Raw genomic sequence first — 57,671 nt, 5'->3', positions numbered from 1 at the left:
ATTTCTTCGTTGCCGACGGCGTCGCGCATTTGCCCGATGATTTTGCCCAGCTCTTCGACGTCTTCGGCGGTCCGGTGCTTGGCTGCCAGCTCGGCCGCTCCGACCTCGAGGATCTTACGCGTCTGGAGCACCTGCGACAGCTCGGCGTTCGAATTCTGCAGCGATTCCAGCACGGCCAACGGCTCAAGCCCGGGCTTCTTGACGTACGTGCCTCCGCCCTGCCGGGATTCGACCAGACCGAGCGCCTTCAGATGGCTGAGCGCCTCGCGCACCGTCGAGCGTCCCACACGGTACTGTGCCGCCAACTGGTCGATTGTGTCGAGCTTCTCCCCCGGCTTGATCAGCCCCGCTTCGATAATGCGCCGGAGCTCGTCCGTAATGATTTCGTAATTCTTCTTCTGTAAATTCATAGGTGTTTTACCATTGATATAGGAAAATCAAAATAGGTATTGGGATATGGCTCGTTTTTCAATGTATAATGCCACCATTCACAATCATATGAGTTAAAACCGCTGGACTCCATGATAGAACGCAATAACCGGCGGTTTTTAGATTCATCTTTAGTGATTCCCTTAGCTCCGTGATGGGAGATGACATCCATCAGATCAAAATCACCGCCCATCGGAACAAGCTCGCCGGTATCTGCTCGATAAAGAGTCAGATCAATTGCACTACCACGGCTATGACTCGATTGAGTCGCTACGTAACCCTTCTGAATCATTTCGGAACGGTTGATCTTAGGATAATGCTTTGATTTTGTACGCCCATCTTCAGGCTCTTCAGACCATTGTAGAAAGCGATTCACAGCGCGTTGCGGACGATAACCGTCCCAGAGAAGCAAGCCATATCCAAGGACAGCTGCCTGCTCCTGGGCCGCACGCAGCGTGGCGGCCAATTCATTGGTGCCAACAATACGATTGACTTCATAACCATCGACCGGTTTTCCGGTGAAGTTGTCCCATGTGGCATACTTAGCATCCCAACGAATTCCGGGGAGAACTTCATCAAGAAACACAAATCCTTTTTCCATATTCTTATCCCTCCATCGCTAATGCAACCACGCGTTCAATCACATCGGCAAGCGTTAAGCCGGCGGCGGCCATCATTCTTGGATAGCGGCTGTACGAGGTACAACCAGGCATAGTGTTGACTTCATTGAGCACGACTTGCCCGTCTTCCTGTAGAAACATATCCACACGAGCAAGCCCACTGCAGCCTAAAGCCCGATAAACCAGCTTCGCTGTTTCTTGTACCCGTTTCTTATCCTGATCTGAAATATCGGCTGGAACCTTGATTGTAGAGTTTTCAGAACCGGTCTCCGGATTTTTTTCCTGATGGATTTGGAAGAAGCCATGCGATAACTGGATTTGATCCACTTCACCAACAAACAAGTCGTTACCGGTTCCGAGCACTGCGCAGCCTACCTCGCTGCCGGAAATCATTTGCTCAATCAGAATTTTTGGATCATATTGCCTTGCGCTTGCGATGGCTTCTGGCAATTCGTCCATACTGCATACCTTACTGATACCAAAAGACGATCCGGAACGGGCTGGTTTAACAAAGACGGGATAAACCAATTGCTCCGCGTCTGGCATGTCACCTTTATTGAATGTCAAAAAATCAGGCGTAGCGATTCCTGCGTTTCTTACGATCACATAAGTCAAAGACTTGTCCATGCACAGCGCCGAGCTCTGGATATCGCAGCCTACATAGGGAATGCCCGAAAGCTCCAACAGTCCCTGCATTGCGCCATCCTCCCCCATTTTTCCATGCAAAACAGGAAACACCATATCCAGGCGGATAATCTTATATTCTCCTTGCTCCAACACAATCAACCCGTGGACATTTCTGTCCGGCGACAAAATGGCAGGAATGCCATTTCCGCTTTCCCAATTCGTATCAGGATAATCGCAGAGCTTCCATCCACCGGCTTTGGTTATTCCAATGTAAAGCGGATCAAATTTCTCCGGGTCAAGGTTTCTGGCGATCTCCTGTGCGGATTTTATTGAGACAGCATGTTCTTCTGAGCAGCCTCCGAATAAAACGGCAATTTTGAGCTTGTTCATTTATCTTTTTCCCCTTTCGAATTCTAAGCAATTCTGAATCGTGTTCTCCACGATATCTTGCAGCGCGTGTTCTGTGTAAAAGGCGGTATGCGGCGTAATAATCGCATTCGGCAATTTTTGCAATCGCAGCAGAAGTTGATTATGGATCGGCTTGTTTGTACAGTCGTGATAAAATAACCCTTCTTCGCCTTCAACGACGTCCAATGCGGCGCCCCCCAGTCTCCCATTTTCCAGAGCCCGGATCAGCGCCTCTGTGTCAATAAGAGAACCGCGTGCGGTGTTAATAACGAAGGCCCCGTGTTTCATGCTTTGGATTCGCTTCCGGTCAAGTATATGGTAAGTATCAGCATTGAGCGGCATATGAAGCGTCAGGATATCACTTTGCCGCAGCAGTTCGCCCAGAGTAACATATTCGGCCTTAGCTTGTGGATCCAAGTTGTAAGCCAGTATGCGGCATCCGAAGCCGTTTAGCCGATCAATAACCGCCTGACCAATGCGGCCTGTCCCCAATACCCCCACCGTCATGTCGCGCAGTTCCCGTCCCGGTACAGCACAAAGCTTGTAATCATGGACGTCTGCCCTGCATAAAACCGACTTTGCATTTCGTATAGACATGAGGATCAACATCAAAGTATAATCTGCTACGCTAGCCGGCGAATAAGCTACATTACCAATAGTAATGCCAAGCTTTTCAGCCGCTTCAATGTCAATGTGGTTGCAGCCTATGCTTCTTGTGGATATGTAAGCTACGCCGTTTTCTTTGAGGGCGCGAAGAGTGGAAAGCCCTATTTCCGTTTTATGATTAACGCTTATACAGCAATTGCCTGATGCCAACGCGGCGTTTTCTGCTGATACCGCTGACTGAATGATCGTCGGTTCAATACCATAACGTGGTGAATACCTCCTGAAAATATCCGCTTCGTCCTTTTCACATCCGTAAATCGTGATGCCTGTTTTCTCCATTGTGTCAACCATCCTTTTTATGACCTTTTTTATATACCTTTCTGCAAAATAAAAGCCTCTCTGCTTTGATAAAACCATGTTATCCAAAGCGGAAAGGCCGTATATTAATATGGAGTTGTTTAATTCCTAAGAAAATCCTAACGTCAGATTGATGTTTTCCTAATGTGTAACAGGTAAAGATACCGTAAAGGTAACTGTGTTATCTTTGCTTCGGGCCACAATGGTTCCACCATGCAGGGTGACGATTTCTTTTGCGATGGACAACCCTAACCCGGAACCGCCAGTGTCGGAAGTGCGCGCTTCATCCAAGCGATAAAATTTCTCGAAAATAGCGTCCAGCTTGTCCGGTGGAATTGTATTGCCTTGATTTTGAAAAACGATCTTGATATAACCCTCTATTTCCTGTGCGGAAATAACGATTTCCGTGTTTGGGTAGCTGTAGGCGGCCGCGTTTTTCAGAATATTATTGAATACCCGTGCCAGTTTCACCGGGTCGCCGTACACGGTCAAATTTTCGTCTGCATGAAGCACTATGGTATTTCCTTTTTCGGATAGGATCGGATAAAACTCGTCTGTCATTTGCACAAGCATGTAGTAAAGGTCTATCGTTTCCTTTTCCAGCTTGATTTGCTGCAAGTTGTACCGGGTGATTTCAAAAAATTCGTTGATTTGTTTCTCCAAGCGATAGGCTTTGTCGAGTGTAATGTGAGTATATTTTTCTCTCTTCTCCATGGGCATATCGGGAGCCTCGTCCAATAAACTCAAGTAACCAATTACAGAGGTAAGCGGAGTCCTGATGTCGTGGGCCAAATAAACGACCAAATCATTTTTGCGTTGCTCCGCTTCCTGAGCAGCCTTTTTCTGTCTTTTCAACTTGTCCTTTATGGTATTCAGACGATTTTCCATGAAATCCATCTCCGGGGAGAGGGATATTCGATCCTCTGAATCTTCCACAAGCCGATCCATGCCGGAGCTGATTTCATCAAAATATTTTGTGAACCAGGAGATAGAGAACAGAGAAAGAATGACCAGAAAAGCCAGGGTCAAAAGAAGCAGAATCATTTCTAAGTTATTGCGAAATACGTTCTGATAGATTGCCTGTGCATCGGAATTGTCCAGATAAAAAGCATGAATCAGAAATTGAACGATGCGATCTCCAATCTGTCCACGCAAAATAACCCGCAACAAAAGGACGCTAACAGGAGCAGCGACAATAATCAGCAGCATCTGTAAAAAAGCTTTTTGCTTCAGCCTTGCATAATTGCCCTTTTTATTGCTTTTCAATTTTATAGCCGACCCCCCATACGGTTTTGATATACTTTGGTTTTTCTACAGTGTCGCCCATTTTTTCACGCAAGTGACGGATATGAACGGTGATCGTATTGTTGCTTTTGCTGTAATACTCGTCCTTCCAAATTTCATGAAATAGTTCCTCGGCACTCACCACGCTGCCCTTTCGCTCCAGTAAAATGCGGAGAATGGAAAACTCGGTGGGTGTCAGTTCAAGAGGTTTTTCATTCAGTAGGCACTCATGCGTGTTTACATCCATAACCAAACCTGAATGGACGATTACAGGCTCAGTGACAGGCGCAGACTGCGTCGTGTTGTATTTTTTATAGCGCCGCAACTGTGCTTTTACACGCGCTACCATCTCAAGCGGACGGAACGGTTTTGTGATGTAGTCGTCGGCACCTAAGGTTAGCCCCGTAATTTTATCCGTCTCTTCATCTTTGGCCGTCAGCATAATGATGGGATAGGTATGCTGTTCCCGTATTTTTTGGCAAAGCTTAAAACCATTGATGTCCGGCAGCATAATGTCCAGAATTGCAAGGTCAAGCTCCGTCGTTTCAATGCAGGAAAGAGCTTCCTTTGCAGAGTAAAACTTGAACACTTCATAATTTTCATTTCGCAGATACACTTCTATTAAATCCGTTATTTCATGTTCATCGTCAACAACGAGAACTTTAGCGCACATGATTTTCAACTCCTTTTCAGACAGAACTCAACATCGTACTATTTTACTAAATTCGGTATCTATATTTATTATTTTTTGCATGAGAAATTATTAAGATTTTCATAAGGACCCCACAAATGATGTGTAACACTATATGAAAATACAGTAGATTCATAGCTTGATCAACAAAACTTATAAATTACCCTCATTTCCCGGATATAACTCGCTCGCAACCGCAACCGAGCTGAGATGGGGCTACTTGATCCCATTCCTGTCCTTAAAAAATGGCTATGTTAAATGAGATTGTTGATATTTAATAAATAGGAACAAATGTTCTATGATTATGGGTATAAACCAACTTCGGAGTGATTTTACCTATGGATTTGAAGGACTTAAAGCGACTCGCAGGAGCTTTAGATGATAGTAGTAAACGAGAACTCATTTACTTTTTACAGTCTCGCACGAGTGGAGCTGGCACACCTGTTCGTGCTATCGACGAAATTCAGGAACAAAAACATAAGGACGGGTTAGTATGTCCACATTGTAATAATCACTCCGTTGTTCGGTTCGGTAAATATACGATTAAAACTCGTTCTGGAACAGTGAAGCGTCAACGTTACCGTTGTAAAGCTTGTCGTCATACCTTCAATGACCTTACCAATACCCCTCTACAAAGAACGAAACGACCTCGTCTTTGGATTCGGTTCATAGAATGCATGATTGAGGGTTTTTAGCTACGTAAGAGTGCGGAATTACTGCACGGGGAAGTTACGCATGTAACCCTGTTCTATTGGCGACATAAGATTTTATCTGCCTTGAAACAGATACCATCTGAAACCTTCCAAGGTATCGTCGAATTGGACGAGACCTATTTCCTTTACTCTGAAAAGGGAAAGAAAAATATCATTGGAGGTAAACCACGTAAACGTGGAGGTAAAGCCAAGTTACGTGGGATAAGTAATGACCAAGTGTGTGTTTTGGTTGCTCGTGACCGTCAGAGGACCACTTACTCTGGAATTCTTGGGCGTGGCCGCATTCGAACATCAAAACTCGACGAAGCTATTGGCGTTCATCTAACGGGGGCAAATGTGCTCTGTACTGACTCGTGGAGAGCATTCAGTTCCTTCGCCAACAAAAAAGGCTTGTCTCATTATCGGTTTAAATCCGATGGGAAACAGCGTGTAAAAGGTATTTACCACATACAGAATGTGAACAGTTATCACAGCAGACTAAAACGATGGATGGACCGCTTCAACGGTGTGGCAACCAAGTATCTGCAAAACTACTTGGCATGGTTCCGTTATTTAGACAGCAAGGAATATGAGAACACAGCGTCGAATAAGAAAAATATGTTAGTTTTATCTTGTCTGCTTCCTGTAAAAGAGACGAATGCTCATCTTCGTCAAGCATCGTTTGTTTGCTAAGGGAACGGGTCGCTTCCCACTTTTATTCTGGAGTTGATTTCAATGGATTTGGAGCAAAGAAGGGTTTGGAATGAAAACCATAAGAATTTAACTGAAATCATATTGAATCCAAACGAGCATGTTCGAGCGATTGAGCTTTTTCTCAATCACCATGCTTTGTTGTACTCATCGAAAATGAGTAACGACCGCATCAATACTTTGGAGGATTTCGTTTTGGAAAGTCTGGAGGAAAGTGCATTAAGGAAGTATCCAGTAAATGCTCCAGATACAAAAAATTCAATCGTATGGCATCTCTGGCATATTGCAAGAGTCGAGGACATGACGATGAATATTTTAGTTGCTGACAGTCAGCAGGTACTTCATTCTGATAATTGGCTACAAAAAATGAACATCAGATTTCCCCATAGCGGAAACAGCATGAGTGATGACGATATCGCAGAATTAAGTTCACTTATAAATATAGAATCACTATTAGAATATAGAATAGCCGTGGGAAAACAAACACGACAAATAATTTCCTCACTGCAACCAGGCGAGTTCAGAGATAAAGTTCAAGATTGTAGAATCAAAAAGTTGTTTGATGAAAATGCTATTCTTCAGGAAGCAAGTGGTATTGCTGAATATTGGAGCAAGAAGACAATTGCTGGACTTGTGCTAATGCCAGCAACAAGACATAATTTTTTGCATTTGAATAAATGTGCCCGTATTAAGGATAAGTTGCAAAAGGAAATGAAAAAATCAAACCGACAAGCTCAACAAACTGGGATACGATAGCCCTAATTACCGCCTTTGGAAAAGGCGGTGAGCTTGTTGAGAAAGTGGTCTAAGCAAAAATAGAGAAACATACGGAGGTGGGGTATCCACTGGAGAAGCGATAGCGTCCGCCTTTGTCTTCGGGAAATGTCCGCTAGTAAGCGGCTTCCAATCAAATTTCCCGAAGACAAGAGTGGTCGGAAGTGGATACCCCACCCCTTCGTTACCTCTATAATCCCGTTTGACCACTTTCTCAACACTCTGACCGCCTTTGGAAAAGGCGGTTTTCATTTTGATAGTAATCAACAATGTTTATTAACATAGCCTAAAAAATAAAAAACATCGCCTTAGCCGGCGATGCGATAAGCTTATCATTAAATACATATTGAGCAAAGCAGCTAACTGCCAAGGTAAGCCATCTTGACCTGCTCGCTGGAGGCTAGCTCCTCCGGCGTGCCGGAAAGGACGACGCTGCCGGTTTCAATGACATAAACGCGGGTGGCGATGGATAACGCCAGATTGGCATTTTGTTCCACCAGCAGAACAGTCGTGCCGTTGCGATTGATTTCTTCGATAATGGCAAAAATCGTTTTCACAAGCAGCGGTGCAAGCCCCATGGAAGGCTCGTCAAGCAGCAGGAGCTTGGGGCGCGCCATCAGCGCCCGTCCCATAGCTAGCATCTGCTGTTCACCGCCGGACAGCGTCCCGGCTAGCTGCTTGCGACGTTCATGCAGACGCGGGAAGAGTTCGAATACTTTTTGCAAATCATGCCGAATACCAATGGTATCTCTTCTAACGTAGGCGCCCAATTCCAAATTTTCCAGCACGGACATATTCGCAAAGACACGACGGCCTTCCGGTACATGGGAAATTCCCGCTTTGACAATATCTTGCGCCGTTTTCCCGTTCATCGAAACGCCGGTATAATGGATGGAACCCCGGTTAGGCTTTAGCAGACCGGAAATCGTTTTCAGAAGCGTACTTTTGCCTGCCCCGTTGGCTCCAATCAAGGTAACAATTTCTCCGCGACGAACATCCAGCGTGACCCCTTTCAGAGCTTGAATATGCCCGTAGTACACATCAATTTGCTCCACGTTCAACATGGGTGCTTGCCACCTCCTCTCCCAAGTAGGCCTCGATCACCTTGACATGGTTGCGGATGTCCTCCGGCGTTCCTTGCGCAATAAGCTGTCCGTGATCCAGTACGTAAATCCGCTCGCAGATGCCCATGACCAGCTTCATATCGTGCTCAATCAACAAAATCGTCAAATCCAGTTCATGGCGGATAAACGCGATCAATTCCATGAGATGACGCGTCTCTTGTTGATTCATGCCTGCCGCAGGTTCGTCCAGCAAGAGCAGCTTGGGCCCGGCGGCCAACGCTCGAACGATTTCCAGACGGCGCTGTTGTCCGTAAGGCAAGTTTTTAGCCGTTTCATGCATGCAAGCTTCCAATTGGAACATCCGCAGAAACTGAATCGCCTTCTCTTCCATTTCTTTCTCACCGGCAAAATGGGACGGAAGCCGCAATATAGAGCTCGCCATCGAATGCTTGGCCAAGGAATGGTAGGCGATTTTCACGTTGTCCAATACGGAAATCTCATTAAAAAGGCGAATATTTTGGAAAGTCCGGCTAATGCCCATGCGGGTAATTTGATAAGGAGCAAGACCGTTCAGTCGCTTTCCTTCAAGTAAGATTTCTCCTTCGGTCGGTACGTACACACCGGTCAACAAATTAAAACTCGTCGTTTTTCCGGCCCCATTCGGTCCGATAAGCCCTACCAGCTCGCCTTGGCGGATTTCCATATGAAGACCGGAAACGGCTTTCAACCCGCCAAATTGCATGCTGACGCCGTGAACGTGGAGTAAGGGGTTATTTTCCATACGCATCCCTCCGTTTCATCGCCGTCCACTTCCGCAAGTAAGAGGTCATTTCCGTGGTCCCCATTAATCCCTGCGGCCGATACAGCATGACAACGATCAGGATGACGCTGTAAATCATCATTCGCGTTTCCGGATAGCCTTGCAGGAAGGTAGACACAATCGTCAGCAATATCGCCGCCAAGACGGCGCCCGACAAACTGCCCAGCCCCCCCAGAACGACAAAGATTAAGATGTCAAACGACTTCAAAAACCCGAAATTTGTCGGTTGAATCATATAAAAGTTATGGGCATACAGCCCGCCTGCAATTCCCGCGAAAAAAGAACCGATCGTAAAGGCGACCACTTTGTAGTACGTGGTGTTGATCCCCATGGCATCGGCGGCAATTTCATTTTCACGGATCGATATGCATGCCCGTCCATGTGTTGAATTCGTAAGGTTCATAATGACCAGCGTGGTAATAAAGAGACATAAAAACGTCGTTGTCCAGGTTGTCAAATGCGCCACCTGCATACCGGCCGCGCCCCCGACATATTCCATGTTAATGAATACGACCCGAATAATCTCGCCGAAGCCCAGCGTGGCAATCGCCAAATAATCGCCCTTCAGGCGCAAGCTCGGGATGCCGACCAGCAAGCCTGAACATGCAGCCACAGCTCCTCCGGCCAGCAATGCGACAGGAAACGGAAGATGAAATTTCATGGTCGTAATCGCAGCGACATAGGCACCAACAGCTAAAAACCCGGCATGGCCGATAGAAAACTGCCCGGTTATCCCAATGACCAGATGCAGGCTGACGGCCAAGATTATATTGATCGCGATAAAAATCAAGGCATTCGTATAAAAAGGGGTTAACCATTCCACGCTGATCAGCAATTGAACGCTGCCATAAATGACTGCAGAGAGAATGAGAAATAACCAAAATGCTGACTTATTTTTCATCACTATGCGTCACCTAAACTTTCTCTCGCATATTTTTCCCCAGCACGCCGGACGGTCTGAAAATCAGGATCAAAATAAGAATAATAAAGGCTGCGGCATCCCTCCACGGAGAATAGCCCAAAGCGCTTACAAACGTTTCTACCGTTCCCAGCACGAGGCCGCCGATGACGGCACCGGGAATAATGCCGATGCCGCCCAAAACAGCGGCAACGAAAGCTTTGAGTCCGGGGACGACGCCCATCAACGGTTCTATTTTCGTATAGTATATCCCGAAGATAACGCCTGCTGCTCCTGCCAGTGCAGAACCGATGGCGAAAGTAGCCGATATCGTCCGGTCTACATGGACGCCCATCAAACTTGCTGCTTCCGCGTCATGAGATACGGCGCGCATCGCCTTGCCAATTCGGGTCCGATACACCACCCATTGCAAAATGATCATTAAGACGATCGAAATCAGCAAAATATACAGCGATTGGCTGCTGATCGAGGCGCCAAAAATAGTAAAAAACTGATTCGGGAATGCGCTCGGGTAAGCTTCGGGTTGGGCGCCGCGAAGATAAAGCGTGCCATATTCAATAAGAAGCGATACGCCGATTGCCGTAATCAACGCGGCGATTCTCGTCGCGTTCCGCAGCCGCTTGTAGGCGACCCTTTCAATCAGCACGCCAAGAATAGCGCACGCCACCATCGAGAGCAGCAAAGCGGGGACGATGCCCACGCCCCATCCCTTAATTGCATAGAAGCCAACAAACGCACCAATCATGAAGACATCGCCATGCGCGAAATTAATCAGTTTGATAATGCCATAAACCATCGTGTATCCCAGCGCAATTAACGCATAAATGCTCCCGAGCGAAATGCCGTTGACAATTTGCTGTGCCCAGTCCATCATACTCAACCTCCGAACCGCTCAGACTCGAATTGGATTGATCTTCAAAAAGCGCAACGGGAGGAAGCCCCTCCCAAGCCCCTATCGAATGCTTTATGGATTCACTTTCGTTCTAAACGTTTGCTTCCCGTCTTTATATTCCAGCACAGTTGCCGTCTTGATCGGATTGTGCTGCTTATCGAGCGTAATTTTGCCGGTAACCAACTGCAAATCTTTCGTTTGCGCTAAAGCGTCCTTAATTTTGCTTCCGTCGGTCGAGCCCGCGCGCTTGATGCCGTCCGCCAACAAATAGACTGAATCGTAGCCCAAGGCGCCAAACCCATCCGGAGCTTTGCCGCTGTACTTGCCTTTGAACGCTTGGACAAAATCCTGAATCATCTTATCCGGGTCTTCGGACGAATAATGATTGGCGATATACGTATTATTCAAAGCAGCGGCGCCAGCCAAATCCACTAATTTGGGAGAATCCCATCCGTCAGCTCCGATAAGCGGTACGGTAATTCCCAATTCGCGCGCTTGCTTCACAATCAAGCCCACTTCTTCATAATAGCCGGGGATAAAGATCGAATCCGGGTTCAGTGATTTAATGCGAGTCAATGTCGCGCGGAAATCGGTATCCTTCGCCACATACGCTTCTTGGGCAACGATCGTCCCTCCGGCCTGCGTGAACGTTTCTTTGAAAGAAGCCGCCAGCCCTTTCGCATACTCACTGGCGCTGTCTGCAAAGATAGCCGCCGACTTCACCTTCAGTTCGCCGGCCGCAAAGTTGGCGGCAACGCGACCTTGAAACGGATCGATAAAGCAGGTCCGGAACATATAATCGTTGACGCTCCCGTCCGCTTTCGCAGTGATATTCAGACTGGTGCCTGTAGGCGTCAGAAGCACGGTTTTGTTATTGGTTGCGACTTGCGCCTGCGCCACCGTATTGCCGCTGGTGGCTGCGCCGATAATAGCTGCCACCTTATCTTGACTGGTCAATTTGATCGCCGCATTGGTTGCTTCAGCCGCATCCGACTTATTGTCCACTTTGATGACTTCCAATTTCTTACCGTTGATGCCGCCGCTTTTGTTCAAGTTTTCGACAGCCAGATCGACACCCTCGGCAATCGACTGACCGTATGAAGCTACCGGACCGGAAAGCTCCAGGTTGGCTCCGATTTTAATAACGTCCCCGACTACCGCATCGCCCGACTTTCCCGTCTCTCCTTGCGTCCCTCCGCATCCCGCTACGAGTCCCGTTAGTGCGAACCCCATTAGCAGATGCAGCGCTTTTGTCCTAGTTCCTTTTCCCATACGTTGCTGTTTCATACATACCCTCCTCTTGGCGTTCCATTCCCTATTGGTGCAAGCGCATGTGTAAAAACATGCAGTTGTTCTTAATACTATTATTCAGCGCGAACAACTAGTACTGCATCCAATGGTTTATTTCACGTCCCTAAGCCGCCCTCGTTCTCCCGCTCACAATATCCCCTTCCTCCATCTAAGCGCTAATTGGCTCAAACATTGGACAAGAACTTCCACAAATCAAAAAGCCCGCTGGTTAGCGGACTTTTATGCTACAAATCTATTTATTCTTCAAATTAATTTTAAAGACATCCCCCTTATTACCACCAAAAACGATCATCCCGCCTTCAGGTAGTACTACCGAATGATTGTTGCTTGCCTTTGAAAAGTTCACAACCATTCCCTTCGCGTCATAAACGGCAAATCCCCCGCTTGCCGGAGTCTCAACGGTCATGACTCGATTGGCTGATTTCTCATTAATCTTATACCATACAGCCCGTCCGGTGGATGGTATGATGCAAATCGAGGAGTTCCCTTCGTAAATGAGTTGAATAGCATCTTCACTAATATAGGATTGTCCATCGATCATTAAATGCTCTGTACCGTCCACGTTATAGAAATTCAGATCAAAAGCATCTCTTCCGTTCGTAATAGGAATATCAACTACATTTACTGCTTTATTCATATCAACAATTTTAGTGCCGGATGCGTATCCATGGTTGATGTCAACGGATATGTTTTTAACCTCAAGTGCTTTGAGCAGATACCTCATTGAAGTTATCTTTTCATCCAAAGGGTAGTAGTTTTTTCCATTCCTATGTTCCCATACCGTTTTAGTTGACTGATTTAGAGGATTGGAATCTAACTTTTGATATTCATAATTTACCAAAACCGTTTGACCTAATCCTGGAGTATTTGTATACGCGTCAAGTTTTAAGTAGGTTTTTCCATTCTTCGGTTGTTCAAAGCTTATGGTTGCACTCCCATCGTTATTTTTAAATTGTCCATTGCCTGTATATACATATTTTTGAGGCGGGAGCGATCCAAATGCTAGAGTGGGTAAATCAATCTCTCCGTTCTTTATCTCCAGATTTACCGTGTTACCTACGGTACCGTATAATCCAGAGTAAGCAAGCAAATCGGATGGCATGTCCACTTTCACTGGAGCTTCAAATGTTTTTTCAGGCAGGATCTCTTTAATGATGCCTTTGGCTCTTGTATATTCCAATAAAATATTAGATGCAAACGTACTAGTGTAAACACCATTACCTCCCGACGAGAGCACAGCTATAGAAATATCATGTTCGGGTAGGGTAGTCAAAGCAGCGTGATACATAAACGTATCTCCACCTTTAAATAATGCGGTTATTCCGTAATCACTAAACGGAGCTAAACGGACGGCATCCCAACTAAGACCATAATTAATGGTGTTTGTCTCTTCAGTAACCCACGCTCCCTTTCTATACTCATGACTTTGCATAGCCTTTGCTGACTTCTCAGATAAAATATCCGTTCGATTCCCAATTAATACTTCAGCGAACTTAACTACTTCTTCGGCCGTGGAGTAGAGGCCTCCTGACCCAATGAGATTGGCATTCTCAACGGGCAAAGCCTGATTTATCCCAGGAAAATAAGTTTTTATGAGCCTGTCTCTATCAAATGAATCACGTGGTGTTTTGGTAGAGGTTAAATGAAGAGGCTTGCTAAAATAGGTTTCAAGAAATTCGCTATAACTTAAACCGCTCACTCGTTCAATCAAGATTTCAAGCAGCTGAAAACCATCATTACAATAGACCGAAGATTCGCCGGGGTTTGACTTTAAGTTTTCTGATTGCAATTTTACCAATAATTCATCTTTATTTCTCGTATCATTATCATTAAACAAAAAACTATTCGGATAGTGACTACCGTAAAGGCCTGAAGAATGATTCATTAACATGCGTGGCGTAATCTTTTTGTATCGTTCATCTGCCATTTTAAAGTCCTTGATATACGTAGTTAGCGGTTTATCAATATCAATTTTATTAGCATCAGCTAGCATCATCGTTGCAGCAGACACATACGTTTTACTTACCGAGCCTATTCCAAACATCGTGTCTTTAGTTATCGGACTCTTGGTCGCTTTATCGTATACACCAGCGCTATCGGATAAAACAATGGATCCATGATCCATAATTGCATACTGCAATCCACTTACATCATAATCGGACACGATCTTCGAAGCCAGCTCCTGTGCCTTTTCTTTTACAGTAGCATGATTCGTTAGAGCAAAAGCTGGGGTGACCGGTATTGCAATAAGTGAAGCGGTCATTAATGCAGAAACTATTCTCTTCATTATTACTTTCTCCTCGTATTCATTCTAGATGTAACTTACTGAATTCATCATACAAGGAAGAAGGCTGTTATATTAAAAATCGCCCTGAAACGAAAAAAACAATCCCTAAACAACATGTTGTCTAAGGATTGTTCGTTTAAAATGACAACACATAAGTCATAACGGTCAATATGGACTTCTTGTGAACATAAGTTAAGCTTCGTATCTATTCTTATGCCATTGGCTTGTCCAATATTTAGCGTATTTGTGACAAGAGCATCTATAACCAGATTCCCCGTATTCACCCGGTGATAGGCTCCCTCGACTTTATTTAATGTAGTCTTAATATGTTCCATGGCTGCTGCAAGCTCATTTCGCTTAATACACTCTTCAATATACAAAAACTGTTGATTCGTATCGTGAATGATTCTTTTAATGGATTTGAAGCTGTGAACGACTTTTTCGTAATTCGCATCCTGATAGTCCATCTGATGTTGCAACTGAGCATTCTCATGCATAAATTGAAATTTATCAACGATATTATCAAAAATATAGACGATCATAACGTTTAAGAGAAGAAATCCAATGACGGTAATGAAAGAATAGACGTCCTTATAAGTTAGAATGCTCAGTTGGTAGAAACTTACGATAGGAATAACCAAAAATAATACGTAGTAACGAGAATGCAAAGAGAAACTTCTACGTTTGAACTAGTCGTACGATCTGAATGATCGCAAACATGATCATGCAACCGAGTAAAAGAGCTTTGGTGTTGGCGATCTGATCTTGTTCATTTACAGGGGCAAAGTTAAAGTCAACTGAATCTAGGGTATAAAAAATATAAAGGGATGAAAAATTAGCGAGAGACGTTAAAACACAGTAAAGTATAGAAAAAGTGAACTTGGTTTTATATTCTACGGTATAAGATTGCGCAATACTAAATACAAAAAGCAAAGGTAGAATCAAAGATATAATAGGAGAGACGGGAATAACCAGGTATAGGTAATCGAGCAATCCAAAGATAATAAAGTAAATGAATCGGTTATGTTTTTTAGCTGATTTATCAAAAACCGAATTGAAGAAAAAATTAACTTGAGCACCCATCAGAAGAACAATGCTAAGGATAATAGGCAAATGATATAGAAACATATTAATCGAACTTCCTAATCATAAATTTGGTGTAGACATCTTTAACCTCTTTAATTTTAGAACGGCCTATGGGTAATTCCATCCCATTGGACATTAGAACAACTCCGCTAGCAAACTTCCTCACATGAAGCAGGTTAATAATAATGGAAACGATGGATTTGCAAGAAGTTACAGTCTTTTAAGGCTTCCGCATAATCTGTAATCGTGCCTTTGCTTTCATAGGTTTGATTCGAGGTGAAAATACGACTTCGTCATAGGCTGACTTGATGACCATAAACTTTTTATCAAGTGCTTGAAAGTATTGGTGTAGCTTGATGATTTTCTCCTCCAAGATCGAGGGTGCAATGGGTTTTATCAAATACTGGAATGTCATGACGTCAAAACTTTCCACCATATATTTGGGGTAACTTGTCAGAAAAATAATTTGTTCATCCAGGTTATTTAACCCTCTTATGGTTCGGGCTGTTTGAATCCCGTTCATCCCACCCATTTCAATATCAAAAATCAAAATATGGAATGGAGTTTCATGGCGCTCATAATAAGATACCAACTGCTCTCCCGAGTCGAATAGTTCGATGACAAATTGACTTTATATAGTTTGTTTTTGGATGAAATGCAAATTTGAATCCCTTAAATCACTTTTCAATCTCTTTGCATGAAAATGAGCGAATTCTCTGAATCAAGAATCCGCTCATGCAGTGGTTGTGTGTTATTCCTAATTGTCCTTTCGATACATTCGCAAGTTCTTGAAGTGCGCCTCGGAATATTTGCCCTTCGAGATTCCATTGTTGTACGTTCCGTTCTTGAAGTACCATTCACGGTCAGTTGTATTGTACTGTCGAGTTTTGACCAAAACATCGTTGATCCAGATGCGTGCTGAACCGGTTGCAGGATTAAAGGCACATTTGAGATTAAACCAAGTGCCTGCCATGTTTGTCGCAATGTTAGTAGAATCGCCATTGTTACGAATGTTGCCATCGGCCGTTGCCTGAATATAGATCGGTTCGCCGCCCGTGTTGCTCTTGATCTGCATAATGGCGGTCTTTTCCGTTCCAGGCTCGAACATGACGTCGGCCTCCCACATATTATCTTTGTTTTGATCGGTCCAATTATCCCAGCGCATCTCAACCCGCTCCTCACCTGCGTAAACCCGGGTAGTATAAACACCATCTACGATCCAAAATCGTTCGGACATAGGCGCTCCTGTCCTGTTCTGTACATAATAAGAATTCTTGTCCCAAGGTATCTCGGTCCAGCCCGCCGTAACTGTGTTGCCAGTGATAACAATACGGTCCAAATCCGGCGCATTCGCCGCATTATTGTAAAATTTTATCGTATTGTTTCCGGCATTCAACTGTACCGGCACAGAAGTTTTTACAGGAGTGCCCCAGCTTGAACCACTCAGCGTTTTTTGCGTTCCTGTTCCGCCATTGACACTGAAGTAAAAGTCTCGCGTACCGTTTACCAGGAAGTAGATATCCATATTGTACGATCCCTTACTTATTACATTGACATTCAGTGTCACATAATTCGCCGAGCTGCTGCCAATATGCCCAACCTTGAAACCGCCGGAGCAAGCCTTACAAGTTACTGAGTTCGCCGTTCCGCTCATGGTTCCGTTTTCCGCCTCATACGACGTGGAAGCCGCATTGACACGTTCCGGCGACACGGAGCAAACGGTTAACAAAAAGAATACACCCAGACAAAAGACCAAAAACATGCGGAAAAGCTTCGTTCTCATGAATAAATTACCTCCTCTATGTTATAGTTTATTAAATGGACACCCTCCATTTTCCATAATTTTACTTATATACCTTATTAATGTGTATGTTCATTTCTCACTTCTGTTTGGAATATACTAACATTCCCTTACATTTACAGATTAATAGTAATGATTACACAAATAATGCAACCGACACCTACCGTTATATTTCTCAATGTCACAAAACGAAAAAGCCGCATGACATGCGACTTCTAATGTACCCATAGAAAAAATCGTTTATTTTTTCATCCGATATATTTGTTTATTCTCAATGATCTTAAGTGGCTGCGTCCATTCCTCCGAATCCGGCAGCGAATCTAACGCATCCTCAACAGCCTGAAGCTTTGCATCCAGTGTGTCGATATAATGCAACGCTACGGCCTCGGGTATTTGCGGCTGCACCGGGCTGCCCCATTCCCCGAGATTGTGATGAGAAAGAACCAAGTGTTGGAGTATAACGATTTTCTCATCCGAGGTGTCCATGCCCAAAGCAATAGCAGCTTCAATTATCCAGTTTGCCGCTAACGAAATATGTCCCAGCAACTTCCCTTTAAAGCTATAATCCGTCACAATCCCGAGCTGTGCATTCATCTCCTCAGGCTTCGCTATGTCGTGCAGTATAATGCCGGCTTTGATTAGATCGAGATTAAGGAAAGGACGCTGCTTTGCCACAAATTCACCGAGCTCAAGCATCCGACAAATATGATAAGCCAGCCCTGCATAGTAAGCATGATGCATTCCCTTCGCAGCCGGATAATGCATAAGCCTCTCTTCTACCTTGCTGATACAGAACTCCACCACGCTTCTAAGGTCACTGTCCTGAATGCTTGCTGCCGTTTGCTTGATCATATGTACCAGATCAATCGGTTGAATCGGTGCTGATCTGATAAAGTCCGTCAGCGTATACCCATCCTCTTCCGTTGCCTTGCGAATTCGGTTAATCTTCATCTGAGGCTTTTCACGATACATTTGAACGAGCCCTTGCACTTTCACCAGCATCATCGGGAAGTATGTCTCTTTATCGGCAGGAGAAACATCCCAGAGCTTCGCCGGGATTTCTCCGCTAGTATCAGCCAAGACAATATCAAAATAATCTTTCGGAGGTGTTGAATTGGTTTGCTTTATATCGGCTTTCTTCAGCAAATAAAATCCGATGATTTCGTCACCCTCAGTAAAAGTTCTAATCAAAGTCACTGTATTGTCGCTCCTTACCAATGTGGTTTATGAGTTATTCGACAACATACGCCTTATTGCCTTCTAGAACTACTTTCGGCTTATTAAGTCATTGAATCGACTTTATCTTCAGATAAAACAAAACCACTTTCTGCGAAAGTGGCTGGTGACGCGACTGCTACTTCATCTTGATCGAATTCACGATATCGTTTGCAACGGCTTGCCACTCCGCTTTCTTCTTTACCGGGCAAGTGATTTCGATTTCCAAAAACTCTCCGTTTAAAAATCCCCACGATCTCAGGGCGTATTTATCTTTAGAATCCGCTTCGACAACAATAAGCTGCTTGCCATTCACTTTAATCACTTCCTCACGGAGCAGCTTGGCGTCTGTATAATTTTCTTTCATAATGGCAGCAAGCTTCTGCAAAAAACGTGGATCCATATTTCGATCCGTTGTCGTTTGTTCGGGATCATGGTGGATCCTAATCGTCACTTCTTCGCTCTTATCCTTATAGATAACCTCCCCTGTTTTGTTTGATTTTTCTTTGAACTCTTTTGGAATCAAAATTTCCAGTTGTTCGGAAAATAAAAGCTTTGTTTCAGACTTGCCGTCTGCAACCGCAGCAGTATCAGGCTTCGGCGATTGGGACGCAGGGGACGATTGTGTTGTAGACGCTTGGGTTTGTGTTTGTTGCCCATCGATCATCTTGCTTGATTCCTTGCTTGGCATCGTGCCTTGTTCGGTTCCAAAACAACCCGTCATCGTGGCTGTAAATACAACAAGCAGGGAGAATGTCATCCATTTTTTCATTGAGGATCTTCCTTTCTTTGTGAGCTTGTGGGATTTATTCGTTGATATAAGTCGTAACACGGTTCTGGATCAACTTGGCTACGTCATCGGCTGATTTCTGTCCGCTGAAATATGCCTTGGCTTCTTCAGCTATAATAGATTGAATCTTGCCGTCGTCCGTAATGTAAATATTCGCGCCCGCAATCATTTGCTTCAGCGTTTGAATGCCCTCAGCAGATACAGGAACTTCTGTCCCTGAGTAAGTCGCCGCCGAGCCTTTAGCGGCCAATTCCCCCAATATCTTCTCATTGACCGACTTGTTCACGGAGAACCCTTGCAGCCGTGGCTGTGCTTGAACGTCTTCGGACAGCAGAAACTTGATGAACTCCCAAGCTTCCGGCTTAACCTTCGAGTTCGCGTTCATAGCGATCGACTTGTTCCCCTGGAACGAAACTCCCGACTTCTGACCGTTCACATGCGGCTTCGAATACACTTTTCCTTGCTCAAAAAATTGCGCAGGCCCTGTAAAATAATCCTCCGGTGAAATGAGTAGAGATGGATAAAAATAAGCATCCCCGAAATTGACCGGGCTCGCTGTAATCACTTTGTCGTCATACATCGTCTTCACCTGCTTAAGCAGGTCGGTAAAGAACGGCGACAAAAAGTCGGCTTTGCGTTTGGACGTATCGACCAGTGTCGAATAATTGTCCGCAACGAGATAGCCGAGCATTTGCTCAGGAGGCGTATTTCCCATCGCATAGCGACCCTCCTTGCTATTCAGCAGCTTTCCGGCTTTCGCGAACTGACTCCACGTCCAATCTTTATCGTCAATTTGGACTCCTGCTTTCTTGATGCCCCCGGAATCCCCGGCCAATGTATCGAGGAAAAATCGTGTTGGCAGAGCGTAAAGGCCGCCGTTCATTTTGACATGTTCAAAAATGTTCATATAATAGTGGTTCGAATCGAACGACTTATCGTTGTTCATAAATTCATTCAGGTTGACGAGCGCGTTTTTGTTGACGTACTTCCCGACTTGCAGCCCGCTCACGTCCAGATCGATCAAATCGGCTCCCTTACCGGAAAGAAGCTGCGTATTCGTTGTTTGAACATATTTCTCAAGCTTCCCCTCCTCACTCCCGCCTTCCGCTGCATACTCCTTTATTTCAATCATCAGATCCGGATGCTTTTCCTCGAATTTCATCTTCGCCTGCTTGTAGAAATCGCTCGCCTCATACACGGATAGAACAACTTTTTTGCGCTCCTTGGTATCATTATTCGTAGTTTTATCGCTCCCGCTGGAGCATGCTGTTGAGGAAAGCGCTAGTACTGCGCAACTGAGTACTGTCAACCATTTTTTCAAAAGAAACCCTTCTTTCGTTTATTATGGCGAGTTCAAAAAACTCTAGTATGGATATGCTCTACTTCATTCTGACTCTCTGCCCATCCACTAGCGGTTCACTGCTTTCGACGACGATTGCTTGATTCGGAGATGCACCGGCTAGCACGACGGTTTCGCTGTCATTCGCATCGCCTGTTTCAATCTCCGTCTTGCGGAGGTGGTAGGTGTTGCCAAGCGGTCCTTTTTTCTCCTCCACTACGTAAACGTACGGGCTACCGCTCGCATGACGGATCGCCTTGTTCGACAAAAGCATGCCGCCCTTTTCAGCCGATGTAACGGTTAAATGTACACTTGCTTGCTCGCCACCTTGCAGTTCTTCTCCGTGCACCGTCACAAGCAGGCGACTGGTTCTGGTGGCCGTTGCCTTCTGCTGCTCACCTCCTTCAATCGGTGACATAGGAGAGGCTGCTCCGACATTAGCATCGGAATATTCCATTGCCGCAACCGTACCTTCCACTCGTTTGGTGACGTTGCGGCTTTTTACGTTCACGTTAAGCTTATCGCCGGGCTTCAGCTGTTCGGTCGCTGAGACGGGAAGCAGGAATGCAGCCTGGTACCCCAAGCTCGTGTTGGATAGACGCACATCGAAGCTATCTTTTGCAGATGGCATGCCCTGGACTGCATTTACCTTGGCGACTACGCCGTCGAATGGCGCGACGATTTGCCGATTGGTTTCAATATTCTGCTGTAAGTTGCTTATCTTTCTCTCTTGAACGCCGATTTTCAGCTGCGCGATCTCAATCTCCCGTTTGGCGGTGCGCTTACCCGAATCGTCGTCGTTTTTTATCGCTTCGACGTAACGCTCCTTCGGCCCCTCCAGCTCTAGCCTCATCTGTGCGAGCATCGCTTGCTCATCCTGCAGAAGGCTATCGACGGCCCGATTTTCATAAGTGACCAGCACTTGATCCTTCTTTACCAGGTCTCCTGCTTTAATGAGGACGCTGCTTACAGTCCATCCCTGGGTGCTTGAAAGCTCGATCTCGTTGGCAGGCCGCAGCGTTCCGCTGGCCCGAAAGTTTTGAACAAGCTGGCCTTGTCTCCCGGTCTCCGTCCAAACTCTGGGGAGATTCATCGTCCATAGCGTATTGCTGTATAACGTAAGAATCAGCGTTACGCTCATAAATACAATGATGAGCAGCCGGAGCATTTTTTGGTGACCTGCAAGTGTTTGTTTTTCATCGCCCGGTTCCACACACCATTCCCCCTTACCCCTTAATACCGGAAAGCTGAACACCTTGTACGAAATAAGACTCCGCATACAGAAACAAGAGGACAATCGGCGACATATACATGACCGATGCGGCGAAGCCGACCCCTACCGCCTCCTTTTGAATGCGCGATAAATACAGCGATAGCGGCTGTTTAAAGGCATCATCGAGAAAAATCAATGGCTGCTCCACCATATTCCAGTAATCCACGAACAGCAAAATGACGAGTGCCGCGATCCCCGGCTTTAACAATGGGACGATGATTCTGGAGAAAATGAATGGATGCGATGCACCGTCCATAATGGCCGCCTCGACATAAGCATACGGAACGGAAAGCATGAACTGGCGCAGCATGAACACTGCGAATGCGGAAAAAATGCCTGGTAAGATAATAGCGCCGGCACTGTTTCCAAGCCCCAGGATGTCAGCGATGATATAGTTTGGGACAAGCGTTACCTGAAAAGGCATTAGCATAGCCATCAAATATACCATGAACAACGCTTCCCTTCCCCGATATCGCAGCATGGCAAAAGCGTATGCGGCAAGCGCTCCGACAACGGCCTGTCCTGCTATGATCGGTACAACCAGCAACACAGAGTTCCAGAACATGTTCAAGAAGATCGGCGTCTCCAGCAGTATTTTCCCGTACTGTTCGAACGATACCCAGTCAGGTATGAGCTTTAAATTAACAAATATGTCACTGGCGCCAGATCCTGCGTCCAGCATTTTGCCAATGAAGCCATAATTGCTTGCGATCTCCTTCTCGCTCATAAGCGAATTCGTGACCGGAATGACCAGCGGCAACATCATGATCAACGCAGTCGCTAAAAGAAACAGCGACCGTGCAGTTTTATGAAAAACGTTCATCTCCCTCCCCCTTCATTCCATGAATCGCCTGAACCACCGTTCAAGCGAGAGCATGCCGGAGACGATGGCGAGTATGCAAATGACCATAAGAACGGCCGCCGCGGTTAGCTTTTGTACATCCAATGACATAAACATATTGTTCATATAGTGCTGCAGCATATAAATGCTATCGTGCGGATAGTTTCCGGCAATCAAGTACGTTTCTCGGAAAATACGGAACGAGTTAATAATCGATATCAGAACGACGAAGAACATCGTTGGGGTCAAATAGACGAGCGTAATGTTGAACAGCTTCCGAACAGGTCCGGCGCCTTCCAGATCGGCCGTTTCATAATAATCCTTCGGAATGCCCTGCAATCCCGCCAGAAACAGGATCATGTTGTAACCGACGTACTTCCACAAATAAACAATTAGCAGCACAGCTCTTGCCCATTCTGACTTCATCCAGTCGATCCGCCCCCAGTCCAGACCATAAAGCCACGCATTAAGCGAACCGTTCCAGTCGAATATAATTTGCCAAATCATCACCACAGAGGCGACCGGTACGACGAGCGGAAAAATATAAGCTGTTCGTATCCAACGTCGGAAATATACATTTCCATTCAATAGCAACGCCAGAACCAGTGACACTACGATGAGAAGAGGCACACCAACGGCTGTAAACCACAATGTGTTCAATGCCGCCTTGCGAAACGAGCCGCTGCCCAGCACCGTCTCATAATTAGCCAAGCCGACGAACACGCCTCCGCTCGTCTTATCCATAAACGAATACACAATGCCTATCACAAACGGGATTAAATAAAATAGGGAGAAGCCAAGCACGCTCGGCGCCAAAAAGCCCATAGCTATTACACCTTGTTTGTGCATCAAGCGCTGAAATCGCAAACCCAACGACATTTTCACCTCCCTCCTTCGGACCGGATAAATCCCAGCTTTCATTACCGTGAAATTGCTGCGATTTGATCCTCGTCATCTTTTCTATCGGTTCGTTATAATGAGTTAATGGCCGGAGGGTACGCCTGAGTAAGCAGCTTACACACTATATTGTCACTGTATCGGAAAAAGGTTCGGTTCTTTTCTTATTTTTTTTGGTCCGATCTTTGTGTTTTTTCGTCAATCAGGGCTTGGCGTACAAAATCCGCAATGAGATCAAGTTCTTGTCACCCGACATTTTCAATTCCTTTTGCATGAAAAAGAGCGAATCCTCTGAATCAAGAATCCGCTCCTGCAGTTGTTTGTTATTCCTAATTGTCCTTTCGATACATTCTCAAGTTCTTAAAGTGACACCCTTGCGGACTTTCACCGCCTGGTTAATCGCCATGCGTGGTGAAAATCAAAACGGCTGCCCTCTTCATGGCAGCCGTTTCTCTTTCCAGTCGCAGACCCGCTGCGTCCGGGTAATAAATTTAATTTCCGCATCGATTATTCGGAACGGTATAGCTGACCGCATGCCGCGTTAATGTCCGATCCGAATTGAGTTCGGACCGTGACGCTGATCCCCTTTGACTTCAAAATCCGAACAAACGCTTTAATCCGATCGGGATCAGATTGCTGATAGCTGTCTGGCGTAACTTCGGACGAATTGAATGGAATCAGGTTAACGTGGTAGAGATGTTCCCCAGGTCCCCTTCCCCTTAACAACTCGGCAACTGCTTCCGCATGCGCCGTCGAGTCGTTGACTCCTCGAAGAAGAATATACGCAATATACACCTTTCTCCCTGTATGCCGGATATGATGATCCAATGCCTTCAGCACGTCGCGGACGGGGTATCGGTCGTTGATCGGCATCAGCTCGCTTCGCTGATCGTCGAACGGCGAATGCAGCGAGAAGGTCAGATTGACCTGCGGAAACTCCCGTGTCAGCTTGTCGATCCCCGGCAACAGGCCGATAGTGGAAATCGTAATTCGTCGATGTCCCAAACCAAAGAGGTGCGGGTCGGTCAAAATCGTGATTGCATCAAAAATATGCGGGTTGGCGAGCGCCTCCCCCATGCCCATGAATGAGACGCTATCCAAGGCGTGGCCGTTCAAGCGAAAGTACAGCAATTGGTCGGTAATTTCGTCGGCGGTCAGATTGCGTTTCAGGCCGATGGTACCGGTGGCGCAAAACCTGCACCCGAATCCGCAGCCGCACTGCGTGGAAATACAATATGATTTCCACCCCTGCTCATAGGTAAGTCGTACGGCCTCCACACGTTCGTCGCCCGCAATGGCAAACAGCACCTTGCTGACCTGTTTCGACGTGAGTTCCTTTACCGGAACGATGCTGTAGACGTTCGGACCAAGCGTCCTGGTCAACTCGTCGCGCAACAATTTGGGCAAAATGGTCATCCGTTCGTATTCACCGACGTTATGCTTGAAAATCGCGTCCATAATCTGAGCATACCGATACTCGGGCTGCTTGAAGTCGGACAACATTCGCCGAATCATTTCATATTTCGAGGGTAGTCTCATGTCTTCTCCTTACCGCCGGAGAAAACCGTAAAAAAGCAACCGTCCGTTGGCGCTTTGACACGTCATTAACCAACTATACGAAAAAAGCGCATACGTTTGCAGACAGATCGCTACGTGCACCTGTCGATAGATTGGTAAACCTCCGGCAACCGATTTGTTTTTTTGTGAACCGCTTCGCCTAACAAGAACCGGCTCACATAATCATCTACAACCTCAATCTTCATCGCTTTCATCCTCCTAGAAATGCTGATGCTTGCAAAACTCGCTGTAATTATTCAAACCATCGTACTCCGTTTGTTCAATCTCCCAAGAAACATTTTCTAATACCTATCCAGTTTTTATCAAGTTCAAAATCAGATTTAACTGATTTATCCGAGGCCAGATTCTCAAATTGAATTTTTTGTGTTTAACGTACTTTTTTGACTGGCGGAAAATAAACATACTAAAGTGAATCCTTTTTTTAAGGAAAGGAGATTTTAGCCATGCGATTTGAGCTATTTAAGAGCAAAATTCTAACGGATGGATTTACACGCAAAATAGAAGGTCCTTCATGCGATAAATACGGGAATATTTACGCCGTTAATTTTCAAAGAGATGGCACGGTTGGCAAAGTAACCCCAAATGGAAAAAGCAGTGTCTTTGTTGAATTGCCTACGGGCAGTATCGGATGCGGGACACGTATTGACCCTAATGGAACTATGTACATCGCAGATTTTAAAAAGCATAATATATTCGCCGTTAACCTTGAAACGAAAGAGATCCGTGTACATGGTCATGACCCTGCAATGAACCAGCCTAATGATTTAGCGATAACCGAACAAGGTGTTTTATTCGCTAGTGACCCCAACTGGATCCAACAAAATAAGGGACAATTGTGGCGCATTCATACAAATGGAGACACGCAATTATTAGAAAGGAATATGGGAACGACGAATGGAATTGAAGTTAGTCCTGACGGTAAAAAATTATATGTAAATGAATCATTGCAAAGAAGAATATGGGTATATGATCTATCAAGCACTTATGAATTGAGTAATAAACGCTTATTGGTAGAGTTTCGTGATTTTGAACTTGATGGCATGCGCTGTGATGTGGCAGGCAACTTGTTTGTTACTCGCCCTGGCAAAGGTGTGGTGGCGAAGATTTCCCCTGATGGTCTTTTACTAAGCGAAATTTTCCTTATGGGTAAAAACTGTACCAACCTTACATTTGGGGGACCTGATGGAAGAACCTGCTACGTGACAATGGCTGATACTGGAAGCATTGAAATGTTTGAATCCGATGTGCCTGGAAGGTGTTGGAGTTTGTTGCATAGAAGGGTTTAGCGATAACGAGTATGCAGTTGGCTTCGTCGCTTGCATCCGCCAAAAAATGGCGACTCAACCGCAGTTGAGTCGCCTGCCTGATCTATCCCCCCTTGTAATCCCCCCAATCAATGCAATATTCGAAGATCTTCATCATTTTGATCTGCAAATTCAGCCATTACAATATTTCGATATACCCTTCTGTTCCATTCACGCGAATTCGTTGTCCGTCTTTGATCAGTTTGGTGGCATTTTCCACCCCGACAACTGCTGGTAAGCCATATTCCCGCGCGATAACGGCTCCATGGGTCATCAGTCCGCCAACTTCGGTGACTAAGCCTTTGATGGATACAAACAATGGTGTCCAACTAGGGTCAGTAAACGCGGTGACTAAAATATCTCCATCTTCCAGATCGGCTTCTTCCATATTTAAGATGACACGTGCTCGCCCCTCGATCACTCCGGAAGAAACAGGCAGACCTACAATAGCTTCAGTTGGGAGATTTTCTCGTTTGTACTTGCCTGCAATGATTTCGCCATCAGACGTGATAACACGTGGCGGCGTTAGTTTTTCATATAACTTGTACTCGTCTTTTCGTTTGCCGATGATCTTGTAATCCAATTTATTGGTGCGTACGGCTTCGTGAAGCTCTTCAAAAGTGAGGTAATAAATATCTTCTTGTTCACGAACAACGCCTGCTTGTACGAGTTGTTCGGCTTCTTTCAGTAAAGCCTTCTTATAAACGAAGTAGCGATTAATATATGCATATTTTGGATATTCTCGATATCCAATGAGATTCCGGACTAGGTCGATCATTCGTTTTGTCTCTTTGGCTTTTTGTTCGCCATCCGGTAACTGCTTCAATCGATCCAATAACTCTTGTTCTTTTTTCAAAGCTTCCTGTCGCCCTTGCTCAAATTTCCGCTTTCCGGCATTAGGCTCAAAGTTTTTGATGTTACCCAGAATCATGGGGACAAGTGTAATTGGTTTTTCGCTCCAACGGGTTCTGGTAATATCGATTTCTCCGGCGCATCGCATGCCGTATTTGTTGAGATAAGCACAGATCGCGTCTCGGGTTTCCTGTCCGCCATTAAATTTAACCAGTTCATCCAAAAAGTGATCATCTTTTACATGTTGTAAATAATGAATGACTTCCGGATAAGGACGTATCACATCTGCGACATCCATTAGAGCCAGACCCATTTCCGAAGTGATATTGTTTGGTACAGATTGAGACAGCGTATCTGCTGCGTTTTTTTCACCCAACCACTCCATCATTTTTTCATTGATCCATGATGAAGCATTCATAGCAGTCATAATCACACCAAAGCTTTGTGGATCAGATAGCTTCCTCTTCCTTAATTCCTCGATATCTTCCAGGATAAAATCAAATAGATCCGCTCCTGATTTCGTTTGGATCTTATGTTTTAACTCTTCGATCGATGATTCACTTCGCTTAATCAAATCAGAAACGACTGTCGGATCGTAATCGTTTAGTGTTTGATAATTCGCAGGCGCCGGACCTTCATTGCTTTTACCGTGACTCTGTTCTTTCTTGTCATCCGGTATCGATTTTATAAAATCTCCCCGCTCTATAACGGTCGTCAATGCATCTTTTATGAGCGGATCGTTTTTTCCCAGGACATTTATTAAAGTTTCCCTGCCGGAAGGTGAAGCCAGCATAAGTGAAACATCAACAAACAACCTTCCGCCGGCTTTACGCATGGGCGCGGGAGTTAGTAACAGGTAAAAAGACAATCCCAATGGTTTCATAGGGTCAGTCATCATTTGTTGATGCCCGACAGATACGTAAACGTGATTTTCTTGATCATTCGCTTCAGGGATCGGGTATAAAGTCGTGATTGGCCGGCTCTGGACAATATAAAATGTATCGTGGGCCAAACACCATTCGATATCTTGCGGGCAACCAAAATAAGCTTCGATCTGTCTTCCGATGTGTGCTAATTGTAAAATTTGTTCTTCAGTAAGTGTTTGAGTCTTTTGCTGATCAGGATCGATCTCCCGTGTCTCTGTTCCGCCTTCTTTTCGTCCATAGATAGCCAATTTTTTGGTTGCTATCCTCTTATCGACGATTTGCCCTTCCTGTACTTTATAACAATCGGCAGATACCAAACCGGAGACCAGTGCTTCTCCAAGTCCAAAACCGGCATCGATGGATAGCAGCTTTCGGTTGGAGGTAACTGGATCAGCGGTAAATAAAATCCCCGAAGCCTGTGGGAAAACCATCCTTTGAACGACAACGGATAAATAAACTTGACTGTGGTCAAATCCGTTTTGCATGCGGTAGATTACCGCGCGATCCGTAAACAGGGAAGCCCAGCATTTGCTGATATGCTGCAAGATCGCTTCTTTGCCGATGATATTTAAATAGGTGTCTTGTTGACCGGCAAAAGAGGCATGCGGTAAATCTTCAGCAGTCGCACTAGAGCGCACTGCATAAGCATGTTCCTCGCCAAACCGGGAGAGATAGTGAGCAACTGCATTCGCAACATCGGAAGGAATTTCTACGTCCATAATGCTTTGTCGAATCTTCCTGCTGATTTCACCGATTTGATCTCGATCTTCAACTTTGAGCGTTGTTAGTCGATCCAACAAAGCATGGTACGCTTCGTTTTGTTCGATGGCTTTCTGATATCCCACGGTTGTAACACAAAATCCTTCCGGTACTTGTATTCCTTCAATTTTCGATAATTCCCCTAAATTTAACCCTTTTCCGCCAACGAGCAAAAGCTGCGTTTTTTCCATTTCCTGAAAATCGAGAACCAAAGAACTCATTCTACATCTCTCCTAAACATTAAAATGTGAAAAAACATTTGACAAGAGTTTACCGGCGTGATACACTTAAAGTGTAGGATGAAACAACTGTGACCGTATAACTAGGGACAGTCGTCATCTGATTATATCACCATGTTTGTTTATATGCAATATAAAAAGAACCTGATAAAACTGCCCAGGTTCTTTTTTTGATTTTCCGCTACTTGGTACGGAGAACAACAAGAAAATTAACTACCGACATTATCACTACTACTATAAACATATTAAAGGAAACAGGATCGCCACCGATTACTAATTCATCAGAAAGAATACCTATTTGATACGTCAAAAAAGTGGATATGGCTGAACAAATAAATGAGGTACTCACTATTGAAGATCCATTTATTGGTTTATGATGTTTTATCTGGGAGATGGCGATTATCAATGAAATAGCTTGAATAATGATAAAGAAAATATATATTGGTCTAAAATTAGTAAAGGTAACAACATTGTCCATAATTCTCCCCCCATGCGGATAGCGCCCTTGTGGTGGCCCGCTCGTCTTGTTGTATTTCCCAAACAAAGTGATTAATGGAATAATACTTTCACAATATCAAGCTTAATAGATCGAGTCGGGCCCCTTTTTCCAATAAGTGAAGCGCTATATCACGCTTTCCCATATGTGCAGCTGCACCAAGGGCCGTTTCCCAATCACTCCAATCCCGCGGCATTAAGTAAACCTGGTTCTTGTTCGAGGAGCAAGGCTGTGGGACATTGATTAACTCCCCTCTCATTTAATGTGGAACCCAAACTGCTCTTGTCCAGGCAATTTGCATACCAACCCGTTCCATATTGTTTTGACTTGGGCTTCCAAAACTCGCTTGTGCAACAACAAGTTCACAGCCGGCTCTGTACGCTTCATGCATCCGCCATTTCAAAAGAGAAGTTTGTAAACCGTTCCGTCTAAATTCGGGCGCTGTTGCAGCTAACGTGAATGATGCGATGCTGCCGCTACAATACATTACAGCCACAGCAGCTGGCTTCTCATTCCAATATGCCAAGTATAACTTCCAACCGGGGCGGTTTAGCAAACCTACGTTGTTGTTTACAAAGTGGTGTTTATGAGCGATATCCATACCCGATCCTACGCAATGTACACCTGCAAAGTGGTCAAAATCTGTCTCATGATTAATTTGATTGATTTTTATTTTGGGTGGGAGCTCAGGTGCTTCCTTACTCGGTAATCCATAGAGTACAGAGTGAAATCCCTCTTGGAACAGTCCCCTCTCGGATAAATGTCTGAACATTTTTGGACTAACACCGATAGGGTTTATTTCTAATTGAAATCTTCGTTCCCTTTCTCGATAGAAGTTAATGACTTCTTCTAATCTATCTATGTCATCTTCTGAGAAACCCTTGACCGAGTTGAACAAGCCCCAGGGCATTGATTTGATATAGAAGGCAATAGAATTACCAACTTTCTTTATTTCGACTCCTTCTGGGTTATCGCTTCGTTCGCCGATTGAGCTGATCCTGGAGCTAAAATAGTCGATTTCAGATTGCTGTATTCGTTTAGCCAATTCTTCATTAACTACCGGCAATCTCAATTTCCAGTCACCTCATAGAGCCTCCCGTTCTTTCCTTTAAGGTTTACATCAGCGCCAGCATCATAACAAAAAAGTAGCGGTTTCAACCATTAAAACGGTAGCTGTTGATTAGCTTTCTCTTATCGTCAATTTCAAGTAATTGTCTTACCTTGTCAAAATTATTGCTGCATCTAATATCTCGTTCTTCAATTGACTTATGTATCTTCTGTATATACGTGTAATAATAAGTGTTACATTATTACTTTAGCACAAACCTTAATACAGTATCAAAAACTGTATGAGTGCAATCTACTTAAGATATGTGCCTACAAGTTTTCCGGTGTCGGACATTCGCCCATTTAAAACGGAAAGGCCCCTACACATTAGTAAAGGCTCAGGGCCGTAGCCGTCTATTTCTAACGTATGAAAATATATCGAAAAGGGTCCGAATTGAACCTCCATTACAAGAGCACATTGTTCATGCCGTCCAATCACGACCCGGCCATCATTCATAAAATGGAAGAGCAAACATGGAAGGAGGTTGTATCTCTATCTCTGGGCTATCCAACAGGACGTGGGGCTGGCTTCGCCATCCCGTTTTTTTCCAATCTGGCTGTGTATGATCTATGTACAGATCTTTAAGGAGGTGAAACCATGAGCGCTGTAGGCGGCTTGTTACTTCGACTGCTGTCATTCTTGTTCTCTTTATCCTTCTGGTCATCGTTTCTCGTTCTTTATTTGTTTAATCACAGAGAACTGATCAAGAGAAAAGTTAAACCGAAGAAGGAGCCACTTGCAAAGTTCCCCTTCTTCGTTTTCTTGTTTAATTCATGCTACTACTCCAGTCTTGGGCCAGTTTAGACAAGAAGTGAATTTCTCTTAGGAGCCGATCTCATTTCCTGTTTTCCCGGAGTACCTATGAGCATGTGGAATGCGTCCATTTATTGTGGTATAACCTTCAAAATAGTGAATGTGACCTCCTCCGGGTAAAGGTACTGAAGGACCCGTTGTTCCTCGAATGCTATGGGTATGGCCATCGTCGAATGAAGTTTCCGCAAAATAACCATGAACGTGTTGAACACCACTTGGAGCTGCTTCTGTACAACCGGCATAATGATGATTGTGTCCTGCATCAAATGAAGTAACACCTGAAAAGGGATGAACATGAACAGGCCGACCGTCCCAAGAGGTAATATACAATTTATGGGTATGGCTCGAGCCTCCTCCATCCGATGCCATCACAAATCCTCTAATTGGAATATCCATAGACACTTCCCTCATTTCTAAAATGATTATTCATTTTATGTAAAGACAGATGCCGTGGTTTGGGTTAATGTGTATAGAGTTTTATTCCTATTGTTTTTTTATATAGGTTTTGTCTAGATTAAGAAAAGACCCGCCACGTTGGGGGGCCGTACGAAGGTTACGATTCCTTTTAACCCAAGAAAGCAATAGAACGTTTCACTTTCTTTGCGAATGCAATGGGATCATCGATCGACTCCCAGTGAATATACATAAGACGCGGGTTCTCAAACAGCCAGTGATTATGGACTGCCGTTACTTTAATGCCGTTATTGCGAAGATTTGACAGCAAGCGATTTACCTGGTTTTGGAAGAGCGCCGTTTCCCTAAACAGAGTGCGCGTCCTGAACTGTCCAGTGATTCAAACGAAAACAGTTGATAACGGACCAACGGGGATGTGGTGCGTCTTCCTAAAATAGAGGCGTTAAATTTTCTGTTTCTAGTGACAAAACAAACCGGACCTTTTGTAATTTGATGCTCTGTTCCTCCTAAAATGGTTGAAAATCGATTACATAGTCTTTTAAAGCGTGCACTTGCTTTAACTTGAACCGCCATGCGAAATCATCCTTTCATTGTATGATCAAGATACACCTTCACCGCTCGATTGCATTAACCCAAAAATGCGATCGATGCTTTGGTTTTTTTGGCAAACACAACAGGATTCTCAATGGCGCGTTCTTCTTCCCAAGATTGTTTCCCTTAGGACTTGGACGAGTGCCTATTTTTTAACATAAAATGGACCCCGGAATTTTTCCGAGGTCCTGTTCGTAAAACGGCCCTGCGCAGTGCGACAGAGTCGTTTTGTTGCTATAATCCGTGTACGGATTTTCTTAATCTCGCTAATAACCGGAGGCTGATTTCCGTCCATATCGCGCTATAAAGCAAACTAAATAGAAAGATATACGTTGCCGTAGCGATATCAAAGCTCAGGGCGACCGAAGGTCCGAGCAGCGGAAAATGCAAGGCGTACAACACCAGCGCAATTCCGGTCCATAACGCAAGAGCGGAAAACAAGACAACCTGAATCCGATTTTTGGAGCGCGCAATGCTGAAGCCTAATGCCAACCCGAGTAACCCCGTTGTGAACGGAAAGACGATTAATTCGCTTGGTTGAATGAGGAGTAGCAACACGATGCTAAGCGCATAGGCGGTTAGTCCCGAACGGAATGAAATGAGCGCCGCCAATACAACCGGAGCTGTCGATAGCAGGCTGAGCAAATAACCCGGCCCTGGAAAAAAGCCTCCCGCCGATTGGAATAGTGCGGTTAGTGCGCCTAGAAAGGCGATCGTGACGAGCGTCTTTGTTTGGTTGGCACCGACGCGGGCCAATAGCGATGCGGATTCCATCCGCGGTAACGGCTTCGCCCAATAATTGAGAAACTGGTCACGCATGTTAGAAGCCTCCTTTTTCTTGATCACTCGGAACTCAAATGAATAAATGGAAGCACTAGTGCCAGGATCAATACGATGATATCGCACTTGCCTAATTTCAATTGATAAAATGCGGTTCGCTCGCTGCCGGGCCGGAAACAGCGGGACTCCATAGCGTCCGACAACCGTTCGGCGCGCCTGAAGGTCGTGAGAAGCAACGGCGTCAACAGTAAAATCATATCTCTCCCCCGCCCTGCCAAATTCCATCTGCCGTACTGCACTCCCCGTACTCTCTGCGCTTGCATAATTCGCATGAGATCTTCCAAAAGAAGCGGAAGATAAATGACGGCGATGGTGAACATAACTGCACACGATTCGGTCTTCACCCCAAGGCGGCGCAAGGGGGACAACAAGTTGCGCAGCCCCTCCATTTGTTTTTCTGGCGGCGTAGTCGATAATAGTAACGTGACCATGAGGATAAAAGAAATCATTTTTAACATCATTAGCGCTGCGGTCTCTACTCCGTTTAATGCGATTTGAAAGTAACTTAGTATGATCATGAAGACAAGAAATCCTCGAATATTTTCCCATAATAAGTAGAGGCGGAGTTTGGAAAGCAGAAACAAGAATAAAGCAACAAGCGTATAAATGAGGCTTGCTGTAAATGAATTGGAAGTAACAAGACTTATCGAATAACTGGCGACAAACCCATATTTCGAACGGGGATCCAGCCGGTGTAGGAAGGAATCGCCGGGGACATATTGCAGGGTGGATAAAGCTCCGAAGCTGCTCATGATTCATCTCCTAGTGTGCGCATCAGTCGGTCCGTTAGGAAGGCGAGAAGCTTGTTTTCTTGGACGATCTCCGAATCGATTTTTCCGGGGAAAAAGGATTCGAGTTCCTTGCGGAAGCGCAGTAAAGGTGTTGGAGATAAAGCTATAGCAGGATCTTCCAACGCGCATCGGATTTCGGCAGGTTTCAAGTCATAGACTAATCTTCCGTTATTTAAAATGACCAGACGATCCGCATATTCCAAGGCATCCTGCAGATGATGGGTAATGCAGACGATCGTCATATGCTTTGTTCGTTGAAGATCAGTCAGTAAAGCGAGAAACTTCCCGCGTGTCAAAGGATCGAGTCCGGCCGTCGGCTCATCCAAAATCAGAATTTTTGGCTCCAGGACGACGGCTCCTGCCAATGCAACCCGTCTTTGTTCCCCGCCGCTGAGCTGAAAAGGAGAGCGATCCTTGTATGCTTCAAAGGAAAGTCCGACGCATTCCATCGCGTCTTTCACTTTTGCCGTTATTTCCCGCTCGCTATACTTTTTCCGGCGAAGACCGTAACGGATATCCCGGAATACCGTTTCTTCAAACAACTGGTGCTCGGGAAATTGAGAAACGTAAGTGACTTTGTTCGATATATCGAACCGGTTTTTTCTGCTGTTCGTCGGGATATGATCCACATATACGAGACCGGTTTCAGGCACTAATAAACCGGCGCCCAGCTGTCCCAAAGTGGTTTTGCCGGACCCGGAGGGGCCCATGATGGCGGCAAATTCCCCGTCAGGTATGGAAAATGTAATGCCGCCCACCACTTTATGCTCCATGGCAGTCCTTTTGGCATACGTATAGCTTACATCGCGGAAATCGATTCCCATATCGATTTGGCCAATTCCTTTTCCGATCCGCAGCAGGCAGGAAGTTCCATACCTTTCGTGCGAAGCGCTTTTTGTAAACGAACTAGAAACGGCGGGAGCGTCTGAGCCTCTTCGAGAATGTCGGATTGCTTCATTAATGTGGGCACGTCTCCGGCAAAAGCGAGGCGGCCATGATTAAGCACCAAAATCCGGTCCGCCTTCCAGATGTCTTCCGGATCATGCGTCACCTGAATGACGGTAAGTCCCATACGATGAAGATCGGACATGACGTCCAGCAGCTTGCCGGCATTTTGCGGGTCCAGCATGGACGAGGCTTCATCGAAAATAATGATTTGCGGATGCATGACGAGGATGCCGGCGATCGCAACCAATTGCTTTTGCCCGCCGGACAACGTTCGAACGGGACGGTACCGGAGCTCTTCCAATTGCAGCAATTTCAATATACGGTCTATTCGCGATATCATCTCATCCCGCGAGAACATTAGGTTTTGCAGGCCGAACGCGATATCCTCTTCGACCGTAGCGCCGACCGTTTGTTCATCGGGATTTTGGAAAACGATTCCAAACAATTGACGGATCTTTCGAATATTCGCAGGATCGGTAGATTCCCCGAAGACGAGCACCTTGCCAAGACTCGGTTTCAACAAGCCGTTCACTAATTTAACGAAGGTCGACTTTCCTGAGCCGTTTCCTCCCACGATGGCTATCCATTCGCCAGGAGCAATGCGGATATTGATATCTTTTACGATCCATTCGCCATGCTCCGAAAAACGGAAAGAAACGTTCTCAAAGACGACGGACGGCGATTTGGCGGCTGCGGTCATCCCAATTCCCCATTCCTTTTGAGTCGTTACCATTATATTCGGGTGAATCGGAGATCATTCGGCCCGGATTTCCATCATCAGTACTGTTTATTCATGGAATAAAACAAGAAAAAAGAACGCCGATCCGATTACGGTTCGCGTTCTTTTCGTTTAGGACCCTTCTTATCTTTGCACCAGATTGACATCGTGCGGATCGATCCAGGTCGAGTCCGTCCAACCATCAAGGTCGTAATCGCTCATGCACTGCTCCACCATGCTCTTGAACGCCTCGGCCGATCCGCTGTTTACAGCTTCCATCAGTGTATGAATGCGGATATCTTCAAAATTGCCGGTATAATTTCGTTCGTACAGCCCATGCCGGCCGCCAAATTCGCTCCCGATCGCGTCCCAGAGCAATTTATTCAGCTTAATCTTCTCCATGCTGTCATACCCGCCCGAGCCACGGTAAAATCGCTCTAAATAAGGACGAAGCTCCGGATTTTTAAAATCCGCCGAACTGGAAGGCTGTACGATGAGCCCTCCTCCCACCACGTCTTCGATCATTTCTTTTATTCGCGTCCAGGCCATGGGAGAAAACACTCTGTAAGCCGTTCCGTGCTCGACATTCGGCAAAACCGTTCCATTCGGACCCGGATTCGGGTCTTTAGCCATTGCGGTACTTAGGGCCCAGAATAGATTTCGCCAGGCAATCATTTCTCCGACTTTTGCTCTGACCCCGCGGAAATCGCCGGTTCCCGAAGATTCAACGACTTTTAACAGCAGACCGGCGATAAAGTCAAGCTTGACTGCCAGACGGGTACATCCGTGAAACATAAACAAATTGACGAACCCGGAACGCGGGAAGAAAGCATTCGCTTTTTCAATATCCCGATAAACCAGGATGTTTTCCCACGGAATCAAGGCTTTATCAAAAATAAGGACGGCATCATTCTCATCCATACGGCTTGAAAGCGGGTTATCGAACGGGCTGCCTAATACGGCGGAATGGAGTTCATAGGAAGGGCGGCAAATCATCTTCACTCCGGGCGTATCGTGGGTGGCGAAGAAAGCGAGCGCAAACTCCTCTTTTTGAACGGGCAACGTTCCGTTATGAGCGACAAAATGGCAATTGGTCAGCGCGGAGCCAGTGGCTACCATTTTAGCGCCGCTGACAATGATCCCGGCATCGGTTTCCTTTTCCACGTTGATAAAAACATCGGACACGGCATGCACCGGTTTGTTTCTGTCCACCGGCGGATTGATGAGGGCGTGGTTGATAAATAATACCTTCCTCTGTGCTTCCCCGTACCACCGGCGGGCGTTATTCTCAAAAGGGGCATAGAACTCCGGGTTGCCGCCGAGAGTTCCGAGAAAAGCGCCCTTGTAATCCGGGGTCCGCCCCATCCAGCCGTAGGTAAGGCGCGCCCAAGCGGCTATTGCCTCGCGTGACGCCAGCAATTCCTCCGCGTTTCGGCTAACTTTAAAAAAGCGATGGGTGTAGCTGCCTCCCGGGATATCGACAGGCGTTGTTAATACATCGTGAACCTTGGGGTCATGCAATGCATCATAAAGCCGTGCAACGGAACGCGCGGAATTTCGGAAAGCCGGATGGTTCACAATATTCTGCACACGCTGACCGTTTAGCCAAATCTCCCTGTCGTCGCGTAAACTGTCTAAATACTCTTTGCCGGTCATCGGTTTCCTAACGTCGCTCATCCCTGCTTCTCCTTGATCCATTCTCCCAATCGCAGCTTGCCCGACTGGCTGTAGAAGCGGATCGGATTATCCCATACCAATTGTTGGATCACATCTTCCCCATACTCTTTCTTTCTCATTTCAAGGGCTGTTTTCACGATACTAAGCGGGTTGGCCGGACCCCAATCGGCCGCGGAATTAATCATCATACGCTCCGTCCCGTACCGATCGAATATTTCGATCGCGATCTCGGGGGAAACCTTGGTCGGATAAATCGTCATCCCGCTCCATCCCCCGTAAGCTATCGAGAGGTCAATCGTCTCGAGGTTATTATGATCGATCAAAACCTGATCGGGATCGAGATTGACTTCCTTTAATACTTGGATTGTACGCTCGGTACCTTCTCTTTTATTGCTATGGGGAGTATGCACCATGACAAGCATATTCATTTCTTTTGCCATGAGGAGCTGGCGCCGCATAATTTCTTCTTCCGCATCCGTGATCAGATCGAACCCGACTTCGCCTACGGCCAGACAGCGTTCATGCCGATAATACTCCGGCAGGCCGTCAATCACCCGATGTGCGAGTTCCAGGTTGTTCGCCTCTTTCGGATTCATCGCCACGCAGCTGAAATGATCAATCCCGTACTCCTTCGCCCGTTTCGGTTCAAATTCGAGGATATGCCGGAAATAATCGAAGTACGACTCCGGATAGCGGCGTTCGCTTCCAAGCCAGAAAGAGGGCTCGACAACCGCCTGCACACCGGATAAACTCATCCGCTCGTAGTCGTCGGTCGTACGGGAATAACAATGAATATGCGGGTCAAAAAATTTCATCAGCCTCACTCCTCGTCTCTTAGCTTAAACAAAGCCGCAACAGAAGATCGTGGACTTCCGTGGCATCCAGTTCTTGCGGCAAATCCATATCCCGACCGCTTACAATCATCGAGATTCGATCGTTTTCTCCTCTTGCCGGCAATCCATGCGATCCTCGAATCAGCTCCGGCTGTAAAGGAATACGGTACGTTTTCGGATCGACGAACAACTCGACCGGATCGTAACCGGGCTTTCGGTGAATATCTACGGTATGGGCAAATTCAGGCGCTCGCTCATCCGCTAACCACCAATAATAAACGAACCAGCTATCGGGCTCCGCTATGGCTATTAATTCGCCGGACCGTTCGTGATCGATGCGATGCTGCTTTTTCTCGTCCTCGCCCCAAACCTCGGCGATGCCCGGCAATTCTTGCAAAGCCCGTTTCACTTCGGGGATATCGTCGGAATTCGTGATATAGACATGAGCCAACTGGTGATCCGCAAGGGCAAAGGCCCTGGAGTTCTCCATATTGATAAATTCCATCTCTTCTACCCTGTCAACAGCCTGAAATCCCAGCTTTCGCAGAAATCGGTTAATATAAATCGGACTCCGAACCGGTTTGAACGCATACTCCGACAGTAAAACAATCCTCGTCTCTTCATACAGCCGCCGGCGTTTCAGCTCTTCCACCATATATCCGATCAGCCCGTCAATCTCCTTTAACGATTGCTTCGCTTGTACGCTATCGGGTCCAAATCTTTGCGCATTGTAGTCGAGGTTCGGCAAGTAAACGAGTGACAATCTGGGTCTATAGTTCTCCAACACGTCAATCGCTGCCTTCAGGATCCAATCGCTGGATTTCAAGGATGCCAGAGGTCCCCAGAACGTTCGCAAATCAAAATCCCCAAGCTGTTCGCGGAGCTGCGAATATAACCCGTTCGGCTTGGATGCGTACCACTGGATCATACGATTCTCCAAATGGATTGGCGCAGGGGTTACGACATAATCAGCCGAACTTAATTTGCTAAATTGCCAAAAAAAGATTGCGGTCTTCGCCTCTGCGTCCGCCTTCTTCAACGTTTCCCAAATCTTTTCGCCCTGGACAGGAACCATCGTTTGATTCCACATCGTAATTTCTTTATAATCCCGGTCCGGAAGACCGTTGCAAATAATCCCGTGTTCCGCGGGAGGTTTTCCTGTTATGTAGGTCGCTTGAACCGTCCCGGTCACCGCCGGAAAAACGGGATTCACTTGAATATGATGGCCCTCATCCAGAAGCTGACGAATATTGGGTAACAACTCCGCATCTTGCAAATGCTCCGGACACAAGCTGACGATGTCGAGCACAAGCACATGTTGTTTTTTCATATCTCTCCCTCCTTTATGTAACGGAAAATGCACGGGACCAAGCATAACTTAAGAGCATGAAAATCGTTACGGCGAGCCATGCCGCCATCCCCCCAATTGACGTGGCGATTGCGGCATTCAAAAGAGGCAAGCCGATAATGCAAGTTCCCACCGCTTTACGAATATGTATGGCATTCGGAAGTTTGATGGAAGCATACATCCCTCTAAACGTCCAGACGAGGAAAAGGATAACGGCGATCAGGGTTACGAAAAGCGTCTCCCGGCCGCCAAAAAATAGGACCGCAATCGAACAAACGGGAATCGTCACGCTCATCGTCCAGACACGTTTCGGATAAAGATCCTCCCCTACTTCTCCCTTGGACAAAGCCGTGACCATGGCAATATACATAAAAGGGACCAGGGACATCCACCAAAAGGCCGATAATTGCGAAGGGATCATGCTAATGCCCAACAACAAATTTAAACCGCGGCATATCCCCATCGTTACCGGCCCGAAAAGATGATGTTTTTTCAGAAAGCCGTTATACAGATAGATGCATGCAACCAACGCGCAAGCGATCATGAAACTGGCCCGGCCGACGAAAAACGCGATACCAAGTCCGCATATTCCCAATATGCAAATGAACGCTAGCGCAAATGAGCGGTTTATGCGCCCGGAAGGCAACGGCCTTTCGGGACGTTCCATTTTATCGAGAGTGTGATCCATATAATCGTTCAACGCTACGCCCATTGCATATAAACAAGCGCTTGAAATGATCAAGGAAAGCAGAGCACCGATGTGAAAATTTTGCCAAATGCCATAAGCAATCCATCCGCCCGCCATAATATCGGCCATTGCTGTAAATAAGTTCGGGAAACGAATGAGTTCCAGACAAGCCTTCCATTTATTCAAAATGAAGCTCCCTCCTCGCCCGATAGAAAAAGCGGCAGGCCGGCAAAAAGTTTATGCTCTTACAATGCGCCAAACGGCGCCGGTTTCCGAAAATGGAATAGCCGTTGCCACATCGGCGCCAAGAATGCCGAAATCGACGACATAGAGACTTTGCCCGTCGGGCGAGAAACGTACGGCCACCGGGCGTTCCGGACCCTCACCGGCTTTACCGGGTTTGAGATTGATCATGAAATCGTGAACTTGACCGGTATACGGATTGGCACGGACGACCCGAAAACCGGCTGGCCTGATGTCTCCGGTGGTGATCGGCGGCGCGCTTCCGAATTGAGCGAAAAACACTTCGCCTCTCGGCGCAAAAGAATCGTTGATACTGAAATCAAACTTTTGCGTGGCGGAGTGCGGCTTAAAACGAATGAGCGGTTGTTCCGCCAGAGGCGGGTGTTCTGCGAGCAAGAATTGCGGTTGCGGATTCCCCGGCGGTTTAAAGTAAGGCAAAGTGACCGGGAGTCCGCTCGCGTAGTCGGGCCAACCGTACCAACCGGGAGTGATTTCGTAAAACGTATCCCAGTCTCCTTCGATGGGCCTGCTGCCCCGAAAGTCGAGGCCGTTGTTGGTAGCGTATAATTTGCCTTCCGGCGAGAATCCAAGACCAAAAATATTTCGGAAACCGTCTGCGATGATTTCCAGACCGCTCCCGTCCGGGTTCGCGCGATAAACGACCCCGTTTGCCAGCAGCTCGCCACGGATAATTTCCCCCTGGAAGCTTGGCGTTCCGAACGGATGAAATGCTCCGGTTATGGCTTTAGCGTTCGGATTCGTTTTGGTTAATAGGTTATCCGATGGGAAATTTTGTCCTGCAAGTATGATGTCACGCGCTGGAACATCATGGTAAGCCGGTCTTTGACCCAGCCATCCGTAATAGGCATTATCTACGCCTACGACCCCGAGTTTGTCACGGTACCAACGGCAAAGTACATTTTTCCGTCAGGGCCGAGTGCCCTCAATAAGATATAAATCTCCTCTAAACCAGGACATGCCTGTTAATGCTCCTTCAAACCCCGCAGCAAATTCACGGGCTTTTCCGGTTGCATCAATATGCAGCACTCTACCTTTAGCATAAGCCGGGCCGTAAGAATAGCCCGATTCGGCGACATACATTTCGCCATTCTCGTCAAACGCCAGGCTTGTCGGATAGGTGAGTCCGGAAATAACCGGCTCCAGTCTGTATCTGGGATCCAGCCAATAATCCGGGCCATCGACCGGACCTTCCAAAAACGGCGCCAAAGGCGGCAAGTCGGTCTGAAATGGAGTGGCTAACGCGATTAACGTATGGATGAAATTGGTTTGCAAATTTATGAGGTTTTAAAGCTCGGGCACCAGATGCGGATATGCGGTTTACGCAAATCTCTTCCCAAATGACTTCTCGAACGACCAGTTTATTAGGGAACGTCTGCAAAGGACTCCTTCACCCCTCATCCCAGTTCGTTCACACATTCATAAGTAATATGAACAGGGCGTTGTCCTTTATGTCAATGGGCTGGGAAAAGCCCGAATTTAATCGTTATTCATCACGGAACAATTTCAAAAACGGTACCTTGGTTAAAATCAGTCACTTTCATAGAGCCATGAACCCCTAAATATAGTTTGGTTTGATTCAGATTCGTTCCCAAACTAACATAATAAGCTGATTGTGAACCAAAATTATAATCGGTTTCAATAACACTAAAATCATTCAGCTTACAATCTGTTCTTACCCTGGTATAAGCTAAAGCACCTCGAACCGGAAGTCGAGATTCTTTCCCCCGAGCCAGATCGGTAAACACAACGTTTCCCGTTAAAGCCGGGATTTCATTTCCCATATAGGGCTGGACTCCTGTAAGTGCAGTGGCTCTAAACTTATCGGTTCGGCGATCTTCATGAAAATAACTAATTAGAGGCGGAAGACGCCTCGCTGAAGTTTTTACTGCCTCATCGTAATAAGCAATGGTTTTCTCATTCAAAGCCGGATTTGCAGAGCAGCCTGTTATTGTCGAAGTAGGAAAAGCACCTTCCCACCCTCGCCAGCCAAAGTTAATAAAGCCTTCGTGGTCCGGTTCAGATTTCATTAAAGAGACCTGAATAAGCTGAGTAACCGGTATTGGTTTATAATGAACGAACGAAAAAATCGACTCTACGAGATCCTGTCCGACATTGCCTGCATATTTGATATACTGATTATAAAACCTTTGGAATGAAATGCCTGGTATATTGCGAACTCCTTTGGCAATGACCGTAAGCGTTTCCTGAATAGGTACGGGTAGCTCATTAAACCGTGTAACTACGGGCGGATTATCGATAAATGTATGCTTGCCTACATCAATTTCGATTATTTTACCTGCGATTTCCATATCCTCTTGGCTTAAATTAAACGGGTCATAGCCTGATCCACCATCTCCGGTTGTCAAAATAAGATTTCCTGTTTCAGGTGAAAAGTTTAAGCTATTGACCCCATTATGGTTAAAAAATGGTCTTCTTATACGAAGTAATGTCCGCCTTTTTTGAGGTTGACCATTCGAATGTAGAATATATTCTTCAACTGTATCAATATGATCGTATTGAATTTCTCTATTTGTCCACTTTAGGTTTAAGGTTCTAGCATCGCAAGGGTTAGGTTTAAAAGATTCAGGAGGAGCACCCGGAAAAGCTCCCGGACCTTGGGTTCCGGCTACAGAATAATGCAGATAAAACAAACCGTTATAATAGAATTTGGGATGAAACGCCAGCCCTAGCAATCCCCGTTCATCATATCCACCATTAGAAAGACCTAATTTTAGGATTCGCGGTCGAATATCAAAAAAAGTTCTTATAACTCCGTTTCGTATGTAAAAGATCTCCCCTACCTGTGTTACAATAAATAAGCTTTCAATTGAATCACCCGGAAGTATCGTTGTTTTCAAAACCGTAGGTAAATTGATCTTACTTACAATGGGTCTTAAACGAACCTTAACTTTGATCAACTTAACGTTCCCCTCCTTCCTATTTTTTCCTTTTATAAGAATATGATTAGGACTGCTCTATTAGTACCAATGAATCCCATAAAATAACAAAGCCGCGATTTACGCGGCAATTAATGTTCACAAGGCTTCGCACTGTTTTATAGTCCTTTTGGTGTTTGAAAATTAAAATTTTATGAAGGTAACCGTAAATTTTGTATAGGCATATTTCTCACTCTCAACTTTAATCAAGGCTTGATGTGCTTCGATAATGGCTTTGGCAAGCGCCAAGCCAATTCCTACCGAATCATGTTTTTTAGAACCGCTTGCTTTGTAGAATCGATCAAAGATATACGGCAGCTCCTCGGCTTCAATTCCTTCTCCAAAGTCTTGAATCATCAGTTCCGTATAGATCGGTGTATCTTTGACTTGAATCATGATTTTACCGCCGGGTTTGGAATGCTCGATCGCATTCTTCAGCAGGTTCAACAAAGCTTCTTGCATCCACATTTTATCGTGAACAACGACTACTTCCTCTGGCGCATCCCAGTCAACCGACATCTGATTATCACTGATCATGCTTGCTAGACGCTCCAAAACTTCCTCTATGGTCTCCACCAAATTTACGGGTTCTTTATCGAATGATATGGCTCGGGCGTCGATTTTCGCTATTTTCAACAAATTTTGAATCAAGACATTCATTCTGGAGATTTGAACATCATTATTTTGCAATAGTCGAACTTGCTGCTGGCGGGGCAAATTTTCATTCAACATCATTTCATTATAGATGGATATTGTTGAAAGCGGTGTTTTTAATTGGTGGGATATATCTTGCAGCATTTTTCCTAGAAACTCTTTCTCTTCCAGCAGATCCTGCATGCTTTTTCTAATAATATCTTTCATGGACCGAAATGAAGCCGCCAGTTTGGCGAGATCCCCTTCTTTATTTTCATTTATGACAACCGAGTAATCTCCATCGATTATTTTTTTTGCCGCCGAAGCGAGTTGTTTAATTTTATTGAAGATCATCTTGTATTGCATATAGGTTGCTCCAAACAACATCAATCCGAAACAAATCAATCCCCACAAAATAGATTGATTATGGCCGAAAATATGGTTATTTAAAAGGGGAAAAAGCTCCGTCTCCAAATCTTCATACAATCCATACTGTCTAAAGATCTCTCTTCCTTGTTCCTGATATTTGCTTGAATCGGAAGAATGGCTTGTTAAGACTTTCATAATTTCCGCTTCATTCTCGGGATGTTGTTCAACCAATCTGGCAGTAATTTCGCCCCAGGCTGCAATAGAATCGGTCTTTAATTGATTATAAAACAGTTGATGTTCAATAAACTGGTAAAGTGTAAATAGAGAGAACAGAACAGCCAGTATCGCCATATAAGCTTTGAATTCGGTAATTTTCATCATCTTACTCCCTGCTCACATCCTTATTCCACCGATAACCCAATCCTCTTTGGGTGACGATAAACTGCGGATTTTTGGGGTCATCTTCAACTTTGTCTCTTAAACGCTTAATGTATACCGATAACGTGTTTTCGTCAAAAAAAACATCCTCTCCTACCGTTATTTTTAGCAGGATTTCATCTCTTTTTAATGCTTTGTGGGCGTTCATCATGAATGTTAGAAGAAGCTTATATTCTAAATTCGTTAATGGAATGCTTTCATGATTTTTATAAACTTTGACTTGGCTCGTATCAATTTTTATGTTCTCAGATGTTAAGATCGCTGAAGAAGTATCCAGCCGCGCTTGTTTCCGCAATTGCACTTTCACTCTGGACATGAGTTCCTTGACTCGAAAAGGTTTCGTTATATAATCGTCCCCGCCGATATCCAATCCCATCACCACATTTGCTTCTTCATCCAGAGCGGTTAAGAAAATAACGGACGAATCGTTTTGTTTTTTGAAATGCAGACATAAATCATAGCCATTTCCATCCGGAAGGCCGATATCCAGGATAGATAAATCAAAAGTATGACGATCAAACTGCTGCTTCGCTTCTTTTACACTAGAGACTCTGACCACCTCATAACCTTCATTAATCAATGAAAATTCAATGGCTAGACCAAGAGCCTCATCATCTTCAACAAGCAATATTTTATTCAAGTATGTCTCTCCTTTTCCTCATCCCTTTTCAGCCATAGACCAACAAATCAGAACAGCCCGACTATAAAATAGCCAGGCCCTCGGTATTATTGTTCCCTGATAACATCAATGAGATTATCTTTTTGTATTTTTCTCAGCGGGACTAGAACAGATACGTAACTGATAAACAAAGCGGAAACAAACGTTATGAAACAAGCCTCGTAGGGGATCGTCCATTGGATCTTCATAACACCGGAAACAGCCAAATACATAATATAAGAAAGTATACAACCGAAAAAGATCCCTTGCAAACTTCCGGAAAAACCGTAAATCAGCGCTTCATAGATGATCATTTTTTTCAAATCTCTTTGTGACATGCCGATGGATTTTAACGCGGCCAGTTCTTTTCGTCTGATAATGATGCTGATCGTAATCGTATTGAGGATATTGAGACTGCCAATCAAAGAAATGACCGCAATAAAACCATATACAAGCACTTTAATAACAAGCTTTGATTCATCCTTAGCTTTATTCTCATCCAGGTGATTAACGATTGTAATGTCCCGATTTGTTCCAACGGTCTGCTGGATGTCCGCAACGGTCGCGAGAGATTGTGTGGCATCTTTCAAAGTGATTCTAAAACTGGAGTCCTGTTCGTAAACCTCGGATACATTTTCAATCGACTTCAATAGTTCCCCAATTTGCTGGCTTTCTACTGAAGAATCAGGACTATCATGTTTCAGCACCACTGTTAGATCCGATTTAGTCGATGAATCGTTCACATATTTGGATGCAAAGGCGATATCCATTAAAGACGAGAAAGTAATAAACAATACACCGCTTATAATGATGGATAGGATCGTAATCGTATAACGATTTTTATTTCTTTTTACGTTTTTCAAGGCAAGGCTTAAGGGAAAAGATAGAGGCTTTCTCAGCACGGTACTCTTTTGTTTTTTGATTGTTTCTTTCTTAATTGATAACCTGCTGCTGATTGCCAGCAATGGGGATATTCTGCCCGCAAAAAAGGCCGGGTAATAACTTGACGCTAATACGGTCATCAGGGTAATGATCGAACTGATCAATAAAATTGGCCAATCGATATGAAAGAACGAAACACGTGCACCATCTTCTAATAAAATCAAGAAAACGGATTGGAGAGCAGCAAGCGCCAATAAGCTGCATACAATCCCGATCGGTATGGCGATAACAGCCAGTACGGCAGCTTCTCTTATAACGATTTGTCTAATTTGCTTTCGCGTAGCGCCGATGCTTCGGAGCAAGCCGAACTGCTTCATCCGCTCTACGACGCTAATTTGAAAAGCGTTGTAGATGACAACAACCGTCGCGATCACCACAATACTGACGACGATGACTAGCATGGCCAGAATCGATTGATTCGATTCCGGTTTCAAAACTCTGATCAATTCATCATTGATCACAATATTTTTGTCTTCAGTAAGTGACTTTATTTCCTCTAAAACCTCGTTAAAGTTCGCTTTTTGGTTTATTTCAAGTAATATCCTGCCTTCTCCAAGAGCAAAATCGGCTTTATATGTTAATAACCGGCCTACTTTACTTTTCTGTGTAAACGCGCGGTTATCCAGTAAACCAACCAGTTGATATGTTTTTCCATCCAATTCAAAGGATCCGCCGATCTGAAGATCGTTTTTAATATAAGGAAGCGCCCACGAATCGACAGCAGCTTCATGATCATTGGCCGGTAATTTGCCATCCTTGAGACTGTAGGTTAAAAACCCCAAGGCGCGATGATCAGCGAAATTCATTTGCACAGAAATGTCTCCAACCGGAACTTTGTCACCCTGAGACATCAAACCATACGATGCAATTTGCGGATTATATCTGATTTTATTTAATATCGCTTCATCGTAATTTGAAATACCGGCATGAAAAGAAACCCCATTTAACCTCTTGATGCTCTCAATTTGGGAGAGTTGTGATCCTTTCATAAACAGGCCGATCGTAGAAATTAACGCTACGGAGAGTACGATTCCGACCAAGGTCAAAATGGTTCGTTTGATATTCCCCTTTAAATATTTGCTGCTTAATTGTTTATAGCTGCTGATCAAAATCATTCTCCTCCAGCCTATGTCTTTTTCTCAGCTGCCGTTGATCGGAAATGATTTTACCGTCTTCTATCGTGATGATTCGGTCAGAAGCCGATGCAATCGTTAGATCGTGCGTAATCAATACAATGGTTTGATTGTATTTTTTCGCCGTTAATCTTAATAAATCCATGACTTCCTTCGTATTTCGCGTATCCAGATTACCTGTGGGCTCATCGGCCAGAATCAAATGCGGCCGGTTTATAAGCGCCCTGCCAATGGAGACCCGTTGCTGTTGGCCGCCAGATAATTCGGAAGGCAAGTGACTGTTACGTTCATGAAGCCCCAGGATTTCAATAATTTCATTCAGATACGGCGTATCTACCGGTTCATTATCCAATAATGTGGGCAAAGCAATATTTTCCTGAACATTCAATACGGGGATCAAATTAAAGAATTGAAATATAAACCCGACTTTTCTTCTTCTGAATATCGAAAGCTCATCATCTGTATAATCATAAATATTATTGTCCCCAATGAATACTTGTCCTGAGCTTGGCCGATCCAACCCTCCTAAAATATGCAGTAATGTACTTTTTCCAGAGCCGGAAACACCTACGATGGAGACAAACTCTCCTTGCTGAATAGAAAGACTAATCCCTTTTAAGGCAAACACCTTATTATTGCCTTCCCCATAACTTTTAACTACATTTTCCATCCGTACGATTTCCATATCGTCCGCCCTTTCGTCATTCCGCTCATTCTTGCACATCTACAAAATTTACTTTGTCTTCGCTATCGGCATAGACGTTCCCGATTTCCTTTAAAACCTTGTTCGTCTCATTTTTATTCTTATAATCGAAACTGCCCTTTTGAAAATGAATCAATGTGATCGTTGACTCTGCTTCGGTTAATTTGTTGTAAGTTTGGTCGTCAACAATAACAAGGTTCGATGTGGGTATATACCCGATCCATGCCTGATGTTTAACATATTGTACGGGTACCATCTGACCGTTCAAATCGATTTGACCATTCTTCATTTCGGAATCATCTAAAGAGTACAACAGATTATGACCAGTAGATAGTTCTTTTATGCTGGTAACAGGCTCTGAAATCGTGGACAAGCTGTTAGGATCTTTTCTGGCTCTGATAATCCCCTTCTTGACGAATTGCTCGGCTGTGGATCGATTAACAACCGAATACTTGATCTCTCGGGTATCAACTTGTTGACCAGTTTCTTTTTGAGATTGCTCTGACAATTCATAGGTTATTTTTGTTGTTACCAATTTTATTTTGTAGTCGATCGTTTGTTTGCTGTTATCTTTATACAACTGCTTGACTTTATTCACATCTTTTTCTGTGCCGGTAACTAAAATTCCATTAGCTGGTTGCGATGGACCTTCTACAAAACGTTTTACTCCAAATCCTATACCTATAAAGATAACGATAACCAACGCGAAAACTATAATTTTTTTCATCTGACTGCTCCTTAATAAAATATTTATGTCTGGATTATAGCCGAGAATTTCATGCAAATGAATGACTATTGTCTAACCATTTTGATCTTCTCGCTTACATTTTTGTAAGAATGGAGATACGGCTTCCGAACAAGCGATCCATAATATTACACCGGAAAATGGCCGCCAGGCGAATCGCTGCTCCCATCCCGTGAACTCGCTCAATTGATTGGCGTTTCCCGCAATTTTTTTTGAAATATTTGATCGGTCTGTTTACTTGTGGCCGGGAAAAAATAAAAAAACATCACCTTAGCAGGCGATGTAATAAGCCATTCATTAAATTGACATTACATCAAGTATCTTCCCGTGATCGACTGATCCGCATGGATGATCTGCGAAGGTGTGCCCTCGAACACCACCTGGCCGCCCTTGCTGCCTCCGTCCGGTCCCATATCGATGATCCAATCCGCTTGGCTGATCACATCGAGGTTGTGCTCGATGACGATCACCGTATTGCCGGCATCCACGAGGCGATTCATGATCCCCAGAAGGTGACCGATATCTGACATATGCAGACCGGTCGTCGGCTCGTCCATCACGTAGATGCTGCCCTTCTTATGCAGTTCGCTTGCCAGCTTGATGCGCTGGCATTCCCCGCCCGAGAGCGTGCTGAGCGGCTGGCCGAGTGTAATATAGTTCAGCCCCACATCGCTCATCGCCTGAAGCTTGCGCACAACCTCTTTTAGCTGGAAAAAATCCAATGCCTGCTCCACCGTCATCTCCAGCACTTCTGCAATTGACTTGCCGTTCAGCTTGTACGCGAGCACCTCTTCCTTGAACCGTCTGCCTCCGCATACTTCGCAGGGCAGCTTCACGCTGTCGAGGAATGCAAGGTCTGTATACACAACACCCAGCCCTTGGCAGTTCTCGCAAGCCCCCTTGGAGTTGAAGCTGAACAAGCCTTGGCTCACCTTGTTTGCGGAAGCAAACGCCTTGCGGACATCATCCATAATGCCCGTGTAGGTCGCGGGATTCGAGCGTGTTGACACGCCTACCGCCGATTGGTCGATGACGATCGCATCCGGATGCTGGCTGAGGAATACTTCGTTAATCAGCGTACTTTTGCCCGACCCGGCGACACCCGTAACTACGGTCAGCACTCCGGTTGGAATATTTACACTCACGTTCCGCAGGTTGTGCAGTGTGGCATCCTTGATGGGCAGCTTGCCGGATGGCTGCCTGCAATCGTGCTTCAGTTGGAGCGGCCGCTTCATATACTTACCTGTCAGTGTACCTGCCTCCAACAGGCCCTGGAAGCTTCCTTCATACACGATGGTACCGCCGCGGCTGCCGGCGTGAGGCCCGACGTCGACGATATGATCCGCCACCTTGATCACATCGGGATCATGCTCGACGACCATCACGGTATTGCCCTTGTCGCGCAGCTTCTGAAGCAAGCCATTTAACCGGTGTACGTCACGGGGGTGCAAGCCAACGCTGGGCTCATCGAAGATGTAAGTGACATCCACCAGACTGCCGCTCAGGTGCTTCACCATCTTGACGCGCTGCGACTCGCCGCCGGACAATGTATCCGTCTCACGGTCCAGCGTCAAGTAATCAAGTCCGATCTCCACCAGATGCTGCAGCCGCTCCGTCAGCGACTTGACGACAGGCGCGGCGACAGGATCGTCAATCTCACGAATGACGCGGATGAGATGTCCGACCTCCATGGAGGACAGCTCCGCAATGTTGTGTCCATTGATTCTGCAATTGAGCGCAGCCTGACTGAGTCTCGCGCCGCGGCAGCTGGCGCAGGTTCCCTCGGTGATGTACGGCGCAACAGCTTGTTGCGTGCGCTCAGACATCGTTTTCAAATCCCGCTTGATATACTTGTTGGTGAATTTCTCGATGACACCTTCCACCGTAATGTTCACTGTTTTCCCGCCGAACTGCGTCGCCACCTTCCTCGCCTTGCCGTACAGCAGCTGCTCCAGCTCCTCCTCCGAATAATCGCTCAGCTTCTTATCGGGATCGAAGGGCCCCGACTGCACGATCATCGTCCAATCAAAACTGTTCACCGTATAGCCCGGCAGCATGATTGCCCCTTCATTCAACGACTTTGACTTGTCCAGCGCCTTGCTCATGTCGATGCACAGGCTGCGACCAATTCCGTTGCACTCGGGACACATACCTTGGGGATCGTTAAACGAGAACATGTGCGCTTGTCCAACATAGGGCTGACCCACTCGGGAGAAGAGAAGACGGAGTATGGGAGAGATATCGGTAATCGTGCCCATCGTGGAATGGGAACCGCCGCCCAGCCGTTTCTGATCCACAATAACAGCCATGCTCAGGTTCTCGATCGCGTCGGCATCCGGTTGCGGAAAACGCGGCAAAAAGTTGCGGACGAACATGCTGAAGTTTTCGTTCAGCAGACGCTGGGATTCGGCGGCGATGGTATCGAAAACGATCGATGACTTGCCGGATCCGGATACCCCGGTGAAGATCGTGATCTTCCGCTTGGGAATGCGCAAGGATACATTTTTGAGGTTGTTTTCCCTTGCACCCGAGATGACGATATACTCCTGGTTAGATTCGCTCATGCTTAACAACCCCTCAGCTCTCTATTATTTATCACGAAAATAGGCCGAATGCGGTTATTGTTCCAATACTTTTTCAAGCTCGCCGCACCATTTACTCCAGCCATACTTGGCTCCATTGAGTGCTTGATCGTTGGAGATCCCGGTTTGTTCGAGATGAAGGTTAACCTTCCCGTCCCCTAAATCCTGCAGCGTCCAGGTAACCGTGTGCTTCTCCCCTCCGCTGGCCCAAGTATAGGACAACCGGTTTGGTTCGTCCACGATAAGCACTTCGCCGTCAACAATCCCATCCCACCACTCGGTCGGTTGAGTACGAAACTGAAAATGGTGTCCTACGACGGGCTTAAAATCATTTTCCATCGCCTGACCGGTGTGGATGTTGACCACCCACCTGGCAAGCTTGCTTGAGTCGGTTAAGGCGGACCAAAGCTTCTCGATCGATGTCGTGTACTGAAAATCCAGGGATAAGGTTAAACTCATTCTTCTTCCTCCTCAAGTAGTTGGTTCAAGCGCAACAGATTCGTACTCCAGAACTTGCTGTAAAAAGCCACCCAATCTTGAATTTCTCGGAGTGGAGAGGCGTTTAGTCTAAAGCGCGTTTCTCTGCCGACTTTTCGGTCAAGGACCAGTCCGGCTTCTTTAAGGATTGTCAAATGCTTGGATACCGCCGTACGGCCCATTTGAAACTGTGCCGTTAATTCATGAAGCGGTATCTCCTCTGCTTCTGCTAACAGACGAATCAGTCGGCGTCTGGTTGGATCTGCAATCGCGTCAAACACATCCCGCAATTGGTTGTTCTCGCTCACAACACCCTCTCCTAAATATTATTGCCAAAGGATAGACGTCAATTTCATTGGACACCATTTAGTGACGCTTTAATTATAGGTCACCATTTGGTGTCGTGTCAAAAGGTTTTTAAATCTACACATGAAAACTGTCAGTCAGCTATGTATGTCAGACTGCTTAGGAATGACATCAGATCAGCGGCCTTTTGATAAGTCGGCGTCGAATCGACAGCCTATGGCACGGACCTGCCTTATCTCTTCTATTTCTTATAACAAAAAATCAGCGACACCGGGCATTATGCCGGCCGCTGATTTTCTTAATCGATAAGCTCATTGCCCAAGTAAATGTAAGCTGCTCTCTAACAATAGTTCCTACTGGGATCTTGGCAAATCGCTTACTTTAACGGCAACCCGAATGCCGGATTCAATGGCCCCTTGTATCCAGCCGTGGGTAAGACTTGTATGTTCCCCGGCGAAATGAACACGTCCTTCAGGCATTGCGATAAATGGGTGCAGCTCCGTTTGTTGACCCGGGTTGAACATTGCCCAATCTCCGCAAGTCAACGGGTTTTGGGCCCAACTATAGGAAATGCCTCTCACAAATTCTCGATAAACGACATCCCCATGGATCGCTTTAAGGTTCATTAAAGCATAGCGAATGCGCTCTTTGTTCGATAGACCGTCCCACGGCACAACATCGTCCCCCATGGTATAGCTTGCCAAAAGGACAGCCGGGCCCGGTTTGCCGATGCCATGACTCGGATAATACGCGAACCGGATTGGCAGGTCCGTTGTCGTTCTGCCCCCATATTGGCCGGCTTTTTCCCAGAACCTGCTTTTGAATTCCAGCCCGATTTTAGTAGCGCTCGAATAGTGCAGTTCCCGAATCGCTTTCCATTTCTGGTGCGAGAATGAATGCCGGGGCTCGACTTCGACGAATCTCAGGACTGTAAAAGGAATGGACACTATCGCAATGTCGCCTGATATGGAATATCGATCCGATGATTTTTCATCAATCCCCTGGATCGTCACGCCGTCCGAATGTTGAACAATCTTGGTCATTCTCCGCTGAAACATGATGTCTTCCTGTAATTTGGGAAGAAAGGCGCGCGGCAGCAGATCATTGCCTCCTACAATCTCATAAAAGCGTTGCCGTAGTAAGGGCATAACAAATCGCATAGTTCCCAAGAAAGATTGCCCCATCAATCCTTCCAAACCGAGAAGTACTCCGATCATCTCGATGGCCCCTTCGGACAGTCCGGCTCCGAAGGAATGAGGAAAATATTTTAAAAAAGTGTATAGCGAATAGCGATCGAGATTCTTAACGGTCAAAGCCCGATGGCGAACCGGATCTTGATTGATAACATCAAGGAAGGGCTGTACCGCCATATCGAGTAATTGTTGAGCGGTTTTTCCCTTTTCATAAGGGGCGACCGGGTAATGGAGAACATCCGGCCGATGAAGATAACTGGACAGCTTTGTTTTAATCCCGTTCGCATAGATGATGTCATTTGGCGTTTCGTTAATAAACGGTTGAAGCGGCAGATTGAATTTCCGAATATACTCCATGACTAAGTAGTGAGATTCGGGTATGCGCATGGCTCCTACGTCCAAATACAATCCGTGTGTAAACGGGGCCCGTAAAGTGTAGACACGTCCTCCGATCCGGCTGTCCGCCTCTATGATTTTGACGTTATGCCCCGCATCCTTCAGCAGGGAAGCTGCGACAAGCCCTGCCATCCCTGCACCTACAACAACGATGTTTTTCGGGACGCTTGATTTTCGGAGCCCGCGCCTGATAATATCGATCATTTCGTTCGGGGAAAGTGATGATGATATGGTTGAAGCACCTACTCTACCTTGATATGTACGACGGAATAAGCGTTATATCCGTATCCTTTTCGATTCCATTTGGCTGCTGCCGGTTGAACGAATCCGAATGAATCCGTCGCTCTCGACATAATCGTATATTCTCCTTTTTGATCCGCGAACCAGGTATAGTTCCAAAATGTCCAGCTGTACGCATTTGGCGATTCCGGTTGAACAACGGCGGGTCTCCAATTCCCCCCTCCGTCCGTCGAGATCTCAACCTTTTTAATGCTCCCTGTTCCTGTCCAGGCCAATCCGTAAATTTGATGCATCCCTTTGTCCAGTACACTCCGATTTAACGGTTGCTGAATGATGGAATTTACCTGGATGCTTGTCACTGGGATTTTCCCTGTATCGCTGTCTTTTTCCGGATAATACATATAATCGATGTCTTGAAATGGCCCGTTAAAGTGAGTACGGGTGACGGTAATGCTGCGGAGCCATTTGACGGAAGCCATGGCGTACCATTGAGGTACAATTAACCGCAACGGATAACCGTGCTTATAGGGTATCGGTTCCCCATTTAACGCATAAGCAATTAACGTATCCGGATGAATCGCTTTCTCCAAAGGAAGGATTCTTGCAAAGACGAACTCTCCTTCCAGATCGGGTCGTCTTCCGAAATCGTGTCCTTCAAATACGATTTCCTTTGCAGATGCTTGCAATCCGGTATATCGGAGCAGTTCTCTTAACGCGACTCCTCTCCAGACGCCTTGACTAATGGCCCCACCTCCCCATTGTTCGCCAAAGACTCTCGGTCGAAAAAGTCCTCTGTTATTTCCTGCACACTCCAAAGGCACTATCAATTCTTTAAACGGCATACGGAGCAGTTCTTGATATTGGAAGGTTCGAGGTTTTTGTACTTCACCGCCTACAGAAAGCACAAACGACTGCTCGGAAATACGAGGATAAGGAAAATGATTTCTAAGATAAAAGGAGGATTCCGGCGTAATCGCCGCAGAAACAAAATGGATCGGATGTTCTTGATTCTCCGGAACCAATCCCCGGGTAATCAGATAAGGCTTTAGGATAGGCGAATGCAATGGTACCACCCCAAACCATGTATATGAGGGGACCGTCTATTTCAGAATCGGATCGCTTGCGGGGCTGGCATGAGCGACGAGTTTGCCGTTCTCGTCCATAATATTGTATTGGACGAACTGTCTGCAGACGACCGCCGTGTCGAGTTGATTGCCGTGAAACACGGGCATGAACCATCCCGTTCTACCAAAAAAGAAAATCTCCCCAAAGGAATGGGAAGATTTTCAGAAATGACTAGTGACTAATGGACGCTGTCGGGTATAATGTTGTTCCTCCAATCGAAACTTTGATATTGCCGGATAACGGAACGTTCGTTTCATCTATAATGGTTCTCCACCAATCCCAGGCAAGACCTGTACATTCTTTTGCAAAAATTTTGATGTTCTTGGAATTAGGCGGAAGCGGAATCTCTGTCGAGAAATGCGCTGTCTTATCTCGACCGCTGCCTTCCCAAATTTTATGAGTCATGAGTTCTTGTCCATTGGCATCAAATGTAAATTCATCCCAAGACACTTCAAACTGAGCTACATAGGCGCCTCGATGATCCAGCGTTATTTTACCTTTAGTGAATTCTGTCGTTTTCGTCTCAATATATTCCGTGTTGTTGCGAACAGCGGCAACTGAATTATCTTTCAAAAAGACACTTGTATAGGAAATGGGGTAAGCTGGATTCTTCGTGCTAAATTGTGCATTGTCCTTAATGATATTTTGGATGACCTTGAAGTCTTTCGTGACGATCTGGTTATGCGTCTGTGCATCGCCGCCTAATACCACAGCAGTAAACGAACTGTTTTCATAAATATCTTTGTACTGTCCGCTAGCTTGTACGCCGGCATTCTGAAGTAATGCTTTAAATGCAGCTTGCACATCACTGCTCTTCGACGTTGTCTCCAATTTCACGTAGATGGTTCTGCCATAAGCTACATTGGATACCATAAGCGGCGGCGCCTCTTTGCTTACCCCTTTACGGACTAATTCGGCAAACGTCACATTTTTATCAAAAAGGTCCGATGGATTGTTGGGAAGAGCAGCACTTACGGTATAAAAGATTTGCTTGTAAGCAGCGACCATCACTTTTTTCTCGCCGCTTGCGACCGCATTAAAGTCGATTCCGAGCGTATGGTTAAGCACTTGAGCGTTCACATTAAGCGCACTGGCAATTTGATTTTTGCTGTATACCATCGATTCTGCATACTGTAACCTTGCAGGCAAGGTATGAGTGCCCGAATACTTCTCAACCCAAGTCGACAATAACTGATCAACGGCACCGGAAACACTGCTGTACGTTGGAGTTTGAACCGTAATTGTATTTTCACTCTTCAACCCGGGCAAATCAATACTGATATTCAAAGGTTTTCTTGGGCTGATAATCAGGTCAGGCTGATTATCCGAAAAAGCCCGATTGGCAAGCTGTATTGCGCCCGGATAAGTGCGGCTCGTCATCGAATCAATAATGGATATATCTACTGGCGAGGTTGCGAGCGATTTTTTCTCACGTTCGACCATGATAAATTTACCATTGGATTGGAGACCTTCTTTGGGAACAAAGCTGCTGATTTGATCGCCTTTGACTGCCAAAACTTCATTACGATCATAAGTTAGGCTTGCGATTCCGGCATCAATATCATGAAGTTCGTTGGTCGCAGCGAAGGAAATACTTGAATACGCAAACACATTTAAACTAACGAGCAGACTGACGAGCACTTTTGTTGCTTTAACATGTTTTGAAATCTTCATGTAGGCCCCCTCCTTTTTTTGTAAAATATTTGCACTTATATGAACTGTATCGGTATTTTGTTATAAAATTATTAGATTTCTAGAAAATTATAAGAAACGTCTTTTCCCTCCCTCGCGGCATAAAATCGGATAGGAGGCTATCCATGAGTGGGATAGCCGACCTTCCACACCACCGTACGTACCGTTCGGTATACGGCGGT

At 45.6% G+C, this 57,671-nt stretch carries 48 protein-coding genes and 6 pseudogenes (1 of these 54 running past the window's edge); 4 read left to right on the top strand and 50 right to left on the bottom strand.

Translation table 11 applies throughout. From position 1 onward, the window contains the following. The 6 genes from KQX66_RS31740 to vanR all read right to left on the bottom strand — a co-directional run. On the bottom strand, positions 1–410 hold the 5' portion of the coding sequence (locus KQX66_RS31740; protein ID WP_216797560.1) for a FadR/GntR family transcriptional regulator. The gene continues 295 nt to the left of window position 1, outside the view; the window shows 410 of its 705 coding nt (coding positions 1–410); its start codon is at positions 408–410; its stop codon lies beyond the left edge, outside the window. Then, positions 407–1,030 carry a D-Ala-D-Ala dipeptidase VanX gene (vanX, locus tag KQX66_RS31735; RefSeq protein WP_216797558.1) on the bottom strand — a complete coding sequence of 208 codons (624 nt, stop codon included), beginning with the start codon at positions 1,028–1,030 and terminating at the stop codon, positions 407–409. The genes KQX66_RS31740 and vanX overlap by 4 nt, the downstream gene beginning before the upstream one ends. Positions 1,031–1,034: 4 nt before the next feature. Next, entirely contained in the window at positions 1,035–2,066 is a 1,032-nt protein-coding gene (vanA, locus tag KQX66_RS31730) for a D-alanine--(R)-lactate ligase (RefSeq protein ID WP_216797557.1), read from the bottom strand. Next, on the bottom strand, positions 2,067–3,029 hold the full coding sequence (gene vanH / locus KQX66_RS31725) for a D-lactate dehydrogenase VanH (protein WP_216797555.1): 963 nt from the start codon (positions 3,027–3,029) through the stop codon (positions 2,067–2,069). Between the two features lie 159 nt (positions 3,030–3,188). Next, positions 3,189–4,319: a vancomycin resistance histidine kinase VanS gene (gene vanS / locus KQX66_RS31720; protein WP_308647309.1), complete on the bottom strand. Its 1,131-nt coding sequence runs from the start codon at positions 4,317–4,319 to the stop codon at positions 3,189–3,191. Continuing rightward, positions 4,300–5,004 carry a VanR-ABDEGLN family response regulator transcription factor gene (vanR, locus tag KQX66_RS31715; protein WP_163860206.1) on the bottom strand — a complete coding sequence of 235 codons (705 nt, stop codon included), beginning with the start codon at positions 5,002–5,004 and terminating at the stop codon, positions 4,300–4,302. Before vanR ends, vanS begins: the two co-directional genes overlap by 20 nt. Positions 5,005–5,360: 356 nt before the next feature. Here vanR and KQX66_RS31710 point away from each other — a divergent pair. Further along, a pseudogene (locus tag KQX66_RS31710) lies at positions 5,361–6,407 on the top strand (IS1595 family transposase). Between the two features lie 42 nt (positions 6,408–6,449). After that, positions 6,450–7,181 carry a DinB family protein gene (locus KQX66_RS31705; RefSeq protein WP_216797553.1) on the top strand — a complete coding sequence of 244 codons (732 nt, stop codon included), beginning with the start codon at positions 6,450–6,452 and terminating at the stop codon, positions 7,179–7,181. Positions 7,182–7,558: 377 nt separating this feature from the next. Here KQX66_RS31705 and KQX66_RS31700 read toward each other — a convergent pair whose 3' ends face one another. The 16 genes and pseudogenes from KQX66_RS31700 to KQX66_RS31625 all read right to left on the bottom strand — a co-directional run bounded on the left by KQX66_RS31700 (position 7,559) and on the right by KQX66_RS31625 (position 25,273). Beyond that, complete coding sequence (locus KQX66_RS31700; RefSeq protein ID WP_216797552.1) at positions 7,559–8,263, bottom strand: ABC transporter ATP-binding protein; 705 nt, start codon at positions 8,261–8,263, stop codon at positions 7,559–7,561. Continuing rightward, positions 8,241–9,044: an ABC transporter ATP-binding protein gene (locus KQX66_RS31695; RefSeq protein ID WP_216797550.1), complete on the bottom strand. Its 804-nt coding sequence runs from the start codon at positions 9,042–9,044 to the stop codon at positions 8,241–8,243. Before KQX66_RS31695 ends, KQX66_RS31700 begins: the two co-directional genes overlap by 23 nt. Further along, positions 9,034–9,984: a branched-chain amino acid ABC transporter permease gene (locus KQX66_RS31690; RefSeq protein ID WP_216797548.1), complete on the bottom strand. Its 951-nt coding sequence runs from the start codon at positions 9,982–9,984 to the stop codon at positions 9,034–9,036. Before KQX66_RS31690 ends, KQX66_RS31695 begins: the two co-directional genes overlap by 11 nt. A gap of 13 nt (positions 9,985–9,997) precedes the next feature. After that, positions 9,998–10,873, bottom strand: coding sequence for a branched-chain amino acid ABC transporter permease (locus KQX66_RS31685; RefSeq protein ID WP_216797586.1), 876 nt, complete (start codon positions 10,871–10,873; stop codon positions 9,998–10,000). Positions 10,874–10,966: 93 nt separating this feature from the next. Then, positions 10,967–12,166, bottom strand: a complete 1,200-nt coding sequence (locus tag KQX66_RS31680) for an ABC transporter substrate-binding protein (RefSeq protein ID WP_253957572.1) — start codon at positions 12,164–12,166, stop codon at positions 10,967–10,969. A 271-nt stretch (positions 12,167–12,437) separates the two neighbouring features. Beyond that, a complete protein-coding gene (locus tag KQX66_RS31675) occupies positions 12,438–14,492 on the bottom strand; it encodes a serine hydrolase domain-containing protein (RefSeq protein ID WP_216797547.1) in 2,055 nt (684 codons plus the stop codon). Between the two features lie 110 nt (positions 14,493–14,602). Then, positions 14,603–15,620: pseudogene (locus KQX66_RS31670) on the bottom strand (ATP-binding protein); the annotation flags it as partial. A 1-nt stretch (position 15,621) separates the two neighbouring features. Then, positions 15,622–16,206 (bottom strand): annotated as a pseudogene (locus KQX66_RS31665) (LytR/AlgR family response regulator transcription factor); the annotation flags it as partial. A 129-nt stretch (positions 16,207–16,335) separates the two neighbouring features. After that, positions 16,336–17,361 (bottom strand): CBM35 domain-containing protein, encoded by a 1,026-nt coding sequence (locus KQX66_RS31660; protein ID WP_216797545.1) that lies wholly within the window; start codon positions 17,359–17,361, stop codon positions 16,336–16,338. Positions 17,362–17,619: 258 nt separating this feature from the next. Next, positions 17,620–18,576 carry a 3'-5' exoribonuclease YhaM family protein gene (locus KQX66_RS31655; RefSeq protein WP_216797543.1) on the bottom strand — a complete coding sequence of 319 codons (957 nt, stop codon included), beginning with the start codon at positions 18,574–18,576 and terminating at the stop codon, positions 17,620–17,622. Positions 18,577–18,733: 157 nt separating this feature from the next. After that, positions 18,734–19,366 (bottom strand): DcrB/PsbP domain-containing protein, encoded by a 633-nt coding sequence (locus tag KQX66_RS31650; RefSeq protein ID WP_216797540.1) that lies wholly within the window; start codon positions 19,364–19,366, stop codon positions 18,734–18,736. A 34-nt stretch (positions 19,367–19,400) separates the two neighbouring features. Beyond that, the gene (locus KQX66_RS31645; RefSeq protein WP_216797538.1) at positions 19,401–20,546 is read right to left on the bottom strand and encodes an ABC transporter substrate-binding protein; all 1,146 of its coding nucleotides are present in this window, start codon (positions 20,544–20,546) and stop codon (positions 19,401–19,403) included. Positions 20,547–20,763: 217 nt separating this feature from the next. Further along, on the bottom strand, positions 20,764–21,936 hold the full coding sequence (locus KQX66_RS31640; protein ID WP_216797537.1) for an efflux RND transporter periplasmic adaptor subunit: 1,173 nt from the start codon (positions 21,934–21,936) through the stop codon (positions 20,764–20,766). A 13-nt stretch (positions 21,937–21,949) separates the two neighbouring features. Beyond that, positions 21,950–22,819, bottom strand: coding sequence for a carbohydrate ABC transporter permease (locus KQX66_RS31635; RefSeq protein WP_216797535.1), 870 nt, complete (start codon positions 22,817–22,819; stop codon positions 21,950–21,952). Positions 22,820–22,831: 12 nt separating this feature from the next. Next, positions 22,832–23,716: a carbohydrate ABC transporter permease gene (locus KQX66_RS31630; protein WP_253957569.1), complete on the bottom strand. Its 885-nt coding sequence runs from the start codon at positions 23,714–23,716 to the stop codon at positions 22,832–22,834. Between the two features lie 525 nt (positions 23,717–24,241). Further along, complete coding sequence (locus KQX66_RS31625) at positions 24,242–25,273, bottom strand: Cfr family 23S rRNA (adenine(2503)-C(8))-methyltransferase (protein ID WP_216797531.1); 1,032 nt, start codon at positions 25,271–25,273, stop codon at positions 24,242–24,244. Positions 25,274–25,755: 482 nt separating this feature from the next. Here KQX66_RS31625 and KQX66_RS31620 point away from each other — a divergent pair, with 482 nt between their 5' ends. Further along, entirely contained in the window at positions 25,756–26,598 is an 843-nt protein-coding gene (locus KQX66_RS31620; RefSeq protein WP_216797530.1) for an SMP-30/gluconolactonase/LRE family protein, read from the top strand. 157 nt (positions 26,599–26,755) lie between these two features. On the opposite strand, the gene ppsA is transcribed toward KQX66_RS31620, so the two are convergent. The 3 genes and pseudogenes from ppsA to KQX66_RS31605 form a co-directional block, all read right to left on the bottom strand. Next, positions 26,756–29,374, bottom strand: a complete 2,619-nt coding sequence (gene ppsA, locus KQX66_RS31615) for a phosphoenolpyruvate synthase (protein ID WP_216797529.1) — start codon at positions 29,372–29,374, stop codon at positions 26,756–26,758. A gap of 596 nt (positions 29,375–29,970) precedes the next feature. Then, positions 29,971–30,163, bottom strand: a pseudogene (locus KQX66_RS38765) (hypothetical protein); the annotation flags it as partial. Continuing rightward, complete coding sequence (locus KQX66_RS31605; RefSeq protein WP_216797528.1) at positions 30,148–30,960, bottom strand: GNAT family N-acetyltransferase; 813 nt, start codon at positions 30,958–30,960, stop codon at positions 30,148–30,150. The gene KQX66_RS31605 and the pseudogene KQX66_RS38765, both read right to left, overlap by 16 nt. A 656-nt stretch (positions 30,961–31,616) precedes the next feature. Between KQX66_RS31605 and KQX66_RS37610 the strand changes: the two are divergent. Further along, a pseudogene (locus KQX66_RS37610) lies at positions 31,617–31,685 on the top strand (sporulation protein YjcZ); the annotation flags it as partial. A 133-nt stretch (positions 31,686–31,818) separates the two neighbouring features. On the opposite strand, the gene KQX66_RS31600 reads toward KQX66_RS37610, so the two are convergent. The 25 genes and pseudogenes from KQX66_RS31600 to KQX66_RS31485 all read right to left on the bottom strand — a co-directional run bounded on the left by KQX66_RS31600 (position 31,819) and on the right by KQX66_RS31485 (position 57,471). Continuing rightward, entirely contained in the window at positions 31,819–32,205 is a 387-nt protein-coding gene (locus KQX66_RS31600; RefSeq protein WP_216797527.1) for a YmaF family protein, read from the bottom strand. 169 nt (positions 32,206–32,374) lie between these two features. After that, positions 32,375–32,796, bottom strand: a pseudogene (locus KQX66_RS31595) (DUF1259 domain-containing protein). A 252-nt stretch (positions 32,797–33,048) separates the two neighbouring features. Beyond that, positions 33,049–33,633: a YybS family protein gene (locus KQX66_RS31590; protein ID WP_216797526.1), complete on the bottom strand. Its 585-nt coding sequence runs from the start codon at positions 33,631–33,633 to the stop codon at positions 33,049–33,051. Positions 33,634–33,656: 23 nt separating this feature from the next. Continuing rightward, complete coding sequence (locus KQX66_RS31585) at positions 33,657–34,406, bottom strand: energy-coupling factor transporter transmembrane component T family protein (protein ID WP_216797525.1); 750 nt, start codon at positions 34,404–34,406, stop codon at positions 33,657–33,659. After that, positions 34,403–35,218 (bottom strand): ATP-binding cassette domain-containing protein, encoded by an 816-nt coding sequence (locus tag KQX66_RS31580; RefSeq protein ID WP_216797517.1) that lies wholly within the window; start codon positions 35,216–35,218, stop codon positions 34,403–34,405. Before KQX66_RS31580 ends, KQX66_RS31585 begins: the two co-directional genes overlap by 4 nt. Before the next feature lie 26 nt (positions 35,219–35,244). Further along, entirely contained in the window at positions 35,245–36,093 is an 849-nt protein-coding gene (locus KQX66_RS31575; protein WP_216797515.1) for an ATP-binding cassette domain-containing protein, read from the bottom strand. Positions 36,094–36,255: 162 nt separating this feature from the next. After that, entirely contained in the window at positions 36,256–37,788 is a 1,533-nt protein-coding gene (locus KQX66_RS31570) for a 4-hydroxyphenylacetate 3-hydroxylase N-terminal domain-containing protein (protein WP_216797513.1), read from the bottom strand. Beyond that, positions 37,785–38,603 carry a TatD family hydrolase gene (locus tag KQX66_RS31565; RefSeq protein ID WP_216797511.1) on the bottom strand — a complete coding sequence of 273 codons (819 nt, stop codon included), beginning with the start codon at positions 38,601–38,603 and terminating at the stop codon, positions 37,785–37,787. The genes KQX66_RS31570 and KQX66_RS31565 overlap by 4 nt, the downstream gene beginning before the upstream one ends. Positions 38,604–38,622: 19 nt before the next feature. Beyond that, on the bottom strand, positions 38,623–39,951 hold the full coding sequence (locus tag KQX66_RS31560; RefSeq protein ID WP_216797509.1) for an alkaline phosphatase family protein: 1,329 nt from the start codon (positions 39,949–39,951) through the stop codon (positions 38,623–38,625). A gap of 13 nt (positions 39,952–39,964) precedes the next feature. Further along, complete coding sequence (gene eboC, locus KQX66_RS31555; RefSeq protein ID WP_216797508.1) at positions 39,965–40,843, bottom strand: UbiA-like protein EboC; 879 nt, start codon at positions 40,841–40,843, stop codon at positions 39,965–39,967. Positions 40,844–40,894: 51 nt separating this feature from the next. Further along, positions 40,895–41,296, bottom strand: coding sequence for a hypothetical protein (locus KQX66_RS31550; RefSeq protein WP_216797505.1), 402 nt, complete (start codon positions 41,294–41,296; stop codon positions 40,895–40,897). 531 nt (positions 41,297–41,827) lie between these two features. Further along, entirely contained in the window at positions 41,828–42,193 is a 366-nt protein-coding gene (locus KQX66_RS31545; protein ID WP_216797504.1) for a hypothetical protein, read from the bottom strand. Between the two features lie 218 nt (positions 42,194–42,411). After that, the gene (locus KQX66_RS31540; protein ID WP_216797502.1) at positions 42,412–43,839 is read right to left on the bottom strand and encodes a PQQ-dependent sugar dehydrogenase; all 1,428 of its coding nucleotides are present in this window, start codon (positions 43,837–43,839) and stop codon (positions 42,412–42,414) included. A 162-nt stretch (positions 43,840–44,001) separates the two neighbouring features. Next, positions 44,002–45,237: a HAMP domain-containing sensor histidine kinase gene (locus KQX66_RS31535; protein WP_216797584.1), complete on the bottom strand. Its 1,236-nt coding sequence runs from the start codon at positions 45,235–45,237 to the stop codon at positions 44,002–44,004. 4 nt (positions 45,238–45,241) lie between these two features. Then, entirely contained in the window at positions 45,242–45,937 is a 696-nt protein-coding gene (locus tag KQX66_RS31530; protein WP_216797500.1) for a response regulator transcription factor, read from the bottom strand. Between the two features lie 86 nt (positions 45,938–46,023). Next, a complete protein-coding gene (locus KQX66_RS31525) occupies positions 46,024–48,006 on the bottom strand; it encodes an ABC transporter permease (RefSeq protein ID WP_216797499.1) in 1,983 nt (660 codons plus the stop codon). After that, the gene (locus KQX66_RS31520; RefSeq protein WP_216797498.1) at positions 47,990–48,715 is read right to left on the bottom strand and encodes an ABC transporter ATP-binding protein; all 726 of its coding nucleotides are present in this window, start codon (positions 48,713–48,715) and stop codon (positions 47,990–47,992) included. The genes KQX66_RS31525 and KQX66_RS31520 overlap by 17 nt, the downstream gene beginning before the upstream one ends. 25 nt (positions 48,716–48,740) lie before the next feature. After that, complete coding sequence (locus KQX66_RS31515; RefSeq protein WP_216797497.1) at positions 48,741–49,460, bottom strand: lipoprotein BA_5634 family protein; 720 nt, start codon at positions 49,458–49,460, stop codon at positions 48,741–48,743. Positions 49,461–49,786: 326 nt separating this feature from the next. Further along, positions 49,787–52,042: an ATP-binding cassette domain-containing protein gene (locus KQX66_RS31510; protein ID WP_216797496.1), complete on the bottom strand. Its 2,256-nt coding sequence runs from the start codon at positions 52,040–52,042 to the stop codon at positions 49,787–49,789. A gap of 54 nt (positions 52,043–52,096) precedes the next feature. Further along, the gene (locus KQX66_RS31505) at positions 52,097–52,519 is read right to left on the bottom strand and encodes an SRPBCC family protein (RefSeq protein WP_216797494.1); all 423 of its coding nucleotides are present in this window, start codon (positions 52,517–52,519) and stop codon (positions 52,097–52,099) included. Next, complete coding sequence (locus KQX66_RS31500; RefSeq protein ID WP_216797493.1) at positions 52,516–52,845, bottom strand: ArsR/SmtB family transcription factor; 330 nt, start codon at positions 52,843–52,845, stop codon at positions 52,516–52,518. The genes KQX66_RS31505 and KQX66_RS31500 overlap by 4 nt, the downstream gene beginning before the upstream one ends. Positions 52,846–53,196: 351 nt before the next feature. Further along, on the bottom strand, positions 53,197–54,636 hold the full coding sequence (locus KQX66_RS31495; protein WP_216797492.1) for a flavin monoamine oxidase family protein: 1,440 nt from the start codon (positions 54,634–54,636) through the stop codon (positions 53,197–53,199). Between the two features lie 38 nt (positions 54,637–54,674). Then, entirely contained in the window at positions 54,675–55,745 is a 1,071-nt protein-coding gene (locus KQX66_RS31490; RefSeq protein WP_308647308.1) for a sulfite oxidase, read from the bottom strand. Between the two features lie 27 nt (positions 55,746–55,772). Beyond that, positions 55,773–55,904, bottom strand: a complete 132-nt coding sequence (locus KQX66_RS37885) for a hypothetical protein (protein WP_284439868.1) — start codon at positions 55,902–55,904, stop codon at positions 55,773–55,775. 64 nt (positions 55,905–55,968) lie between these two features. Then, the gene (locus KQX66_RS31485) at positions 55,969–57,471 is read right to left on the bottom strand and encodes a thiol-activated cytolysin family protein (protein ID WP_216797488.1); all 1,503 of its coding nucleotides are present in this window, start codon (positions 57,469–57,471) and stop codon (positions 55,969–55,971) included. Positions 57,472–57,671: the final 200 nt, after the last annotated feature.

Source organism: Paenibacillus oleatilyticus, from assembly GCF_018998565.1.
Lineage (GTDB): Bacteria > Bacillota > Bacilli > Paenibacillales > NBRC-103111 > Paenibacillus_G > Paenibacillus_G oleatilyticus.
This window is presented reverse-complemented; position numbering and strand designations above follow the sequence as displayed.

Coding starts and splice junctions, on each gene's coding strand:
- vanX (WP_216797558.1), bottom strand. CDS start 1,030: ATGGAAAAAGGATTTGTGTTTCTTGATGAAGTTCTCCCCGGAATTCGT.
- vanA (WP_216797557.1), bottom strand. CDS start 2,066: ATGAACAAGCTCAAAATTGCCGTTTTATTCGGAGGCTGCTCAGAAGAA.
- vanH (WP_216797555.1), bottom strand. CDS start 3,029: ATGGAGAAAACAGGCATCACGATTTACGGATGTGAAAAGGACGAAGCG.
- vanR (WP_163860206.1), bottom strand. CDS start 5,004: ATGTGCGCTAAAGTTCTCGTTGTTGACGATGAACATGAAATAACGGAT.
- KQX66_RS31705 (WP_216797553.1), top strand. CDS start 6,450: ATGGATTTGGAGCAAAGAAGGGTTTGGAATGAAAACCATAAGAATTTA.
- KQX66_RS31700 (WP_216797552.1), bottom strand. CDS start 8,263: ATGTTGAACGTGGAGCAAATTGATGTGTACTACGGGCATATTCAAGCT.
- KQX66_RS31695 (WP_216797550.1), bottom strand. CDS start 9,044: ATGGAAAATAACCCCTTACTCCACGTTCACGGCGTCAGCATGCAATTT.
- KQX66_RS31690 (WP_216797548.1), bottom strand. CDS start 9,984: ATGAAAAATAAGTCAGCATTTTGGTTATTTCTCATTCTCTCTGCAGTC.
- KQX66_RS31685 (WP_216797586.1), bottom strand. CDS start 10,873: ATGGACTGGGCACAGCAAATTGTCAACGGCATTTCGCTCGGGAGCATT.
- KQX66_RS31680 (WP_253957572.1), bottom strand. CDS start 12,166: ATGGGAAAAGGAACTAGGACAAAAGCGCTGCATCTGCTAATGGGGTTC.
- KQX66_RS31675 (WP_216797547.1), bottom strand. CDS start 14,492: ATGAAGAGAATAGTTTCTGCATTAATGACCGCTTCACTTATTGCAATA.
- KQX66_RS31660 (WP_216797545.1), bottom strand. CDS start 17,361: ATGAGAACGAAGCTTTTCCGCATGTTTTTGGTCTTTTGTCTGGGTGTA.
- KQX66_RS31650 (WP_216797540.1), bottom strand. CDS start 19,366: ATGAAAAAATGGATGACATTCTCCCTGCTTGTTGTATTTACAGCCACG.
- KQX66_RS31645 (WP_216797538.1), bottom strand. CDS start 20,546: ATGAAATTCGAGGAAAAGCATCCGGATCTGATGATTGAAATAAAGGAG.
- KQX66_RS31635 (WP_216797535.1), bottom strand. CDS start 22,819: ATGAACGTTTTTCATAAAACTGCACGGTCGCTGTTTCTTTTAGCGACT.
- KQX66_RS31630 (WP_253957569.1), bottom strand. CDS start 23,716: ATGTCGTTGGGTTTGCGATTTCAGCGCTTGATGCACAAACAAGGTGTA.
- KQX66_RS31625 (WP_216797531.1), bottom strand. CDS start 25,273: ATGAGACTACCCTCGAAATATGAAATGATTCGGCGAATGTTGTCCGAC.
- KQX66_RS31620 (WP_216797530.1), top strand. CDS start 25,756: ATGCGATTTGAGCTATTTAAGAGCAAAATTCTAACGGATGGATTTACA.
- ppsA (WP_216797529.1), bottom strand. CDS start 29,374: ATGAGTTCTTTGGTTCTCGATTTTCAGGAAATGGAAAAAACGCAGCTT.
- KQX66_RS31600 (WP_216797527.1), bottom strand. CDS start 32,205: ATGGATATTCCAATTAGAGGATTTGTGATGGCATCGGATGGAGGAGGC.
- KQX66_RS31590 (WP_216797526.1), bottom strand. CDS start 33,633: ATGCGTGACCAGTTTCTCAATTATTGGGCGAAGCCGTTACCGCGGATG.
- KQX66_RS31585 (WP_216797525.1), bottom strand. CDS start 34,406: ATGAGCAGCTTCGGAGCTTTATCCACCCTGCAATATGTCCCCGGCGAT.
- KQX66_RS31580 (WP_216797517.1), bottom strand. CDS start 35,218: ATGGAGCATAAAGTGGTGGGCGGCATTACATTTTCCATACCTGACGGG.
- KQX66_RS31575 (WP_216797515.1), bottom strand. CDS start 36,093: ATGACCGCAGCCGCCAAATCGCCGTCCGTCGTCTTTGAGAACGTTTCT.
- KQX66_RS31570 (WP_216797513.1), bottom strand. CDS start 37,788: ATGAGCGACGTTAGGAAACCGATGACCGGCAAAGAGTATTTAGACAGT.
- KQX66_RS31565 (WP_216797511.1), bottom strand. CDS start 38,603: ATGAAATTTTTTGACCCGCATATTCATTGTTATTCCCGTACGACCGAC.
- KQX66_RS31560 (WP_216797509.1), bottom strand. CDS start 39,951: ATGAAAAAACAACATGTGCTTGTGCTCGACATCGTCAGCTTGTGTCCG.
- KQX66_RS31535 (WP_216797584.1), bottom strand. CDS start 45,237: ATGAAAATTACCGAATTCAAAGCTTATATGGCGATACTGGCTGTTCTG.
- KQX66_RS31520 (WP_216797498.1), bottom strand. CDS start 48,715: ATGGAAATCGTACGGATGGAAAATGTAGTTAAAAGTTATGGGGAAGGC.
- KQX66_RS31515 (WP_216797497.1), bottom strand. CDS start 49,460: ATGAAAAAAATTATAGTTTTCGCGTTGGTTATCGTTATCTTTATAGGT.
- KQX66_RS31510 (WP_216797496.1), bottom strand. CDS start 52,042: ATGAGCGAATCTAACCAGGAGTATATCGTCATCTCGGGTGCAAGGGAA.
- KQX66_RS31505 (WP_216797494.1), bottom strand. CDS start 52,519: ATGAGTTTAACCTTATCCCTGGATTTTCAGTACACGACATCGATCGAG.
- KQX66_RS31495 (WP_216797492.1), bottom strand. CDS start 54,636: ATGATCGATATTATCAGGCGCGGGCTCCGAAAATCAAGCGTCCCGAAA.
- KQX66_RS37885 (WP_284439868.1), bottom strand. CDS start 55,904: ATGCCCGTGTTTCACGGCAATCAACTCGACACGGCGGTCGTCTGCAGA.
- KQX66_RS31485 (WP_216797488.1), bottom strand. CDS start 57,471: ATGAAGATTTCAAAACATGTTAAAGCAACAAAAGTGCTCGTCAGTCTG.